This window comes from Actinoplanes octamycinicus (assembly GCF_014205225.1).
In the GTDB taxonomy this organism is placed as follows: domain Bacteria; phylum Actinomycetota; class Actinomycetes; order Mycobacteriales; family Micromonosporaceae; genus Actinoplanes; species Actinoplanes octamycinicus.
Map to the genome: position 1 here is coordinate 1,141,684 of NZ_JACHNB010000001.1, position 55,509 is coordinate 1,197,192.

The 55,509-nt window shown below is 72.3% G+C and carries 58 protein-coding genes and 1 pseudogene (2 of these 59 cut by a window edge); 22 read left to right on the forward strand and 37 right to left on the reverse strand.

Going from position 1 to position 55,509, the window contains the following annotated elements; genetic code table 11:
- The 3 genes from BJY16_RS04995 to BJY16_RS05005 all read right to left on the reverse strand — a co-directional run.
- Positions 1-1,174, reverse strand: partial view of a molybdopterin molybdotransferase MoeA gene (locus tag BJY16_RS04995; RefSeq protein ID WP_185037941.1) — the 5' portion only. The gene continues 140 nt to the left of window position 1, outside the view; only the first 1,174 of its 1,314 coding nucleotides appear in the window; the start codon lies at positions 1,172-1,174; its stop codon lies beyond the left edge, outside the window.
- Positions 1,171-2,082: a UTP--glucose-1-phosphate uridylyltransferase gene (locus BJY16_RS05000; RefSeq protein ID WP_185037942.1), complete on the reverse strand. Its 912-nt coding sequence runs from the start codon at positions 2,080-2,082 to the stop codon at positions 1,171-1,173. Before BJY16_RS05000 ends, BJY16_RS04995 begins: the two co-directional genes overlap by 4 nt.
- A 90-nt stretch (positions 2,083-2,172) precedes the next feature.
- Positions 2,173-4,305, reverse strand: a complete 2,133-nt coding sequence (locus BJY16_RS05005; protein ID WP_221501892.1) for a sensor domain-containing diguanylate cyclase — start codon at positions 4,303-4,305, stop codon at positions 2,173-2,175.
- 39 nt (positions 4,306-4,344) lie between these two features.
- On the opposite strand from BJY16_RS05005, the gene BJY16_RS05010 reads away from it, so the two are divergent.
- Positions 4,345-4,962 carry a 5-formyltetrahydrofolate cyclo-ligase gene (locus BJY16_RS05010; RefSeq protein WP_185037944.1) on the forward strand — a complete coding sequence of 206 codons (618 nt, stop codon included), beginning with the start codon at positions 4,345-4,347 and terminating at the stop codon, positions 4,960-4,962.
- Between the two features lie 378 nt (positions 4,963-5,340).
- Positions 5,341-5,523, forward strand: a pseudogene (locus BJY16_RS48280) (FmdB family zinc ribbon protein); the annotation flags it as partial.
- 62 nt (positions 5,524-5,585) lie between these two features.
- Here BJY16_RS48280 and BJY16_RS48285 read toward each other — a convergent pair.
- Positions 5,586-5,855, reverse strand: a complete 270-nt coding sequence (locus BJY16_RS48285) for a hypothetical protein (protein ID WP_239177186.1) — start codon at positions 5,853-5,855, stop codon at positions 5,586-5,588.
- Positions 5,856-5,987: 132 nt separating this feature from the next.
- Between BJY16_RS48285 and BJY16_RS05020 the strand changes: the two genes are divergently transcribed.
- On the forward strand, positions 5,988-6,479 hold the full coding sequence (locus tag BJY16_RS05020; RefSeq protein WP_185037946.1) for a hypothetical protein: 492 nt from the start codon (positions 5,988-5,990) through the stop codon (positions 6,477-6,479).
- A gap of 137 nt (positions 6,480-6,616) precedes the next feature.
- Here BJY16_RS05020 and BJY16_RS05025 read toward each other — a convergent pair whose 3' ends face one another.
- Positions 6,617-6,796, reverse strand: coding sequence for a hypothetical protein (locus BJY16_RS05025; protein ID WP_185037947.1), 180 nt, complete (start codon positions 6,794-6,796; stop codon positions 6,617-6,619).
- A gap of 64 nt (positions 6,797-6,860) precedes the next feature.
- On the opposite strand from BJY16_RS05025, the gene BJY16_RS05030 reads away from it, so the two are divergent.
- Positions 6,861-7,193, forward strand: a complete 333-nt coding sequence (locus BJY16_RS05030) for a translation initiation factor 2 (protein WP_239177182.1) — start codon at positions 6,861-6,863, stop codon at positions 7,191-7,193.
- 125 nt (positions 7,194-7,318) lie between these two features.
- Here BJY16_RS05030 and BJY16_RS05035 read toward each other — a convergent pair whose 3' ends face one another.
- Complete coding sequence (locus BJY16_RS05035; protein WP_185037949.1) at positions 7,319-7,792, reverse strand: DUF2231 domain-containing protein; 474 nt, start codon at positions 7,790-7,792, stop codon at positions 7,319-7,321.
- A gap of 146 nt (positions 7,793-7,938) precedes the next feature.
- Between BJY16_RS05035 and BJY16_RS05040 the strand changes: the two genes are divergently transcribed.
- Positions 7,939-8,370 carry a Fur family transcriptional regulator gene (locus BJY16_RS05040; protein WP_185037950.1) on the forward strand — a complete coding sequence of 144 codons (432 nt, stop codon included), beginning with the start codon at positions 7,939-7,941 and terminating at the stop codon, positions 8,368-8,370.
- A 28-nt stretch (positions 8,371-8,398) separates the two neighbouring features.
- Positions 8,399-9,256 carry an oxygenase MpaB family protein gene (locus BJY16_RS05045; RefSeq protein ID WP_185037951.1) on the forward strand — a complete coding sequence of 286 codons (858 nt, stop codon included), beginning with the start codon at positions 8,399-8,401 and terminating at the stop codon, positions 9,254-9,256.
- Here BJY16_RS05045 and BJY16_RS05050 read toward each other — a convergent pair whose 3' ends face one another.
- The 6 genes from BJY16_RS05050 to BJY16_RS05075 form a co-directional block, all read right to left on the reverse strand.
- Positions 9,257-10,081 carry a RecB family exonuclease gene (locus BJY16_RS05050; RefSeq protein ID WP_239177184.1) on the reverse strand — a complete coding sequence of 275 codons (825 nt, stop codon included), beginning with the start codon at positions 10,079-10,081 and terminating at the stop codon, positions 9,257-9,259. It abuts the gene before it with no gap.
- A gap of 89 nt (positions 10,082-10,170) precedes the next feature.
- Positions 10,171-10,788: a MarC family protein gene (locus tag BJY16_RS05055; protein ID WP_185037953.1), complete on the reverse strand. Its 618-nt coding sequence runs from the start codon at positions 10,786-10,788 to the stop codon at positions 10,171-10,173.
- A 51-nt stretch (positions 10,789-10,839) separates the two neighbouring features.
- Positions 10,840-11,694: a PHP domain-containing protein gene (locus tag BJY16_RS05060; protein ID WP_185046273.1), complete on the reverse strand. Its 855-nt coding sequence runs from the start codon at positions 11,692-11,694 to the stop codon at positions 10,840-10,842.
- Positions 11,691-12,461, reverse strand: a complete 771-nt coding sequence (locus BJY16_RS05065; protein ID WP_185037954.1) for a PH domain-containing protein — start codon at positions 12,459-12,461, stop codon at positions 11,691-11,693. Before BJY16_RS05065 ends, BJY16_RS05060 begins: the two co-directional genes overlap by 4 nt.
- Before the next feature lie 9 nt (positions 12,462-12,470).
- A complete protein-coding gene (locus BJY16_RS05070; RefSeq protein WP_014447648.1) occupies positions 12,471-12,629 on the reverse strand; it encodes a hypothetical protein in 159 nt (52 codons plus the stop codon).
- Positions 12,630-12,737: 108 nt separating this feature from the next.
- Entirely contained in the window at positions 12,738-13,412 is a 675-nt protein-coding gene (locus BJY16_RS05075) for a DUF6758 family protein (protein WP_307835717.1), read from the reverse strand.
- A gap of 633 nt (positions 13,413-14,045) precedes the next feature.
- Here BJY16_RS05075 and trxA point away from each other — a divergent pair.
- The 3 genes from trxA to BJY16_RS05090 all read left to right on the forward strand — a co-directional run bounded on the left by trxA (position 14,046) and on the right by BJY16_RS05090 (position 17,762).
- A complete protein-coding gene (trxA, locus tag BJY16_RS05080; protein WP_185037956.1) occupies positions 14,046-14,459 on the forward strand; it encodes a thioredoxin in 414 nt (137 codons plus the stop codon).
- A 134-nt stretch (positions 14,460-14,593) separates the two neighbouring features.
- The gene (locus BJY16_RS05085) at positions 14,594-16,537 is read left to right on the forward strand and encodes an intein-containing Rv2578c family radical SAM protein (protein WP_185037957.1); all 1,944 of its coding nucleotides are present in this window, start codon (positions 14,594-14,596) and stop codon (positions 16,535-16,537) included.
- Between the two features lie 817 nt (positions 16,538-17,354).
- Positions 17,355-17,762, forward strand: coding sequence for a CoA-binding protein (locus tag BJY16_RS05090; protein ID WP_185037958.1), 408 nt, complete (start codon positions 17,355-17,357; stop codon positions 17,760-17,762).
- A 496-nt stretch (positions 17,763-18,258) separates the two neighbouring features.
- Here BJY16_RS05090 and BJY16_RS05095 read toward each other — a convergent pair whose 3' ends face one another.
- The 3 genes from BJY16_RS05095 to BJY16_RS05105 form a co-directional block, all read right to left on the reverse strand.
- A complete protein-coding gene (locus tag BJY16_RS05095; protein WP_185037959.1) occupies positions 18,259-19,194 on the reverse strand; it encodes an SDR family NAD(P)-dependent oxidoreductase in 936 nt (311 codons plus the stop codon).
- 134 nt (positions 19,195-19,328) lie between these two features.
- A complete protein-coding gene (locus BJY16_RS05100; RefSeq protein ID WP_185037960.1) occupies positions 19,329-19,964 on the reverse strand; it encodes a hypothetical protein in 636 nt (211 codons plus the stop codon).
- Between the two features lie 263 nt (positions 19,965-20,227).
- On the reverse strand, positions 20,228-21,175 hold the full coding sequence (locus tag BJY16_RS05105) for a DMT family transporter (RefSeq protein ID WP_185046274.1): 948 nt from the start codon (positions 21,173-21,175) through the stop codon (positions 20,228-20,230).
- Between the two features lie 136 nt (positions 21,176-21,311).
- On the opposite strand from BJY16_RS05105, the gene BJY16_RS05110 reads away from it, so the two are divergent.
- Both BJY16_RS05110 and BJY16_RS05115 read left to right on the forward strand, forming a co-directional pair.
- The gene (locus tag BJY16_RS05110) at positions 21,312-22,010 is read left to right on the forward strand and encodes an HAD family hydrolase (RefSeq protein WP_185037961.1); all 699 of its coding nucleotides are present in this window, start codon (positions 21,312-21,314) and stop codon (positions 22,008-22,010) included.
- A 423-nt stretch (positions 22,011-22,433) separates the two neighbouring features.
- Positions 22,434-22,922 (forward strand): hypothetical protein, encoded by a 489-nt coding sequence (locus BJY16_RS05115; protein ID WP_185037962.1) that lies wholly within the window; start codon positions 22,434-22,436, stop codon positions 22,920-22,922.
- A 526-nt stretch (positions 22,923-23,448) separates the two neighbouring features.
- On the opposite strand, the gene BJY16_RS05120 is transcribed toward BJY16_RS05115, so the two are convergent.
- Entirely contained in the window at positions 23,449-24,324 is an 876-nt protein-coding gene (locus tag BJY16_RS05120; protein ID WP_185037963.1) for a PhzF family protein, read from the reverse strand.
- 77 nt (positions 24,325-24,401) lie between these two features.
- Here BJY16_RS05120 and BJY16_RS05125 point away from each other — a divergent pair, with 77 nt between their 5' ends.
- The 3 genes from BJY16_RS05125 to BJY16_RS05135 are packed head-to-tail and all read left to right on the forward strand — an operon-like array spanning position 24,402 to position 27,372.
- On the forward strand, positions 24,402-25,670 hold the full coding sequence (locus BJY16_RS05125; protein ID WP_221502304.1) for a magnesium transporter MgtE N-terminal domain-containing protein: 1,269 nt from the start codon (positions 24,402-24,404) through the stop codon (positions 25,668-25,670).
- Positions 25,667-26,191, forward strand: coding sequence for a DUF1003 domain-containing protein (locus tag BJY16_RS05130; RefSeq protein WP_185037965.1), 525 nt, complete (start codon positions 25,667-25,669; stop codon positions 26,189-26,191). The genes BJY16_RS05125 and BJY16_RS05130 overlap by 4 nt, the downstream gene beginning before the upstream one ends.
- 32 nt (positions 26,192-26,223) lie before the next feature.
- On the forward strand, positions 26,224-27,372 hold the full coding sequence (locus BJY16_RS05135; protein ID WP_185037966.1) for an Mrp/NBP35 family ATP-binding protein: 1,149 nt from the start codon (positions 26,224-26,226) through the stop codon (positions 27,370-27,372).
- Positions 27,373-27,518: 146 nt separating this feature from the next.
- Here the strand turns inward: BJY16_RS05135 and BJY16_RS05140 are convergent, their stop codons facing one another.
- The gene (locus tag BJY16_RS05140) at positions 27,519-27,956 is read right to left on the reverse strand and encodes a twin-arginine translocase TatA/TatE family subunit (protein ID WP_185037967.1); all 438 of its coding nucleotides are present in this window, start codon (positions 27,954-27,956) and stop codon (positions 27,519-27,521) included.
- Positions 27,957-28,027: 71 nt separating this feature from the next.
- On the reverse strand, positions 28,028-29,293 hold the full coding sequence (locus BJY16_RS05145; protein WP_185037968.1) for a S1C family serine protease: 1,266 nt from the start codon (positions 29,291-29,293) through the stop codon (positions 28,028-28,030).
- Positions 29,294-29,546: 253 nt separating this feature from the next.
- Between BJY16_RS05145 and BJY16_RS05150 the strand changes: the two genes are divergently transcribed.
- The gene (locus tag BJY16_RS05150; protein ID WP_185037969.1) at positions 29,547-30,155 is read left to right on the forward strand and encodes an O-methyltransferase; all 609 of its coding nucleotides are present in this window, start codon (positions 29,547-29,549) and stop codon (positions 30,153-30,155) included.
- On the opposite strand, the gene BJY16_RS05155 is transcribed toward BJY16_RS05150, so the two are convergent.
- Both BJY16_RS05155 and BJY16_RS05160 read right to left on the reverse strand, forming a co-directional pair.
- Positions 30,132-31,523 carry a leucyl aminopeptidase family protein gene (locus tag BJY16_RS05155; RefSeq protein WP_185037970.1) on the reverse strand — a complete coding sequence of 464 codons (1,392 nt, stop codon included), beginning with the start codon at positions 31,521-31,523 and terminating at the stop codon, positions 30,132-30,134. The genes BJY16_RS05150 and BJY16_RS05155 overlap by 24 nt on opposite strands.
- Positions 31,524-31,600: 77 nt before the next feature.
- The gene (locus BJY16_RS05160) at positions 31,601-31,768 is read right to left on the reverse strand and encodes a DUF3117 domain-containing protein (protein WP_014447667.1); all 168 of its coding nucleotides are present in this window, start codon (positions 31,766-31,768) and stop codon (positions 31,601-31,603) included.
- Between the two features lie 273 nt (positions 31,769-32,041).
- Here BJY16_RS05160 and BJY16_RS05165 point away from each other — a divergent pair, with 273 nt between their 5' ends.
- Together BJY16_RS05165 and BJY16_RS05170 are read left to right on the forward strand one after the other, a co-directional pair.
- A complete protein-coding gene (locus BJY16_RS05165) occupies positions 32,042-32,839 on the forward strand; it encodes a PaaX family transcriptional regulator (RefSeq protein ID WP_185037971.1) in 798 nt (265 codons plus the stop codon).
- Positions 32,836-33,624, forward strand: a complete 789-nt coding sequence (locus BJY16_RS05170; RefSeq protein ID WP_185037972.1) for an enoyl-CoA hydratase-related protein — start codon at positions 32,836-32,838, stop codon at positions 33,622-33,624. The genes BJY16_RS05165 and BJY16_RS05170 overlap by 4 nt, the downstream gene beginning before the upstream one ends.
- Positions 33,625-33,674: 50 nt before the next feature.
- Here the strand turns inward: BJY16_RS05170 and BJY16_RS05175 are convergent, their stop codons facing one another.
- The 5 genes from BJY16_RS05175 to ndhC all read right to left on the reverse strand — a co-directional run bounded on the left by BJY16_RS05175 (position 33,675) and on the right by ndhC (position 36,174).
- A complete protein-coding gene (locus tag BJY16_RS05175; RefSeq protein ID WP_185037973.1) occupies positions 33,675-34,184 on the reverse strand; it encodes a hypothetical protein in 510 nt (169 codons plus the stop codon).
- A 5-nt stretch (positions 34,185-34,189) separates the two neighbouring features.
- Positions 34,190-34,768 carry a DNA-3-methyladenine glycosylase I gene (locus tag BJY16_RS05180; protein ID WP_275408058.1) on the reverse strand — a complete coding sequence of 193 codons (579 nt, stop codon included), beginning with the start codon at positions 34,766-34,768 and terminating at the stop codon, positions 34,190-34,192.
- Positions 34,765-35,238, reverse strand: a complete 474-nt coding sequence (locus BJY16_RS05185; RefSeq protein ID WP_185037974.1) for an SRPBCC family protein — start codon at positions 35,236-35,238, stop codon at positions 34,765-34,767. The genes BJY16_RS05180 and BJY16_RS05185 overlap by 4 nt, the downstream gene beginning before the upstream one ends.
- Positions 35,235-35,717, reverse strand: a complete 483-nt coding sequence (locus tag BJY16_RS05190; protein WP_239177193.1) for a DivIVA domain-containing protein — start codon at positions 35,715-35,717, stop codon at positions 35,235-35,237. The genes BJY16_RS05185 and BJY16_RS05190 overlap by 4 nt, the downstream gene beginning before the upstream one ends.
- A 79-nt stretch (positions 35,718-35,796) precedes the next feature.
- Positions 35,797-36,174, reverse strand: coding sequence for an NADH-quinone oxidoreductase subunit A (gene ndhC / locus BJY16_RS05195; RefSeq protein WP_185037975.1), 378 nt, complete (start codon positions 36,172-36,174; stop codon positions 35,797-35,799).
- 176 nt (positions 36,175-36,350) lie between these two features.
- On the opposite strand from ndhC, the gene BJY16_RS05200 reads away from it, so the two are divergent.
- From BJY16_RS05200 to BJY16_RS05210, 3 genes are all read left to right on the forward strand, one after another.
- Positions 36,351-38,204, forward strand: a complete 1,854-nt coding sequence (locus tag BJY16_RS05200) for a 2-oxoacid:acceptor oxidoreductase subunit alpha (RefSeq protein ID WP_185037976.1) — start codon at positions 36,351-36,353, stop codon at positions 38,202-38,204.
- Positions 38,197-39,234: a 2-oxoacid:ferredoxin oxidoreductase subunit beta gene (locus tag BJY16_RS05205; protein ID WP_185037977.1), complete on the forward strand. Its 1,038-nt coding sequence runs from the start codon at positions 38,197-38,199 to the stop codon at positions 39,232-39,234. The genes BJY16_RS05200 and BJY16_RS05205 overlap by 8 nt, the downstream gene beginning before the upstream one ends.
- Positions 39,235-39,659: 425 nt before the next feature.
- On the forward strand, positions 39,660-40,610 hold the full coding sequence (locus BJY16_RS05210) for a hypothetical protein (protein WP_185037978.1): 951 nt from the start codon (positions 39,660-39,662) through the stop codon (positions 40,608-40,610).
- Positions 40,611-40,683: 73 nt separating this feature from the next.
- On the opposite strand, the gene BJY16_RS05215 is transcribed toward BJY16_RS05210, so the two are convergent.
- The 4 genes from BJY16_RS05215 to BJY16_RS05230 all read right to left on the reverse strand — a co-directional run bounded on the left by BJY16_RS05215 (position 40,684) and on the right by BJY16_RS05230 (position 45,356).
- Entirely contained in the window at positions 40,684-40,869 is a 186-nt protein-coding gene (locus BJY16_RS05215; RefSeq protein WP_185037979.1) for a hypothetical protein, read from the reverse strand.
- 127 nt (positions 40,870-40,996) lie between these two features.
- Positions 40,997-42,013, reverse strand: a complete 1,017-nt coding sequence (locus BJY16_RS05220) for a potassium channel family protein (RefSeq protein WP_185037980.1) — start codon at positions 42,011-42,013, stop codon at positions 40,997-40,999.
- Positions 42,014-42,092: 79 nt separating this feature from the next.
- A complete protein-coding gene (locus BJY16_RS05225; protein WP_221501897.1) occupies positions 42,093-44,678 on the reverse strand; it encodes an ATP-binding protein in 2,586 nt (861 codons plus the stop codon).
- Between the two features lie 459 nt (positions 44,679-45,137).
- Positions 45,138-45,356 (reverse strand): FmdB family zinc ribbon protein, encoded by a 219-nt coding sequence (locus BJY16_RS05230; RefSeq protein ID WP_185037982.1) that lies wholly within the window; start codon positions 45,354-45,356, stop codon positions 45,138-45,140.
- Between the two features lie 79 nt (positions 45,357-45,435).
- Between BJY16_RS05230 and BJY16_RS05235 the strand changes: the two genes are divergently transcribed.
- Entirely contained in the window at positions 45,436-46,656 is a 1,221-nt protein-coding gene (locus BJY16_RS05235) for a murein transglycosylase (RefSeq protein ID WP_185037983.1), read from the forward strand.
- Between the two features lie 88 nt (positions 46,657-46,744).
- Positions 46,745-47,761: a GNAT family N-acetyltransferase gene (locus BJY16_RS05240; protein WP_185037984.1), complete on the forward strand. Its 1,017-nt coding sequence runs from the start codon at positions 46,745-46,747 to the stop codon at positions 47,759-47,761.
- Between the two features lie 50 nt (positions 47,762-47,811).
- Here BJY16_RS05240 and hemB read toward each other — a convergent pair whose 3' ends face one another.
- The 8 genes from hemB to BJY16_RS05280 all read right to left on the reverse strand — a co-directional run.
- Positions 47,812-48,801, reverse strand: coding sequence for a porphobilinogen synthase (hemB, locus tag BJY16_RS05245; RefSeq protein ID WP_185037985.1), 990 nt, complete (start codon positions 48,799-48,801; stop codon positions 47,812-47,814).
- 55 nt (positions 48,802-48,856) lie between these two features.
- The gene (locus BJY16_RS05250; RefSeq protein ID WP_185037986.1) at positions 48,857-50,443 is read right to left on the reverse strand and encodes a bifunctional uroporphyrinogen-III C-methyltransferase/uroporphyrinogen-III synthase; all 1,587 of its coding nucleotides are present in this window, start codon (positions 50,441-50,443) and stop codon (positions 48,857-48,859) included.
- Entirely contained in the window at positions 50,440-51,405 is a 966-nt protein-coding gene (gene hemC, locus BJY16_RS05255) for a hydroxymethylbilane synthase (RefSeq protein WP_185037987.1), read from the reverse strand. The genes BJY16_RS05250 and hemC overlap by 4 nt, the downstream gene beginning before the upstream one ends.
- On the reverse strand, positions 51,402-52,715 hold the full coding sequence (locus BJY16_RS05260; RefSeq protein ID WP_185037988.1) for a glutamyl-tRNA reductase: 1,314 nt from the start codon (positions 52,713-52,715) through the stop codon (positions 51,402-51,404). The genes hemC and BJY16_RS05260 overlap by 4 nt, the downstream gene beginning before the upstream one ends.
- A complete protein-coding gene (locus BJY16_RS05265) occupies positions 52,712-53,452 on the reverse strand; it encodes a redox-sensing transcriptional repressor Rex (protein WP_185037989.1) in 741 nt (246 codons plus the stop codon). Before BJY16_RS05265 ends, BJY16_RS05260 begins: the two co-directional genes overlap by 4 nt.
- Before the next feature lie 232 nt (positions 53,453-53,684).
- Positions 53,685-54,326, reverse strand: coding sequence for an HAD family hydrolase (locus tag BJY16_RS05270; RefSeq protein WP_185037990.1), 642 nt, complete (start codon positions 54,324-54,326; stop codon positions 53,685-53,687).
- A 9-nt stretch (positions 54,327-54,335) separates the two neighbouring features.
- Positions 54,336-54,584 (reverse strand): glutaredoxin family protein, encoded by a 249-nt coding sequence (locus BJY16_RS05275; protein WP_185037991.1) that lies wholly within the window; start codon positions 54,582-54,584, stop codon positions 54,336-54,338.
- Positions 54,585-54,633: 49 nt separating this feature from the next.
- A protein-coding gene (locus tag BJY16_RS05280; RefSeq protein WP_311775298.1) for a class I adenylate-forming enzyme family protein crosses the window boundary here: on the reverse strand, positions 54,634-55,509 show its 3' portion. The gene runs 651 nt beyond the window's last position; the window shows 876 of its 1,527 coding nt (coding positions 652-1,527); its start codon lies off the right edge, out of view — the gene reads right to left on this strand; it ends in the stop codon at positions 54,634-54,636.

Below are 55,509 nucleotides of genomic sequence, written 5' to 3' on the forward strand. Positions count from 1 at the left end.
TGTAACCGCCGCCCCGCCGCTCGGCGACATGCGCCGGACGGAACTCGCGCAGCCCGCCGGGCGACGACACTGTCTCCAGCAGGTGCGCCTTCACGCTCGGCCGGAACACCGGCTCGGCCCCGGCGAGCAGCTGGATCGCCGGCCGGGCCAGCACCTCGAAGCCGATCAATGCGGCGCCCGGCTCGCCGGGCAGGCAGACCACCGGGACCTCCTCGCCGCCGACCGTGCCGAAACCGAGCGCGGTACCCGGGCAGAGCGCCACGTCGGTGAACTCGACGGTGCCCCGGCCGGTGCCGGGCCGGGACAGCACCCGGCGCAGCATGTCGCCGGGCCCGGTGCCGGTGCCGCCGGTCGTGATGATCAGGTCGGCGCGCAGCGTCTGGTCCTCCAGCAGGCCGCGCAGCCCCTCCGGATCGTCGTCGCAGATCCCGATCCGGTACGCCAGCGCCCCGGCCTCCACCGCGGCGGCGGTCAGCGCGTGCGAGTTGGCGTCCACCACCTGCCCCGGCTGGCTGGGCCGGCCCACGTCGACCAGCTCGTCGCCGGTCGCCACGACCACCACCCGCGGGCTGGGCCGGACCAGCACGTGCCCGATCCCGGCGGCCGCGAAGGTGGCCACCATCGGCGGCGTCACATACGCCCCGGCGGTGGCCAGCACCTGGCCGACGGCCAGCTCCTCACCGGCCCGGCGCACCCCGGAACCACGTTTCGGGGCGTGCAGGATCTCCACCGCGGCCATGCCCTGGTCGGTCCAGTGCACCGGGACCACCACGTCGGCGCCGATCGGCAGCGGCGCCCCGGCGGCCACCGAGAAGCAGGTGCCCGGGGTCAGCCGGACCGGCCGCCAGCTGGCCGCGCCCAGATCGCCGACCACGTTCAGCCGGACGCTGCGGGTCGGGCCGCTGTCCAACTGGCCGAACGCCGGGTGCGCGCCGAGGCGCCCGGCGCCGGCCAGGTCCTCCCACCGGGCCGCGTATCCGTCGATCGCGGCCTGGTCGAACGCCGGGAACGGGTGCGGCGCGACCACGTCGGCCGCGAGCACGTTCCCGTGCGCCTGGGTGAGGTCGAGGTCGAGCGGAGGCAGCGCCCGGAGCCTGCGCAGCGTGCTGCCCAGGTACTCGGCGAGAGGCATCAGCTCGTTCGCGGCCGCCTCGGCATCGGCCGTAGCGGTCATCCCTTCCGACCACCGACGAATTCGGCGAGCCAGGCCCGGAACTCCTCGCCCAGATCGGGTCGCTGGGCAGCGAGCTGGACGACGGTCTGCAGGTAGCCGAGCGGCTGGCCGGTGTCGTACCGGATGCCGCGGTAGACGATGCCGTGCACCGGGGTGCCGGCCTCCAGCAGCGCCGCCATCGCGTCGGTCAGCTGGATCTCGCCGCCGCTGCCCGGCTTGGTCTCGGCGATCGCGTCGAAGATCTTGCCGGGCAGCACGTAGCGCCCGACCACGGCCAGGTTGCTCGGCGCCTCGCTCGGCGCCGGCTTCTCCACCAGGCCGGTCACCTCGACCACGTCCTCGCCGAGGTCGGACTCGCGCACCGAGGCGATCCCGTAGCGGGCCGTCTCCTCCGGGGTGACCTCGATGAAGGCCAGCACGATGCCGCCGGTCCGCGCCTGCAGGTCGAGCATCTGCGGCAGCAGCGGGCTGCCCTCGTCGACGAACTCGTCGCCGAGCAGCACCGCGAACGGGCTGTCGCCGACGTGCGAGGCGGCGGTGCCGACCGCGTGCCCGAGGCCGAGCGGCTCACCCTGCCGGACGGTGTAGATGTCGGCCAGCTCACTGGTGCGGCGCACCGCGGCGAGCCGCTCGGTGTCGCCCTTCTCCGCCAGCCGCTGCTCCACATCGGGCCGGCGGTCGAAGTGGTCCACCATCGACGTCTTGCCCCGCCCGGTGACCAGCAGCACATCGGTGATCCCGGCGGCGGCCGCCTCCTCCACGATGTACTGCAGCACCGGCCGGTCGACGACCGGCAGCAACTCTTTCGGCACCGCCTTGGTGGCCGGCAGGAAACGCGTGGCGAGACCGGCCGCCGGGATCACCGCTTTCACCGCACGCTTGCCGGACTCCTGCGCGTTCGTTGTCATCAGTCACCGCACCTTCGCTGGATCGTGCCCCGCTGTGTCGGCCGCGGCCGAGTCGTTCGCAGCCACGTCGCTCACGAACATGCCGCGAGACTATCGGCCGGAACCACGAAGTGGCGGCTGCGGCCCGCTGCCGGCCGCGGCCGGATCGAAATTCCCCTCGGGTACGCGGGACGAAACGCTCTCCGCGAGACGGTACGTGTCCCGGCCCGCGTTCTTCGCCGCGTACAGCGCCTCGTCCGCGGCGGCGAGCACCTGCTGGGCGGTGTCACCGTGCTCGGGGAAGACGGCGATGCCGATCGACACGCTGATCGGGATCCGGTCGTCCAGGCCGGGACGCCGCGGATCGACACGCACCGGCCGGTCGCGGACCAGGGCACCGAGCCGCTCGGCGACGATCACCCCGCCGTACGCGTCGGTCTCCGGAAGCAGCACCACGAACTCCTCCCCGCCCTGGCGGAACGCCACGTCCACCTCGCGCAGCCCGACCCGGATCCGCCGGGCGAACTCGCCCAGCACCTGATCGCCCGCCGGGTGCCCGTACGTGTCGTTCACCTCCTTGAAGTGATCGAGGTCGAGCACCAGGACGGTGAGCATCCGGCCGAACCGGCTGGCCCGCTCCACCTCCCGGCGCAGCACCTCGCGCAGATAACGGTAGTTCCACAGTCCGGTGAGCGGATCGGTCAACGACAGCCGCTGCGCCTCCTCGTGCACCCGCACGTTGTGCACCGCGACCCCGGCCTGCCCGGCGAAGGTGCGGAGAGTGCGCAGGTCGGCGTCGTCGAAGCAGGGGCTGCCGAGCCGGTCGTACAGCGCCAGGACGCCGAGCGTGCCCGGCCCCGGATCGGGCTCGTCACCCGAAGGTGGCGCGCAGATCGGCACCGCGAGGTACGACTCACAGGCCGGCTCGTCGGCGCCCTCCCCGGTCGTCCCGCGCAGCGGAGTCCCGGAGGCGGCCACCGCGCCGAGCACGCCACGCCCCGGCGCCAGGCGACGGCGGGCCAGGTCCGCGGCCGGCAGATCCCACTCGCCGGTCAGCCCGGCCGCGCACCGCGCGGCCAGCGACCCGTCGGCCGGGTCGACCAGCAGCACCAGGCCGGCCCGGGCCCCGGTCGCGGTCATCGCGGTGCGCAGGATCACCGGCAGGATCCGGTCCAGGTCGTGGGTGCTGGACAGGGTGTCGCCGAGAATCGCCAGGTGCCGGCGCAGCTGGTCCCGGCTGGCGGTCAGCGCCTGCACGTAGGACTGCAGCTCCCGGGTCATCCGGTTGAAGGTGCCGGCCAGCCGGCCCAGCTCGTCCGGCCGCGGGATCGGCACCCGGGTGTCCAGGTCGCCGTTCGCCACCCGGTCGGCGGCCCAGGCCAGGTCACCGAGCGGCCGGGTGGTGGAGCGTGCCAGCCAGCGCGCGGCCAGCACCGCCAGCAGCGCGGTGACCAGCACGATGAGCGGCAGCACGGCATAGCGGAACACCGGCCGCGCGGGTGGCGCCTCCAGGATCAGCGCCAGTGGCTGCCCCGGCCCGGCCGCCAGCCCGCGTCGCCGCCCACCGCTCCCGCTGTCGTTGTGGCCCAGGCTGACGGTCACCCCGGAGGCTTCCCCGAGCCGGCCCAGCAGCGCCGCGTCCACCTGCTGAGCGGCGAACACCGTGACGTCGGCGGCCCGCGCGCTCGCGGCGATCCCGGTGACCCGGGTCCCGTCCGGCGCCGCGCAGTCCTGCCACCCGGCCCGTGCCACGGTCGTCTCCGGCCGCACCCGCCGAGCCAGTCCAGCCGGCCCCGCACCCTCCGCACCGCGCGGCCCCGCGCCCTCCGCGCCACCCGGACCCGCGCCCTCCGCGCCACCCGGACCCGCGCCCTCCGCGGCAGCCGGTCCCGCGGCAGCCGGTCCCGCGCTTTCCGCGCCGGTGAACCGGATGTCCGCGGCCAGTCCCCGGCCGACCAGCTGATCGGCGACCGCGGACCGGGACTCGGCCGGCACCACGGCGACCGCGTCGGCGGCCGCCTGCAACTGTCCGCAGATCGCGCCGACCGCGGTCCGCACGGTCGTCACGGCATGATCGAGGCGCTCGTTCGTCCGGTCCCGGCTGACCGCGGCGACGGTCAGCGCGACGAAGACGGACCCGAGCAGGACCGGACCGAGCACGACCACCAGGAAGGCACTGGTGAGCCGGCCACGTAAAGTCACACATCCTCCCGGGAGTGGCCCTCTTTGGAGCGATGCTGACATAGTGTGCACCGTTTGCCGCTTTTCAAAAGGGGGTGTTGCATGTCGGATTTAGCCGCTGGAGCGGAAAAATCACCCCAAAACAAGATCACGCTACGCGCACAGCTGCTCACCGCACGTCGATCACTTCCGGCCACCGCCCGAGCCGCCGCCGCCACCCAACTTCAAGATCAAACCCTGGCTTTCGTACGCCGATCCGCCCCGCGAACCGTCGCCGCCTACGTCCCGTCCCCCGCCGAGCCCGGTGGCCCCGACCTGCCGGACCTCCTCCGCGCCGCGCTGCCCCCCGGCGGCCGCCTCCTGCTGCCGGTCCTGCTCCCGGACAACGACCTGGACTGGGCCGAATACACCGGCGAGCTGACCCCGGCCACCCGCGGCCTGCACGAGCCACCCGGCCCCCGGCTGGGCGTCACCGCCCTGCGCACCGCCGACCTGATCCTGGTCCCGGCCCTGGCAGTGGGCCGCGACGGCACCCGGATGGGCCGCGGCGGCGGCTCCTACGACCGGGCCCTCGCCCGCCTGCCCCATCCCGGTCCGCTCGTGGTGGCCCTCCTCCACGACCACGAGGCCGTCGACGCAGTCCCCGCCGAACCCCACGACCGCCCGGTCTACGGCGTCCTCACCCCGTCCGGCTTCTCGCCCCGGCCTCTCCCGGGCTGACGCGGCGGGACGCTCGCGCCCGGCTCCATCGGGCCAGCAACATGCCACGGCAAGCGGATCCTGCCTCGAAGTCCCGCCGAGCCCCTCCAGGGGCCGCCTCGAAGTCCCGCCCAGCCCCACCAGGGGCCGCCTCGAAGTCCCGCCCAGCCCCACCAGGGGCCGCCTCGAAGTCCCGCCCAGCCCCACCAGGGGCCCGCCCCCGCCCCCAGCCCTTACCCAAAACCGAACCGCGACCCGCGCCGGCGCCACTGCCCCGGGCAGACTCCGCGCACACCCCACGGACGGGACCGCTCACCCCGTACCGGAATCCGCAACCGCAACCAGCAGCCCACCGCAGCGCGTACTTCGTCACATCCGGCGGCACGCCGGTCCTCAGACATGGGCTGGAGTGGACGAATTGACCTCCGATGCCGCAACATTGGCACTCGGAGTTGGCGAGTGCCAGCAGCCGACAGATCCGGAGGAGCCGTGCCTACCTACCAGTACGCCTGCACCGAGTGCGGTGAGCAGCTCGAAGCCGTGCAGTCTTTCTCCGACCCGGCACTGACCGAGTGCCCGAACTGCCACGGCAAGCTCCGTAAGGTGTTCAACTCGGTCGGCATCGTGTTCAAGGGCTCCGGGTTCTACCGCAACGACTCCCGGTCCGGCAGCGTGAGCGCGGAGAAGTCGGGCGGCGCCGCGGAGTCGGCCCCGAAGAAGGCGGAGACCACCCCCGCGCCGGCCTCGTCCGCCACGCCGAGCAGCACTCCCGCATCGAGCAGCACCTCCTCCAGCAGCAGCGGGTCGTCCTCCGGCGCGAAAGCCGCCGCCGCTTCCTGACCGCAGCGACCGAAGGGCGTGCCGGACCCGGCACGCCCTTCGTCGTGCCCGGTGTCCGGTTCGTCGCGTCCCACGGTAGTCCCGGCCGACGCCCCGCCCGCGGTTGTCCACATTCCGCGGTTGTCCACAGGCTGGCCCGCGCCTTGCCGGGAAACCGCCTAACCTCGCCCGCCTGAGCACCGCGAACGGCAACGGGAGGGCGAGTCATGAGTCGATCCGGCGATCGGGCCGAGCGCCTCGATCCGGTGCGCCTGCGACCACCTGGCCGGGGCCTGCTGCTCCGGCTCGGCGCGATCGTGGTCCTGCTGGGCATCGCAGCCGTGCTGGTCCGGGCCCGGCCCGCCGGCGCTCCCTGCGCGGCGCCGACAGCCGCCAAGGCCACGGCGAGAGCCAGCCCTCTCCCGTCCGGCGCGGCGCCCGGCCGCCCGGTGATCCCGGACGGCACGGTCGGCGTCCCGGTGCGGCTGGCCGATCCGACGGCGCTGGCCCTGGTGCACCCCGGTAATCGGGTCGATCTGCTGCGGCTCGACGACGAGGGCGACGCGACACCGGTGGCGAGCGCCGCCCTGGTGCTCGACGTGACCGGCGCCGACGATCCGGCGGTGGGTGGGTTGCTGCTCGCGCTCGATGGCGAGGAGGCAGCACGGGCGGTCGCCGCTCCCAGCCGCGGCTTCGCCATCCTGATCCGCCCGGGCTGAGCGCCGTCGAAGCGACTCGGACTCCGGCCCGGCTGAGCGCCGTCGAAGCGACCGGGACTCTCCGGCCTGGCTGAGCGCCGTCGAAGCGACCGGGACCCCGCTACGACCACATCAGCAGCCGAGGCCGACCGGCTCGCTCAGTCCCAGTGTGGCGGACGGTCGTCCAGCAGCCGGTCGTCGTTGGAGTAGTCGCGCTCGCCCCAGCCGCGCTCGGTGTCGTCGCGGGTCTGCTCGGGCAGGATCGGCGCCTCCTCCGAGTCGAAGTCGACCTCGCGCTCGGCGTCGTGATCCCGCTCGGGGCCATCCAGGATGTCCACGTCTAGAAGGGTAAGCCGACATCGCTTCGGCCGTCGTCCCCCTCCGGCTGTACCGTCGGTGAACGTGAGTTCCCCCACCCGTGGCCCGGACGACGACGCGTACTGGCAGCGGCCCACGCCGGATGCCGCCCCGCTCGGCCGGCCGCCTCAGGACCAGCCCGCCACGCCCGAGCCGCCGGCCTACCCGGGGCCGCCGCGCACCGACCCGCCGGCGGCGTACTGGCGGCCGCCGACGATCGCCACGCCGCCCCCGCCGCGGCACATGCCGGCCCAGGACATGGACGCCATCGACGAGGCGGAGGGCTCGGCGCGCACGGTGACCTACGGGGTGGGCCTGGTCGCCGGCGCCGTCGCCGTGATCCTGATCTGCCTGCTCTGCGGCCGCGCGCTGCTCTGAAGCCCCTCCACGGCCGCGCGCTGCTCTGAAGCCCGCCCTGCGGCCACGCTCCTACAAAGCCTGCTCTGCGGCACAACGCAGAAGCGCCGCCGACCCGAAGACCGGCGGCGCTTCTCAGGGCGAGGTCAGTAACTTCCCCAGACCGCGGTCGCCCCCGAGTCGCCGGTTTCGAAGACGTAGTACAGGCTGCCCAGCGCCAGCACCACGGTCAGCACGATGAACACCACGTTCAGCAGCCCCGACAGCTGCCGCTCCGGCCGGACCGTCAGCCCGACCATGACCAGGCTGACCACGCCCAGCCCCAGCACGAACCAGAACAGCATCCCGCCGTAATCCATGTGGTCGTTGAGGATCTCCAGACCTTTGCCTTTGAGCCCGTTCGACACCAGCCGGTCGTAGAGCTTCTCCCCGGACTCCTTCGCGACGAAGGTGGAGACCGGCGCCGCCACCGCGAGCAGCGCCACCGCCCAGCCGAGCCGGGGCCGCCACTTCGCCACCGCGGCGTAGACCACCGCGAGAATCGCGAGCAGCGGCACGAACACCACTGCGGCGTGCAGCACGAGAGCATGTACCGGCAAGCCGTTGACCTGGTCGAACACTTTTCCTCCTCGGTCCGGGGTGATCGCAAGCTTAGAAGTTATGTGACGGCGCAAACATCCCCCCGTCAGCATTTACCTCGGGATTCCGGTTCCGGTTCAGTCACGGACCGGTTGGGGAAACCGCCCACCCGTGTTGTCATAAACGCATGTCCACCGGTGAAGAGCTGCTGCGAGCGCACGGCCTGCGCGTGACCCGTCCGCGCCTGGCCGTGCTGGAGGTGCTCACCGCCGGCGGCCATCTGGAGGTCGACGAGATCGCCCAGCAGGTCCGCACCCGGCTCGACTCGGTCTCCACCCAGGCGGTCTACGACGTGCTCGGCGCGCTGTCCCGGGCCGGCCTGGCCCGGCGGATCGAGCCGGCCGGCAGCCCGGCCCGGTTCGAGGCCCGGGCCGGCGACAACCACCACCACATCGTCTGCCGCGGCTGCGGCGCGATCGCCGACGTGGACTGCGCGATCGGCGAGCGGCCGTGCCTGACTCCGAGCGAGGGCCACGGGTTCGCCCTGGACGAGGCCGAGGTGACTTTCTGGGGTCTCTGCCCGGCCTGCCAGGCCCGCCGCCTGGCGGACACCGCCTGACCTTCCCGGGCGGCCGTGGCAGGCTGGGATGATGACGGGCGATGTTGGTCTCTTCGGACCGGACTCGATCACCTGGAAACTGCACCGTGAGCCGATCCTCATGCTCGGCGGCCTGCGGTCGCTCTACCTGCAGGCCCTGCACCCGCGCGCGGTCGCCGGCGTCGCGCAGAACTCCAGCTACCGCACTGACATGTGGGGCCGGCTGAGCCGCACCGCGGACTACGTGGCCACGGTGGTCTACGGCAGCACCGCCGACGCGGAGCAGGCCGGCGCCCGGCTGCGGCGGCTGCACTCCCGGCTCACCGCGGTCGACCCGCGCACCGGCGAGCGGTTCCGTCTCGACGACCCGGATCTGCTGTGCTGGGTGCACATCGCCGAGGTGGAGTCGTTCCTGACCACCGCGCGGCGTGCCGGGGTGCCGCTCACCCCGGCCGAGGTCGACGCCTATTACACCGAGCAGCTGCGGGCCGCCGAGCTGGTCGGCCTGGACCCGGCGACCGTCCCGGCCACCGCCGCCGAGGTCGACGACTACTACGCGGCGCTGCGTCCGGAGCTGGGCCTGACCAGGGACGGCGCGGAGGCCGCGGCCTTCCTCACCGTCCCGCCGATCCCGGCGACCTGGGGTGGCCGGGCGCTGCGCCTCGGCCTCACCCTCGGGCCGCCCCGCTGGGCCTACCTGGGCCTGGCCAGCACCGCGATCGGGCTGCTGCCGCCGTGGGCGCGGAAGATGTACGGCGCGCCCGGCTGGCCCACCACCGACCTGGCCGCCGCCCTCTCCGCCCGCGGCCTGCGCACCCTGCTCGCCGGGCTCCTGGCCGTGGCGCCCGCGGAGTACCGCGTCTCGCCGGCCCACCAGGCGGCGCTGGCCCGGGCCGGCCTCGCCTGATCACTCGGCGAGGTGCTCCACCGCCGTCCACGGCTCTTTCGCCGCGACCGTCGACCCGGCCGGGCACACCTTGCGGAAGTCGCACCAGCCGCAGAGCGACCCCGGGTTGGTCGGGAAGGCCTCGTCCGGGTCGGCGCCGGCGGCCACCGCTTTCTCCGCGGCCATGATGTCGGTGGCGGTCTCCTCGGCCCGCCGCACCTGCCGGGCGAGCGACTCGTCGGTGTGCTCGTGCGCGGCCACCGTCCCGGTCGGCAGGTGGTGCAGCTCGACCCGGTAGCACGGCCGGCGGAAGACCCGCTGGGCGGCGTAGGCGTAGAGCGCCAGCGCGTGCGAGCCGCGGGCGTCATCGGCGTCCAGCCCGGTGCGGCCGGTCTTGTAGTCGACGATCACCGCCTCCGGCCCGGCCGGGCCCACCCGGCCGTCGATCCGGTCGGCCCGGCCGTTGAGCGCGAGCACCGATGTCTTGGCGGCGACCACCCGCTCGACGCCGAGCGGCTCGTCCTCCGGGTCGAGGGTCGCCACGTAGCTCTCCAGCCAGTCGAGAGCCCGCCGGTACGCCGCGCGCTCCAACTCGACGTCCCGGTAGCCCTCCCGGACCCAGGTGCTTTTCAGCAGGGTGGGCAGCGCCTCCGGCTGGCGGCGCTCGACGGGCAGCGCATACCAGTTCTTCAGGGCGGTGTGCACGCTGGCGCCCAGCGAGTTGTGCGCCCAGGGCGGGCCCTTGGGCGGGGTGGGCCGGTCGACGTACGCATAGCGATAGCGCCGGGGGCAGTCGAGGTAGGCCCCGAGCTTGCTGGGGGTGCAGACGAAGAGACGCTCGGGCATGCCGGCGAAGCCGAGTTGCTCGGGGACGGCGGCGCGGTTCCGGGTGGGAGGCACGCGACAATCCTGCCAGCACCCCCCGACAAGAACCGTCAGAGGCGCGGCGCGTAAACCTGCACGAAGGCGAAGATCGCGTCCGCGATGAGCTGCACCGCGATCGCCGCGAGCAGCAGACCGGCGATCCGGGTGAGCACCTCGATGCCGGCCGGCCGGAGCAGCTTCACGATCAGTCCGGAGAAGCGCAGCACCAGCCAGACGGTGGCCATCACGGCCAGGATCGCGGCGCCCAGGATCAGATACTCGTCCAGGCTCTCGGCGCGCTGCACGAAGAGCATGGTGGCGACGATCGCGCCGGGCCCGGCCAGCAGCGGCGTGCCGAGCGGGACCAGCGCCACGTTGCTGGTGCCGGCCTGCTCGGCCGGCTCGTCGGTCTTGCCGGTGAGCAGCTGCAGGGCGACCAGCACCAGCAGCAGGCCACCGGCCGCCTGCAGGGACGGCAGCTGCACGTGCAGGTAGTCCAGCAGGGTCTGCCCGGCGACCGCGAACCCGACGATCACGCCGAGGGCGAGCAGCACCGCCTGGGTGCCGGCCCGGTTGCGGGCCTTCGCGGGCATGGCGCCGGTCAGCGCGAGGAAGACCGGGACCATACCGGGCGGATCGACGATCACCAGCAGGGTCACGAAGAACTCGCCGAACAGCTTGAGGTTCACCCGATCAAGGTAGGGTGCGGCACTCGTTCGCGCAGGCTGGTGCGGCGATCGTCACCCGAGGACGGGAACACCGGTGGCCGCGGCGGCGATCTTCTCGAAGACCTCCGGGGCGGTCACGAAGGCGCCGAGCTGGACCGTCTTGTGCGTACCGTGGAAATCGGACGAGCCGGTGACCACCAGACCCAACCGGTCGGCCAGCGATCTGATCTCGTCCCGCTCCGCGGGCGAATGGTCCTCGTGGTCGGCCTCCAGGCCGAACAGGCCGGCATCGGCCAGCTCCACGATCAGCTCGTCCGGCACCACCCGCCCGCGCTTGGTCGCCCGCGGGTGCGCGAAGACCGGCACCCCACCGGCCGCCCGCACCGCCGCGACCGCTTCGAACACATCAAGATCCGTTTTCGGTACGAAGTAGCGCGCGCCCAGCCAGGTCGAAGCGAACGCCTCGGTGGTGCTGGCCACCAGCCCGGCCCGGATCAGCGCCTGCGCGATGTGCGGCCGGCCGACCGAGCCACCCGCCGCGTACCCGTGCACCTCGTCCCAGGTGATCGGCACCCCGTCGGCCCGCAGTTTCTCCACGATCCGCTCGCCGCGCTGCTCCCGGTCGGTGCGCAGCAGCAGCATGGCCCGGGCCAGCGCCGGCTCGGACGGGTCGAAGAGGTAGGCCAGCAGGTGCAGCGAGATCGACGGCTGCACGCCGTGCCACCGGCAGGACAGCTCGGCCCCGCGGACCAGGCGGAGTCCGGCCGGCCGGGCCGCCTCGGCTGCCGCCCAGCCACCCGTGGTGTCGTGGTCGGTGATCGCCATGACGTCCAGCCCGGCCGCCGCGCCCGCCCGGACCAGCTCGGCCGGGGTGAACGTGCCGTCGCTGGCGGTGGAATGGCAGTGCAGATCGATCCGGCTGTTCAGGCGTCGTCTCCCTCGTCGTCCTTGCCCAGCCGGGCCTCGACCGCCTGCGGCTCGTACATCTCCTCGACCACCCGGAGATACAACTCGTTCGGGTTCGGCAGGTGCTTGACCTCGCGCAACGCCTGGTCCTGGCCGGCCGACTCGAGCACGAACGTGCCGTAACTCAGCATCCGACCGAGGGCGGACTGCTCGTACTTCATGTCGGTGACCCGGAGCAGCGGCATCATCGCCACCTTGCGGGTGACGATGCCGTTGACCACCATCACCCGTTTGTTGGTCAGGATGAAACGGTCGAAATACCAGTCGAAGACCTTCCAGGCGACCCAGCTGATCACGCCGAGCCAGATCAGCACCGCGACGGTCACCATGCCGTCCACGTTCTGCCGGGTCAGGAAGCCGGCCAGATAGCCGAGCAGGAGGGTCGCGCCGGCGCCGATGCCGAGCGGCGCGGACAGGTGGATCCAGTGCCGTTTCCACTCACCGCGGTAGCGCTCGGTGGGGAAGAGATAGCGGGCGACCAGTGTGGTCGGTTCATCCTCCAGGGGGAGGAAACGCCGCGGACCGCCACTGCGGTCGAGGCCCTCGAGCTCCTCCGCGGTGAAGGTGGGGTCCTCGAACTCGACCCGCTCCTCGGTATAGGTCTCGGCGTGTGTCCGACCAGGATCGGTGTCCTCCATCGCGGGGTCCCGAAACCGGAAGTCGTCGTCGTCATCCCGAGAGCGATGGCCGCCCTCGCCTCGCGGGTCGCGCGGCTCACCAGGATCCATGTAGAGATGCTACGCGACGAGGTCGGTGAAGAAGGTGCCGAAGCCTCGGGCGATGTCCGCGATCGTGCCTCCGAGTGACTCGAAGACGGCGGCGGCCGATCTCGGGTTGAAGGCGATGAAGAAGATCAAGAACGCAATACCAAGCCAGGTGAGGACCTTCTTGATCATGGCGGGCCTTCTCCTCTGGTGCGGGTGACAATCAGCGCCGCGGCAGTACTGACGGTATCAGCTTGGTCGCTTCGTGTGAACAAAGTACCCAGAAAGCCGATTCTCCGGTCACACACGACCGTGCAGGTACGGCGAGGGCGCTCCGAACACCAGCTCGGGCGGCACTCCCTCGGAGAGATCGTGCAGGACGACATGCTCCGCGAGGAGATAGCCCGCGCTTGCCGGCCACGCTACCGCATAGAGCCACATTCCCTTGGCCTCACTCACGTACGCGCTTCGATCCTCCGGTGACTTGACACACCACAGAGGAGTCGGGTGTCCGCCCACTTTGATCTTCGCGTGCGGACCGGATCCGGCGCCGTGGTCGGAGAGCGTCTCGGAGAGCAGATAGCCCGGGTCGAGGCCGGGGATGCCGGCGAACCGGGTGCCCAGGCCGACGCCCGGCTGCTCGGCGATGAAGACCAGATCAGCCGGCCCGCCGCCGAGCGGCTCCGGCCCGCTGCAGGCGAGCGCGGTGGCGCGGACCCCGGAACGGTCGTCACCCGCCCAGCCGACCCCGGTGACCGTCCACCCGGGAGGCAGCGGCCAGGGCCCCCAGAGCGGGATCCGCTCCGGGGCGGCCGACGACTCCCGCAGCACCGTCCCGACGATCTCCGCGCTGATGTGCTCGGCGACATGGAACGGGGGGACGTCGCCACAGTTGTCGCAGCGCCAGTTGCTGTGCATCAGGTCCGGCTTCCGAACCTGAGCAGCGCATCTGGGGCAACTCACCGTGACACCCACACCCCATACCGTGCTGGTCCGGGCAGCCCCCGTCAAGCGGATCGGCAGAACACGGAAACCAGGGGCGGATGACACACCGCCGGGTGTACGGGTCGGCGACGCGAGCGCACCTGGAGGGATTCGGCCTTGACCGGGGCCGTTCGCGGGTTAGGCTGTCGCATCGGTGATGCCGACGGACGCTTCACGCCGGCGATGCGGTGCTCCTGACCGGAGACGTTCCCGACAGGAGACGCAATGAGCGGCGGGGCCCTCCCCGGCACCCGCCGCCCACGCTCTGTTGGGAAAGAGTTTGCCTTACCGTCCGTATCCATGTGAAGGACTTTCGGATGTGACCCAGGTCACATTTAGGTTTATTTACAGATTCTTTCGGCCGCTGGTCGCGCTCCCACGGACGGTGCAGAGGCTGGGCAAATAGCCCAGATCACGTGATCATGGCGCGAATCACCTGCGGGGCGCTGTCGGCAAACTGACACCGGTCGCCTACTATCAGTTACGATAAGGACTCCGAGGTCGCCGCGCCGGCCCCGCCGCCGAAGGTGCCGCACGCCACGTGTCGCGGGCCGCGGAACGGGAATGGTGAAGAGGTACCAGGAGTTTCAACCGACGAAAGCGATTCCCGCAGACGGAGGCATCATGGCGACGGTTACGCTGACCACAGCGAACTTCGACGAGGTCACCAGCAAGGACGGCATCGTGCTGGTCGACTTCTGGGCCAGCTGGTGCGGGCCCTGCGTGCGCTTCGCACCGACCTACGAGCGTTCCTCGGAGAAGCACCCGGAGATCACCTTCGGCAAGGTGGACACCGAGGCCGAGGCGGCCCTCGCCGCCAAGTTCGACATCCGGTCGATCCCGACGATCATGGCGGTGCGCGACGGCATCGTGGTGTTCGCCCAGCCCGGAGCGCTCCCCGAGTCGGCCCTGGAGAGCCTGATCGAGAAGGTCGAGCAGCTCGACATGGACGAGGTGCGCGAGCAGATCGCCGCGCACAAGAAGGCGCACGACCCCAAGGCGCGCAGCGCCGAGGAGCCCGCTCGCGCAGCGAGCTGACCAGCACAAACTTCAGGCCCGCGGACCGGTCACGGTCCGCGGGCCTTTTGTTTTCCGCCTTCGGTACGCCGGCCGTGTCCACAGTCTCCGGAAGTGGTGGACACGGGTCTCGTACGTGTGTTCGAATAGCCGCCATGCGATGGTCCAACCTGTCGGCCGGCCCCGATTCGTCGGTCGGCCCCGACGACGGCTCGCTCCTGGACAGGGCAGTGCCGGCGGCTCCACCCCTGCCGCTGGCGCTGCCCGGCGCGACCGTCCGCACCTTCGACACCCCCGGGTTCGCCGGCATGACGTTCTACGAGATCCGCGCCAAGTCGCTGATCAACCGGGTGCCCGGCGCCTCCCGGGTGCCGTTCGAGTGGACCGTCAACCCCTATCGCGGCTGCTCCCACGCCTGCACCTACTGCCTGTCCGGCGACACCCCGATCCTGCTCGCCGACGGCACCACCCGGCCGCTCGCGCAGCTGCGCCCGGGCGACTCGGTGATGGGCACGATGGGCGCCGGCCCGCACCGGCGCTATGTGCCGACCACCGTGCTCGACCACTGGGCGACCAGCAAGCCGGCCTTCCGGGTCACCCTGTCCGACGGCACCCGCCTGGTCTCCAGCGGCGACCACCGGTTCCTCACCGACCGCGGCTGGCGGCACGTGAGCCCGGCCGAGCCGCACCAGCCGGCACTGGCCGTCGGCGACCTGATGTTCGGTGTCGGCCACTTCGCCGAGCCGCCCAAGGAGTCCCCCGACTACCAGGCCGGTTTCCTCTGCGGCCTGCTGCGCGGCGACGCCGCCGGCCGGGCCACCCGGCAGGGTGACGCCTGGGTCCGCGCCGACCGCTACCTGGAGGACGTCTCGCTGCCCGACGCGCTGCGCTGGCCCGAGCTGCCGTCCGGCGAGTGGTTCCGCGGCTTCCTGGCCGGTGCGTTCGGCGCGGTCGGCCGGGCCGAGCGGCTCGCCCTCACCTTCGAGAGCACCGACCGGATCTACCTGCGCTGGATCACCGAGGCACTCACCCACCTGGGGCTGACCAGCCGCACCCCGGTGCGCTGCCACGCCGGCCGTCCCGGCCGGGTGGAGACCGGCCGCGACCTGTGGGCCGCGCTGCGTTTCCGGCACCTCACCGGCGTGCTGGACGCCCCGCTGGACGCCTCCGGCGTCGGGGTGCGGGCCGACCGCCGGCTCGCCGTCGCCGACATCGAGGACCTCGGACTCACCCTGCCGCTCTTCGACATCTCCACCGGCACCGGCGACTTCATCGCCGACGGCGTGGTCAGCCACAACTGCTTCGCCCGCGGCACCCACAAATACCTGGACCTCGACCCCGGCCACGACTTCGACACCCGGGTCGTGGTGAAGGTGAACGCCGGCGAGCTGATCCGCCGGGAGCTGGCCGACCGCCGCTGGTCCGGCGCCCCGATCGCGATGGGCACCAACGTCGACGTCTACCAGCGCGCCGAGGGCCGTTACCGGTTGATGCCGGAGATCCTCACCGCGTTGCGCGACCACGCCAACCCGTTCTCCATCCTCACCAAGGGCACGCTGATCCTGCGCGACCTGGAGCTGCTGCGTCAGGCCGCCGAGGTGACCCGGGTCAGCCTGGCCTTCTCGATCGGTTTCGTCGACGAGCGGGTCTGGCGCTCCGCCGAGCCCGGCACCCCCAGCCCACGCCGCCGCCTCGACGCGGTCCGCCGGCTCACCGACGCCGGCTTCCCGGTCGGCGTCCTGCTGGCCCCGATCCTCCCCGGCCTCACCGACACTGAGGACTCCATTGACGAGACGGTCAGCGCGATCGCCGCGGCCGGCGCCACCAGCGTCACCCCGATCCCGCTGCACCTGCGCCCCGGCGCCCGCGAGTGGTATGCGTCGTGGCTGGCCCGGGAGTACCCGCAGCTGGTCCCCCGCCACCGAGCCCTGTTCGCCAACGGCGCCTACTCCCCCCGCGCCTACCAGGACGAGCTGACCGCCCGCGTCCGCATCGCGGCCCGCCGCCACGGCCTGCACCGCCCCACCAACGCCCAGTTCCGCTCCCTGTCCGCCGAGGAGCCGCCCACCCCACAGCCCACCCAGCTCACCCTCCTCTGACCCTGCCTGGCCACACATCGCTGGCCGCGCCCCGCCCGAGCCGCCGCCCCTGTCCCGGCTGCGCGGCATGGCCCCGGCACCGCGGCATGGCCTCACGCGGGCCGGCACCACCCACGGCCTGGCCTCACGCACGGGTTTGAGTGCCACGCGGGCCGGCACCACACACGGCGGCACCACCGGCGGCCCGGCATCACCGGCGGCCCGGCCTCACGCGCGCGTTTCACCTGCTGCCCGGCGCCACGCGGCCCGCTTCACCCGCGGGCCGGCACCACCCACGGCTCGGTCTGCTTCACCCACGGTCCGGCGCCACACGGTCCGGCACCACCGGCGGCCCGGCACCGCCCGCGGCCCGGCCTCACGCGCGCGTTTCACCTGCTGCCCGGCGCCACGCGGCCCGCTTCACCCGCGGGCCGGCACCACCCACGGCTCGGTCTGCTTCACCCACGGTCCGGCGCCACACCGTCCGGCACCACCGGCGGCCCGGCACCGCCCGCGGCCCGGCCTCACGCGCGCGTTTCACCTGCTGCCCGACGCCACGCGGCCCGCTTCACCCGCGGGCCGGCACCACCCACGGCTCGGTCTGCTTCACCCACGGTCCGGCGCCACACCGTCCGGCACCACCGGCGGCCCGGCACCACCGGCGGCCCGGCCTCACGCGCGCGTTTCACCTGCTGCCCGACGCCACGCGGCCCGCTTCACCCGCGGGCCGGCACCACCCACGGCTCGGTCTGCTTCACCCACGGTCCGGCACCACCCGCGGTCCGGGAACGGGTCGATCGACGTGGGTGATGGGTGGGGAAGTGGATAAAGTCGAGGTATGCGAAGCGCTCAGCAGATTCTGGCGGAGGCGAACGTCATCGCGGTGGTCGGCGCGTCACGGGACCCGTTCAAGCCGTCGCACACCGTTCCGCTTCAGATGCTGCGGCACGGGTGGCGGATCATTCCGGTCAATCCGTTCGTCGACGAGGTCTTCGGGGTGCGGACCGTGCCGACGCTGGCCGACCTCGACGAGCCGGTCGACCTCGTCGACATCTTCCGGCCGGCGCGCGACGCGGTCGAGGTGGTCCGGCAGGCCGTCGCGATCGGCGCCCCGGCGGTGTGGCTGCAGAGCGGGATCGTCTCGGCCGAGGCCCGCAAGATCGCCGAGGAGGCCGGCATCGACTACGTCGAGGACCGCTGCCTGGCCGTCGAGCGCGCCGTCGGCCAGCTGACCAAGCTCACCTGACCAAGCCCTTCCGACGGGACCCGCCTGAGGTCGTCTGAGCGGGACCCGCCTGAGGTCGTTTGAGGTCGTCCGGGAGAGCCGCGGGTTGCGGTGGAACAGGCCGCCGCAAAGACACCCCAAGCCCGCCCGGAGCCGGAGCGTGGCGCAACAGGCCGCCGCAAAGACACCGAAGCCTGCCCTGGGAGCCGGAGCGGGGCGCAACAGGCCGCCGCAAAGACACCCGAAGCCCGCCCGGGCAGCCGCGGAGCGGGGCGCAACAGGCCGCCGCAAAGACACCCGAAGCCCGCCCGGCGAGCCGTGGAGCGTTGGGGAACAGGCCTCCGCGAAGACACCCGGGAGCCCGCCCGGGGAGCCGGGAGCGTGGTGGAACAGCCTCCGCAGAGACGCCCGAGTGCGCCCGGGAGCCGTGGAGCGTGGTGGAACAGGCCGCCGCGGAGAGGCCCGGAATGCGCCGAGGCCGGCCCCCACGGGGACCGGCCTCGACCACGAAACGCGCTCAGCGGAACTGGGCCTCGCGGACACTGTTGCCGCCGTCGACCACCAGCATCTGGCCGGTGATGTAGGACGCCGCCGGTGAGCACAGGAAGGCCACCGCCGCGGCGACCTCGTCCGGGGTGCCGGGGCGGCCGATCGGCGTACCCAAACCCTGTTTGATCTCGGTGACCGTGGAGGCGGCGGTGTAGATCGTGCCGGGGGCCACGCAGTTCACGTTCACCCCGTCGGCGACCAGCTCCATGGCGAGCGCGCGGGTCAGGCCCACCACGCCGGCCTTGGCCGCGGCGTAGGCCGCCTCGGTCGGCAGCGCGTTGACCGGGCCGGCGGTGGCGGCCAGGTTGACGATCCGGCCCCAGCCGCGCTCCGACATGCCGCCGACGAACGCCCGGCTGCACAGGAACGCGGTGCTCAGGTTCCGGTCGATCTCCGCCTTCCACTCGTCGAGGGTCAGCTGGGCGACCGGGCGGAGCACCTCCGGGCTGGCCCGGCTCGCCAGACCGGCGTTGTTGACCAGCACCTCGACGTCGCCGAGCTGGTCGGTGATGGCGTCGGCGAGCGCGCCCACCTCGGACTCGTCGGTCAGGTCCGCGACGAAGCCGGTGATCCCCAGCTCGGAGGCCCGCTCGTGGATGCGCCGGGTGGTGGACACGATCGCCACCCGGGCGCCGAGGTCCCGCAGCCGGCGCGCCGTCGCGTAGCCGATCCCGTCGGGGCTGCCCGCGCCGGTGACCAGCGCGACCTTCCCGTCCAACCGCAACGTCACCGCAGCCTCCGCACTCGCCTCCTCGAACTCGGCCTCGACCACCTCGGGAGTGATCTCGGCCGGGCGGTCCGGGTCACTGCCGGGCACGCCCGACCGGGGTGGGCGGCTGTCGGCCGGTCGGGTGGCGTCACGCCGCGAGGGGCTGCCGCCGGAGGTGCGGGCGTCGAAGACCATGCGGCGATCCTGCCCGCTCCCGGGAGCCGGGGCAAACATCCGCGCCCCCGTGGCGTACGCAGCGTTCCGGCCGGGCATCCGGCCCGACCTGCGACCGGGGACCCCTGGTGACGATATTCCGACACGCCGGGAAGTCAGTCGCGGTCTTCCGGAGAGATCGAAGAACCGCTGGTCAACGGGATGACCGGGGCCTCCTCGACGAAGACCAGCGGGGCCTCGGCGCCGTAGTGCGCGGGCAGGTCGCGGCGCGCCCGGTCGACGTCCCGGGTGCCGATCTCGACGCCGGCGCCGTCGTGGCGACTCCCCACGGTGACGATCCGCACCCCGCGCGCCGCCCAGAACGCCAGATCCGCCACCACCCGGTCGTGCCAGGCGCCGAGCTCGGCGATCGGGTGCGCGGCGTCCCGCACCACGACACAGCTGTGCCCGGCCGCCCCGCGGATGAACTCGTCGAACTCGCCGCCGGCCGGCACCCGGTAGACGATCGCGCGTACCCGCGCCTGGTCCACCTCGATCCCGGCATAGCTGTCCGGGAACCGGGTCCGGCCGCCCTGCTCGATCCGCTCCATCGCGGCCTGCAGCGCCGCCGGCGTCACCGGCATCCGGACGCCACCCATCACGGCGTGCTCCGGCGGCCGGCTGAACTCGCACCCCGGGGTCCGCCACTCGCCCGCCGGCCCGGGCCCCGCCGCCTGGTCAGCGCCCTCGAACTCGCCACATCCACCGATCATGAGCACCCCGGCGAGGAGCAGCCGGCCGAGCCGTGACATCGCATCCCCCCTGAATACCGCGCTCCCGCCCGGCGCGCCACCGCAGGGCGCCGTAGATGCAACGACCCCACCGCCCTCACCGGGACGGCCGAATCCGATAAACCCCGCGAAACCGGCCAGGCACGCCGAGCGTTCCGGCATCCCCGCCGCTTCCGCACCGCTTCGGCGAGATCACCACCGTTTGGGGTACGGCGGGAGCACCGGTCCGCGGAAGCGTGGCGGGGCGCTGCCGGGCGTACCGAAAACTGGTCTGTCCGGTCTTGTCAGGTGGGCAGGGACTCGTCGGCCAGGGCGGGAGTGGCGCCACGGGTCCGGCGGGTGGCGCCGAGGATGACCACGGCTACGCCGCACAGCAGGAGGCCCAGGCCGGGGAGGGCGCCCGGGCGGGGGGACTGGCCGAGCCAGAGCCAGGCGAGCAGGGCGGCGCCCGGGACCTCCAGGAGGATCAGCACGCTGACCGTGGTGGCCGAGGTGTGCTGCAGGGCGTAGTTGAACATCGAGTGCCCGAGCAGCTGCGCGCCGGCCACCAGCCCGAGGATCGCCGCCCAGGTGCGGCCGTTGTAGCCGGTCAGCGGGATGCCCGCGGCCAGGCAGACGATCACCAGCAGGACGGCGCAGACGCCGTAACAGATCCAGGTGTACGTGGTGGTGCTCAGCGCCGTCCGGGCCTGCTCGCCGAGCGCCGTGTAGACCGCCGCGAAGACCGCCCCGAGCAGCGCCAGCACGTCGGCGAGCACCGCCTGCCCGGACACCCCGGCGTCGGCGCCGGTCGCCCAGGCCGCGCCGGCCACCGCCAGCGCGATGCCGAGCCAGCCGGCCGGCGACGGGCGCCGCCCCTGCCAGGCGGCGATCAGCCCCTGCCAGACCGGCTGGGTGGCGACCAGCGCGGTCGAGGTGGCCACCGTGCCCAGCTGCACGCTCGGCATCCAGGTGCCGAAGTGCGCGGCCAGCGCCACCCCGGCGAGCAGACAGAAGACCCCGGCCCGGCGCCGGGAGCCGCGGATCGCGTCGCGCACCTCGGCCCGCCGCGGCCCGAGCGCGACCGGGGTGAGCGCCACCGACGCCAGGCCGTTGCGCCAGAACGCGACCGCCAGCGCGGGCGCCGCCGCGAATGCGATCAACGGCGCCGACGAGGAGACCGCGCACACCGCCACGGCCAGCGCCAACGCGGTGAGCAGCCGGATCGGTTGCCCTGATGAGCGCATATTCATCACCGGCCGTCGCTATTCGCAGAGTCCAGCGGCGAGGTTTGCCACTGTCGGTTGGCGGACAGTGACGGAGTCGCTACAGTCACCGACGGCCCCACGGCTTATTTCCATCCCTCGATGCCCCAGGAGGCGGATCTTCATGCCCGCATACCGTGCGGTGGTGTTCGACTTCTTCGGCACCCTGACCCGCTCGGTTCAGCGTGGTCCGCAGCACGCCGACATCGCCCGGTCGCTCGGCGCCGACCCGGAAGCGGTGCGCGGCGTGCTGGACCGGACGTTCCGGGCCCGGGCCTGCGGCCGCTACGGCTCGGCCGAGGCCACCCTGCGCTGGGTGATCGAACAGGCCGGCGCCCGGCCGGCGCCGGCCGCGATCCGCGCCGCGATGCCGGCCCGGGTCGACGCGCTGCGCGCCGACACCCAGCTGCGGCCGGACGCGGTCAGCGCGCTCACCGCGATCCGGCGCCGCGGCGTGCGCACGGCGCTGATCAGCGACTGCACCCACGAGCTTCCCGCCTTCCTGCCCGGGCTCCCGGTGGCGCCGTTGCTGGACGCCCAGATCTTCTCCGTCGAGCTCGGCGTCTGCAAGCCGGACCCCCGGATCTACCTGGCCGCGTGCGAGCGGCTGGGGGTCGCCCCGCAGGACTGCCTGTACGTGGGCGACGGCGGCAGCCACGAGCTGACCGGCGCGGCCGCGGTCGGCATGACCCCGGTCCGGCTGGCCGCCCGGGACCTGGCGAACCATCTGGTCTTCGACGCCGACACCAACTTCGCGGGGCGTACGGTCCGGTCGCTGACGGAGGTGCTGACGCTGCTCGACCACACTCCGGCGCTGGTCTGACCGGCGGTCGGCGGCTGGCTGTCAGGGGTGCCTCGAGGCGACTCAGACACCCCTCACGCCCAGCCGGCATGCGCGTGCTGGCCGTCAGAGGTGTCTCGAGGCCACTCAGACACCCCTCAGGCCTAGCCGGCATGCGCGCTTCGGCTGGGTGCCACGGGTGCCTCAAGGTCGCGCAGACGCTTCTCACCGGGCGCGACCCTGCTGGCTCTCAAGGGTGTCTCGACAGGGTTGCGCAATCCTGCTGGCTCTCACAGGTGTCTCGACAGGATTGCGCGACCCTGCTGGCTCTCACGGGTGTCTCGACAGGGTTGAGACACCCATAGCGGCCAGCCGGCTGCGGGACCTGGGCTGGGCCGCGGGGCTCGGCTGAGTTGCGGGGCGTGAGCGTGGGTGGTCCGGCCGGCGGCGTGGAAGGATGACGGCGTGGCAGGTGTGCTGGAAGAGGCGATCAAGAAAGCGTCCATCGCCTGGATCTCGGTGGACGGCGGTCCGGCGTACGCGCTCTGGTGCATGCCCGTGGAGACGTCGCTGGCCGTCGTCACCGGGCCCGGCGAGCAGTTCGCCCCCGGGCTGGCCGAGGCGACCCGGGCAACCGTCCGGCTGCGCGGCGACCACGGCGGCCTGATCGTGCAGACCGAGGCCACGGTCACCCGGCTCGACCCGGCCGGCGAGGAGTGGGCGGAGATCGCCCCGCAACTGGCCGGCAAACGGCTGAACGCCTCCGGCAGCGCCGAGGAGGTGGCGGCCCGCTGGGCGGCGGAGTGCGCGGTGGTCCGGCTCACCCCGGCCGACGAGACGCTGGTCGCCGCCCCGGATCTGGGGGTCGAGTCCGGCGCGGCACCTCCGCGCGAGACGCCGGCCCGGGTGCCCACCCGCAAGCCGTTCCGCCTGCACAAAGTGGTCCGCCGCTGAACTCGCCGGTTTTCCACATTCCGGCCCTGTCCACAGCCCACCGGGCAGATCCGCCCCTCACTCCGCCACACTGACCAGCGGGGGCTCCCCCAGGGAAGGGCGGGGGCTCGTGATCGGTGGCGACCTCAGCCAATGACGGGCAGAGGGCTGGCCATCGGTGACCGCCTCGGCCAACGAAGAGCGGCGGGCTGGCCATCAGTGACCGCCTCGGCCAACGAAGAGCGGCGGGCCGGCCATCGGTGACCGCCTCGGCCAATGAGGGGCGGAGGGCCAGCGATCAGTAACCGCCTCAACCGATTACAGGCCGAGGGGCCGGCCATCAGTGACCGCCTCGGCCAACGAGGGGCGGAGGGCCAGCGATCAGTAACCGCCTCAACCGATGACGGGCCGAGGGGCCAGCGATCAGTGACCGCCTCAGCCAACGAAGGGCGATCAGTGACCGCCTCAGCCGATGAACGGCACAGGGCCGCCGATCAGTGACCGCCTCAGCCGATGACGGGCCGAGACCCGGCGATCGGTGACCGCCTCAGCCGATGAAGGGCGGGACGGCAATCCGGCCGGTGGCGACCGGGTGGACGTGGCCGCTCACGGTGGCGGACGTGGCGGCTCCGGCCTCGGCGGTCACCGTGCAGGTGAGCAGGGACGGGCGTTTCATCTCCAGGCCCTGGTGGACGCGGTAGGCGGCGACGCCGTCGGCGGGGAGCCAACCGGCGTCGACCAGCCAGACGCCGAGGCCCAGGGCCGCCGAGCCGGTGGCCGGGTCCTCCCAGACCGCGTCGCCGGGCACGAAGACGCGGGCGTGTGCCTCGCCGCCGGACCAGGAGAAGACGCTCAGTTCGGTGATGCCGTGGCGTTCGGCGGCGTGGACGTCGAGGCGGACGGCGGGCAGGGCGGATCGGCGTACCGGGAAGAAGGTCCAATCCAGGCCACAGCCGGCCGTGCGCGGTGCGGCGGCCGCATCCCCGGCGTAGTCGTCGGCCGTCAGGCCGGTCACCTCCAGCAGCGCGGCCGGGTCGACCGGATCGCCGAGCCGGGGCGTGGCGCCGGTCAGCGTGGCCGCGCCGGCGGCGGTCACCTCCAGCGGCAGCAGCCCCGCGCCGCACTCCTGCACCACCCGGCCCGGGCCGAACCGGCCCTGCCGCATCAGGGTGACGGCGGTGCCGACGCTGGGATGGCCGGCGAACGGCAGCTCGGTGGAGGCCGTGAAGATCCGCACCCGGTAGGTCGCCTCGGGCGTGGTCGGCGGCAGCACGAAGGTGGTCTCGGCCAGGTTGAACTCGCGGGCCAGGGTCTGCATCTGGTCGGCGGCCAGCTGCTCGGCGCCGAACACCACCGCGAGCGGGTTGCCGGCGAACGGACGCTCCGTGAACACGTCGACGATCTCGTAGGCCACGGTGGACATGTCCGGACCCTAACCTAATCTGAGGCGATGACCATGGGGACGACGGTTTGTCCCTCGCCTAACCTTGGGCGGTGACCATGGGGACGAGGATTTATCTGGCCCGGCTGGCCGGCCTGCCGGTGTTCGACCCCAACGGCGACCGGGTGGGGCGGGTGCGGGACGCGGTGGTGCGGCTGCGCACCACGAACCGGCCGCCGCAGATCGTCGGCCTGGTGGCCGAGATGGCGCTGCGCCGCCGGATCTTCCTGCCGATCGGCCGGATCACCGGCATGGACGCCGAGTCGGTCGCGCTCGGCACCGGCTCGCTGAACCTGCGCCGGTTCGAGAAGCGGCCGAACGAGCTGCTCGCCGTCGAGGATCTGCTGGACCGCCGGGTCACCGTGGCGCCCGAGCACGCCGGTGGCGCCGCCCACCAGGGCGTGGTGGTGGACATCGGGATGGAGCTGAACCGCAACACCGAGTGGCTGGTCACCCGGGTCGCGGTCCGCGAGCACACCGGGCGGCTGGCCCGCCGCGGCCACGTCTACCAGGTGGAGTACGACCGGGTCCGCGGCCTGGTCGGCCCGACCGACACCCAGGGCACCTCGAACCTGATCGCGCTGCTCGACCAGATGCGCCCGGCCGACATGGCGAACGCGCTGCAGGACCTGCCGGACGCCCGGCGCAACGAGGTGGCCGCCGCGCTGGACGACCGCCGGCTCGCCGACGTGCTGGAGGAGCTGCCCGAGCACGACCAGGTGGAGATCCTGGTCGGGCTGGACCGGGAGCGGGCCGCCGACGTGCTGGAGCGGATGGACCCGGACGACGCCGCCGACCTGCTCGCCGAGCTGCCGAAAACCGAGCAGGCGGTGCTGCTGGACCTGATGGAGCCGGACGAGGCGGCGCCGGTCCGGCAGCTGATGAGCTACCGCCCGGGCACGGCCGGCAGCGTGATGACCTCGGAGCCGGTGATCATGACGCCGGACGCGACGGTGGCCGAGGCGCTGGCCCGGATCCGCGAGCCGGAGCTGTCCCCGGTGGTGGCCGCGCAGGTTTTCGTGGCCCGGGCGCCGTCCGCGACCCCGACCGGGAAGTATTTGGGCATGGTGCACTTCCAGCGGCTGCTGCGCGAGCCGCCGGCCTCGATCGTGGGCGGGCTGGTGGACAGCGGCATCGAGCCGCTGCGGCCGGACATCGGGCTGGCCGAGATCACCCGGCGGATGGCGACGTACGACCTGGTCGCGATGCCGGTGGTGGACGGCACGCACCGGCTGCTGGGCGCGGTGACGGTGGACGACGTGCTGGACCATTCGCTGCCGCGGGACTGGCGTGACCGGGACGCCCACGAGGACGAGGAGCCGTCGTGAGCGAGCCGCGCCGCGATCGCCTGGATCAGCCGCGCGAGCCCGGCCGGGTGCAGCTGCCGAAATTCGATCCGGAGGCGTTCGGCCGGTGGTCGGAGAGCATCGCCCGGTACATGGGGACGGCGAAGTTCATCGTCTACATGACCGTGGTGATCCTCGCCTGGTTCGTGTGGAACGCGACGGCCCCCGACGACCTGAAGTTCGACCCGTACCCGTCACAGTTCCTCACCCTGGTGCTGTCGCTGCAGGCGTCGTACGCCGCCCCGCTGATCCTGCTGGCACAGAACCGGCAGGCCGACCGGGACCGGCTGGCCATGGAGGAGGATCGACGCCGGGCGCAGATGCAGAAGGCCGACACGGAGTACCTGGCCCGCGAGATCGCGTCCCTGCGGATCGCCATGGGCGAGGTCGCCACCAGGGACTTCCTGCGTTCCGAGCTGGCCCGGCTGGCCGGCGAGCTGGACGACGCGGCGCTGCGGCGGGAGAAGCGGGCGCGCACCGAGTGGGAAGAAGACCACCCCTGACCTCGGCATAGCCCCGACGTAGCATGGGCACCATGTCCGCTCCAGCCTCAACTCTCGAGGACGCGATCCAGGCTGCCTTGGCGACCGTCGACGACCCCGAGATCCGCCGCCCGATCACCGACCTCGGCATGGTCCAGGGCTTCACCGTCAGCGACGGCCTGGTCAAGGTCGATCTGCTGCTCACCGTCGCCGGCTGCCCCTTGCGGGACAAGCTGAACGCCGACATCACCGCCGCCGTGACCCAGGTCCCCGGGATCACCGGTGTCGAGATCAACTTCGGGGTGATGAACGAGGACCAGCGCAAGGCGCTGCAGACCACCCTGCGGGGCGGTGGCGCGGCGGAGCCGGTAATCCCGTTCGCCCAGCCCGGCTCCCGCACCCGGGTCTACGCGGTGGCCAGCGGCAAGGGTGGGGTCGGCAAGTCCAGCGTCACGGTCAACCTGGCCGCCGCGCTGGCCAGGCGTGGCCTGTCGGTCGGCGTGATCGACGCCGACATCTACGGCCACTCGGTGCCCCGGATGCTCGGCGTGGAGAGCAAGCCGACCCGGGTCGAGGACATGATCATGCCGCCGCAGTCGCACGGTGTGAAGGTGATCTCGATCGGCATGTTCACCGCGGGCAACGCCGCGGTGGTCTGGCGCGGCCCGATGCTGCACCGGGCGCTGCAGCAGTTCCTCGCCGACGTCTACTGGGGCGACCTGGACGTGCTGCTGCTCGACCTGCCGCCGGGCACCGGCGACGTGGCCATCTCGCTGGCCCAGCTTCTGCCGAACGCGGAGATCCTGGTCGTCACCACCCCGCAGATGGCCGCCGCCGAGGTGGCCGAGCGGGCCGGCGCGATCGCGCTGCAGACTCACCAGCGCCTGGTCGGCGTGGTGGAGAACATGTCGTGGCTGGAGCTGCCGGACGGCTCCCGGATGGAGGTCTTCGGCGCCGGTGGCGGCGAGACCGTGGCCGAGTCGCTGACCAAGACGGTCGGCGCGCGGGTGCCGCTGCTGGGTCAGATCCCGCTGGACACCCGGGTGCGCGAGGCCGGCGACGCCGGCAACCCGATCGTGCTGGCCGACCCGGAGGCGCCGGCCGCGAAGGCGCTCGACGGGGTCGCCGACAAGCTGGCCGTCCGCCGCGAGTCCCTGGTCGGCAAGCCCTTGGGCCTCATGGTCAACGCGAAAAGGGGCTAGCACCGCGATTCGCCGCCGATGACTTGGCACCTGGTTTTTCGACGCCCGCGGGGTTTGCGGGTGGCGGAAAACCAAGTGCCAAGTCATCGGTTACCAGGCGAATCGCCGCGGAGCGAAGCGAAGCCAGCTAGTAGAGCGAAGCCAGCCTACGTAGCGTCCAGGTCGAAACGCTGCGCCGGTCGGGGAGCCTGAGGCACCTCGGCCGGCGCGCTGCTTTTACCGACGCTCTTCAGGTCGGACGCGGTCTCGTTGAGGTTCGACTTGACGCCGTCGAGGTCGGTCTTGACCCCGTTCAGATCCTGCTTCACGTCGTCGAAGAGGCTCTGCAGCGGCTTGCGCAGCGCCTGCTCGTCCTCCTCGCTGAGCAGGTGCTTGCGAATGAACGCCTTCGGGTGCAGGTCCTCCAGCTGGATGTCGGTGCCCAGCTCGCGGCTCAGGTCCGAGGTCGCGTTCTGCGCCATCGCGCGGAGCCCGCGCAGCATCCGGAGCCCGTCACCGAGGACCTTGGGCAGGCGTTCCCCGAAGATCAGCAGTGCGAGCAGGAGCAGCGCGCCGATCTCCCACCAGTTCAGATTCTCGAACACGAGCGGCCCTCCCAAGGCGTCCGGGAGCAAGCGTACGCACGAGACCGGTGACCGGACACCCCGCCTGCCGGTTAGTTGGTGTCGGCCGCCAGGGTGACCGAGGCGGAGGCGGTCTTGGTGCCCCGCCGGTACTCCACCGCGACCACCGCTCCGGGAGCGTGCTTGCGCACCAGAGCGACCAGATCGGTGCCGTCCTGCAGCGGGCGCCCGTCCAGCTTGGTGAGCACGTCACCGGCTTTCAGACCGGCGGCCGCGGCCGGGCCGGCCGGCTCCACCGCGCGCAGCTTGGCGCCGCCGGAGCCGCTGCCGCCGCCCGCCGTCGCGCCGATCACCGTGCGCCGCGCCTTGCCGGTGTCGATGATGTCCTGGGCGATCCGTTTGGCCTGGTTGATCGGGATGGCGAAGGCCAGGCCGATGTTGCCGGCCTCGGTGTCGGTGCCGCCCACCGAGCGGATCACCGAGTTCACCCCGACGACCTGGCCGGCCGCGTTGACCAGCGGGCCGCCCGAGTTGCCCTGGTTCACCGCGGCGTCGGTCTGGATCGCCGCGTAGTAACGGGTCGGGCCGCCCGACTCGCCGGCCTCGATGGTGCGGTCCAGGGCGCTGACGATGCCGTACGTCACGGTGTTCTCCAGGGCCAGCGGCGAGCCGAAGGCGAGCACCGGGTCGCCGACCGCGATCGCGTCCGAGTCGCCGAACTCGATCGCCGGCAGCCCGGACTGTGCGATTTTGATCACGGCGATGTCCGACTCCGGGTCGCGCCCGACCAGTTTCGCCGGGGCGGTGGAGCCGTCGCTGAACGAGACCGACATGGCGTCGGCGGCACCGTCCACCACGTGGTCGTTGGTGATCGCGTAGCCGTCCGCGGAGACGATGAAGCCGGAGCCGATGGCCCCGGTCACGTGCACGGTGACGACGCTGGGCTGGACCGTCTTGGCCACCCCGGCGAGCGACTCCGGGTCCCGGTTGACCGACTGCGGGGCCTGCTGGCCGGCGCCGCCGAGCTGGGTGCCGGCGCCGGTCACATAGCCGCCGCGGACCGCGAAGACGAACCCCAGGGTGCCGCCGATACCGCCCGCGAGCAGGGCCGTGAGCAGGCAGATCAGGAGAACCGGCGCATACGACCGGCGGGGTGCGTCCGGGTCCGGCACCGGGTCGAGGGCCGGGCCGCCGGACGGGGCGGGCGGGGGCAGCACCACCGCGGACGGGGCCTGCGGGTCCCGCCACGGGTCGTTGAGCGCGTCGGACCACCAGGGCGATCCGGGCGGCGGCTGCTGGTGCCCGCCGGGCGCAGGAGACGCCGTGGGTGGCCGGCGCCAATTCCAGCCGTCGGTCACGTCGGGGCCTCCACTCGTCGCTCGCCCGGCACCGCATCCAGGATGACACGGATCGGCGGGGTCGTGCCGTCCAGCCGTGGCCGCCGAGTCCCGACTGGGCTGTTTATCCATCGACAGCACCGTGCATCACCGGTTGTCATCGCTCTACTCTCTATTCCGATGTGCGCGGTTGTACCGCCACGTCGCCCCTGCCGCACGGAGGTTCGTCATCATCGGTCCCGCCCGCTCCTTCGGTCAGACACCGGGCCACGCCATGCCGTTCGCGGAGACCTACGCGGCCGAGGACCCGGTGCTGCAGACCGCCCGCTCGCTGGCGCACGAGCTCGGGCTGCCCTGCGTCTCGCCGGGCGCCGGCTCGGTGCTGCGCCTGCTGGCCGCCGCGGGCAACGCCAAGGCGGTGGTCGAGATCGGCACCGGCACCGGGGTGAGCGGGATCTGGCTGCTCCGCGGCATGCGCCCGGACGGGGTGCTGACCACCATCGACGTCGAGCACGAGCATCAGCGGATCGCCCGCCGGGTGTTCGTCGAGGCCGGCTTCGCCCCGTCCCGGACCCGGATCATCAGCGGCCGGGCGCTGGACGTGCTGCCCCGGCTCGCCGACGGGGCGTATGACTTGATCTTCGTGGACGCGGACACCACCGAGTTCGCCGCCTGCACCGACGCGGCGCTGCGGCTGCTGCGCCCGGGCGGCGTGCTGATCGTCAACGGGGTGCACGCCGGCGGCCGGATCAACGACCCGGCCGCCCGCGACGTGGACACCCTGACGGTGCGCGAGACGGTGAAGGCGATCCGCGAGTCGGAGGACTGGATCCCGGCCGTCATCTCGTCCGGCGCCGGATTACTGACCGCCGTGAAGCGCTGAGAGGTAACGGATCAGCGTCCGGGCGCCCCAGCCGGTGGCGCCCTTGGTCAGCTCCAGGTCGTGGTCCTCGGCCCAGGACGGCGCGGACATGTCCAGGTGCGCCCAGGATGTCACCTCGCCCATGAACTCGCGCAGGTAGAGCGCGGCCACCACGGAGTGCACCTGGGTCGGCGAGCTGTGCCGGTCGGCGATGTCGCTGCGCAGGTATTCCACGTAGTCGGCGGGCAGCGGCAGCCGCCACATCCGCTCGCCGGCCGCCGTGCCGGCCGTCTCCAGGGCCGCCGCCAGCGCGTCGTCCGGGCTGTAGAGCGCGGCCGTACGCTTGCCCAGCGCGACCGCGTTCGCCCCGGTCAGGGTGGCCAGCACGACGATCATGTCGGGCGTCAGCCGCTCGGTGGCGTAGCCGAGCGCGTCGGCCAGCACCAGCCGGCCCTCGGCGTCCGAGTTGGTGGTCTCGCTGGTGGTGCCGTCGTAGTGCCGGATCACGTCGCCGGGACGGAACGCCGCGGCGCCGATCGCGTTCTCGGCGAGCGGGAGCAGCGCGGTCACCCGGACCGGCAGGTCCAGCTCGGCGGCGGCCAGGGTGGCGCCGAGCACCGCGGCGGCCCCGCCCATGTCCTTCTTCATCAGCCGCATCGCCTCGCGCGGCTTGATCGAGATGCCGCCGGTGTCGAAGGTGATGCCCTTGCCGACCAGCACCACGTGCGGCACGGGCCCGGCGGGTGTCCAGCTCAGCTCGACGAACCGGGGCGGCGAGACCGAGCCGCCGCCGACGGCCAGCAGGCCGCCGAAGCGCTCCAGGTCGGCGCCGGCCAGCACGGTCGCGGTCAGGCCGGGCCGGTCGGCCGCGAGCGAGACCACCTGGTCGGCGAACCACTCCGGATTCTTCGTGGAGGGCGGCGTGTTGGTCAGGTCCCGGGCCAGCCAGGTGGCCCGGGCCACGGCACGCGCCTCATCCACAACACCGACATATGAGGAGATGTCGGAAGCAACTAGATCCACCCGGCCGGACCGTGGTGGCTTCGGCGCCTCGCGATAGCGGTAGCCACCGAGCCACAGGCCCTCGGCGAGTTCGCGCACGGCCGCCTCGGGCAGGCCGGACGGGAGCACGACCTGGGCGTGCTCGTCATCGGCCAGCGCCCGGACGATCCCGGCGCCGGCGGCGCGCCAGCCGCCGTCCCCGATGCCGGCCAGCAGCACCCGGGCCGGTCGCCGCAGCGGCCGGGGCAGCACGGTGATCTCACCGGCCACGGCCGGCGCGGGAAGCGCGGAGATCTCCGCGCCGAGCTCGCCGTCAGGCACCTGACCAGCGGGAATCACCCAGGTCACGGTGTCGTCGAACTCTTCAGTCAACCCGATTGCGAACACGGGAGGATGACCTTTCGGTAAGACGTGGAAAGCCCGCCGGTACGGGCGGTACCGTACCGGCGGGCTCGCGTGAAACGTCAGCCGGCGATCGACTTCAACGCGTCACCCAGCGCGTTGGCCTCGTCCGGGGTCATCTCCACGACGAGACGGCCACCACCCTCCAGCGGGACGCGCATGACGATGCCACGACCCTCCTTGGTGACCTCCAGCGGACCATCGCCCGTCCGCGGCTTCATCGCCGCCATCTTGTCTCCCCTCAGACCTACGTCAGGGTCGGTGGGTTGCCCCACAGCCACTTGCTCCTGGAATGCCAGCAGCCACGTCACGTGCTCAGCCCCACGTGACGCGGTGCTCGTTTCCGACCGGCGGCCGTACAGGCCGTTTCACGTCTTCACGCGTTGCGGCCCACCGTGCCGATCAAACATTTTCCCTGATGAACACCGGCGAACCCAAACCCAGCCCGGGCGGATGTGACAGCGTCTAGCATATCGTCTTTCGGGCTGTCACAATGTGCGGTCATGCAGGCGCGGTCCGCACTCTTCGACCTGTACGGCGACTACCTGCGCACCAGAGGCTCGCGGGCCCCGGTCGCCGCCCTCGTGCGACTGCTCGCTCCGCTCGACATCGCGGCCCCGGCGGTCCGCACGGCGGTGTCGCGAATGGTGCGACAAGGATGGCTGCATCCGTTGCGGCTGGCCGCCGGACCGGGCTATCTGCTCACCCCGAAGGCGGCGCGCCGGCTGGACGAGGCGGCCGCCCGGGTGTACCGAACCGGTCGCGGCGGCTGGGACGGACGGTTCGATCTGGTCCTGATCCGGAACGCGCCGCTGGCCCGCCGGGACGCCGAACGGCTCGCCTTCCTGGGCTACGGACCGCTCAGCGACCAGGTGTGGGTGGCCCCGCGCGCGTCGGACGAGCTGGAGGCGGCGCTGCACGAGGCCGGGACCGGCTACGAGCGGTTCAGCGCCAGCCACACGGCCGGCTCGGCCGGGGCCACCGAGATCGTCGGCAAGGCCTGGGACCTGGACCGGATCGGCCGGTCGTACCAGGAGTTCGAGGCCGAGCTGCGGCCGGTGGTCAAGGCGGTCACCGGGCGCAGCTCCGACGAGGAGGCGTACGCCGCCCGTTTTCGCCTGGTGCACGCCTGGCGCTCATTCCTCTTCCACGACCCGCAGCTGCCCGCGTCGCTGCTGCCGGCGGGCTGGCCGGGCGTCCGGGCCGCCGGGTTCTTCGACAAGCACGCGGCCCGGCTGCGCCCGGCGGCGGATCGTTACGTGGAACGCTGCCTGCACGACAAAGGTAGATTCGCGCCATGACAGACGTGCTCCTCGTCGACCGCACTGACGCGGTCGTCACCCTGACCCTGAACCGCCCCGAGGCGATGAACTCCTTCACCGTGGAGCTCAAGGAGGCCCTCCGGGACACCCTGGCCACCCTGGAGACCGACCGCTCGTGCCGGGCGATCGTGCTGGCCGGCTCCGGCAACGCCTTCTGCGGCGGCCAGGACCTGCGGGAGCACGCGGAGCTGCTGGACCGGGGCGTCACCGACCTGAACACCGTCCAGGTGCACTACAACCCGATCGCGCAGCGGCTGGCCAGCATGCCCAAGCCGGTGATCGCCGCGGTGCGCGGGATGGCCGCCGGGGCCGGCGCGTCGCTGGCGCTGCTCGCCGACTTCCGGATCGGCGGCCCGGCCACCAAGTTCCTGATGGCCTTCGCCAACGTCGGCCTGGCCGGCGACAGCGGCATCTCCTGGTCGCTGCCGCGGATCGTCGGACACGCCCGGGCCGTCGAGCTGCTGCTGCTGGCCGAGCCGGTGCGGGCCGAGCGGGCCTACGAGATCGGCATGCTGTCCCGGCTGCTGGAGGACGACGAGCAGGTGCTGCCGGTCGCCCAGGAGCTGGCCGCGCGGCTGGCCGCCGGCCCGACCGTGGCCTACGGCGCGATCAAGCGGGAGCTGTCCATCGGCGACGCCGGGACGCTCTCCGACGCGCTCGCGGCCGAGGCGCAGGCGCAGTCGATCTGCGGGGCGACCGCCGACCACAAGAACGCGGTGACCGCCTTCGTCAACAAGCAGAAGCCGGTGTACCAGGGCCGCTGAAACCCGCTTTCCGGTACGCACGGAGCGCTCCGTGCGTACCGGAAATGGGTTTAGTCCTCTTCCTCTTCCTCGGGGTCCTGGTTCGCCTCGACCCCGAGGACGAAGGCCTGCATGGCGAGCTCGTCGCCGGACGGCCAGACATAGGTCGGCAGCTCGCGCGGACCGAGGTCGGACACGTGCGACCAGAACTGCCGGACCGCCTCGCCCGGGCCGGACGCCTCGATCGGCAGCGCCACGCTGACCAGCCAGTTCCGTTTCGGCAGCGGCCGGCCCAGCTGCTCGGCGAAGCGCCGGAAGACGTCCTCGGTCACCGCACCGCCGGCCGCCAGCTCACCGGCCGGGACCGGCTCGTCGAAGGCCCGGCGCAGGTAGGCCAGGGCCAGGTACTCCCCGGCTTTCTCCACCCGACCCAGGGCCACCACCTGGTCGTCGGCGACCAGGAGAACCTCGTCGCCGGCCGACACCCCGGCCGGACCGCCTTTCACCACCACGACGTCCTGCTGGAACAACCGCTCCGTCGCCCACTGCTCCGACGGGATGACCACCGACCATTGCGCCATGGCTCCTATCCCATCACGGGAACCCAGCAGCCGAGCAGGTGGTCGTCAACCATGCCGGTGGCCTGCATCAACGCGTACGCCGTGGTGGGTCCGACGAACTTGAAGCCGCGCTTCTTCAGCGTCTTGGCCATCGCCGTGGACTCCGGTGTCACGGCCGGGATGTCGGTCCGCTCCGCGGGCCGGGGGCGGGCCGCCGGGGCGAACGACCAGAGCAGCTCGGTCAGCTCGCCCGGTGCGAGATCGGCGGCTACCCGGGCGTTGTGCAGGGCGGCGTCGACCTTCATCCGGTTCCGCACGATGCCCGGGTCGGCCATCAGCCGGGCCGCGTCGGCCTCACCGAACGCGGCCACCTTGGCGATCGAGAAATTCTGGAAGGCGGCCCGGAACGCCGGGCGCTTGCGGAGGATGGTGATCCAGGAGAGCCCGGACTGGAAGGCCTCCAGGGTGAGCCGCTCGAACAGGGCGTCGTCGCCGCGGACCGGCCTGCCCCACTCCTCGTCGTGGTATTTCGCGTACTCCGGCGAGCCGGCCCCCCAGAAGCAGCGCGCCCTGTCGTCGTCGCCGATCACCAGGTCGCCGGTCACGGCAGCCGGCCCTGCTCGACCAGCCGGGCGAAACGCTTCAGCGCGCCGGTGAAGCTCAGCTTGGAGCCGGGCCAGAGGACCGGCCAGGCGATCTTGCCGATCGGGCCGGGCGGCAGGTGGAACCACTCGTGCAGCACCACCTGGGTGCGGTCGCCGGACATCGCGGTGCAGCGCATCGCGCCCGGGCCGCGCAGCACCTTGCCGCAGTGCACGACGCGGACCTCGTACGGCGCGTTGACCTTGACCACCCGGATCTCGTCGCGCAGCGCCGCCGGGCCGATCGCGGTGACCGCCTCGACCAGGCTGCCCTCGCCGCCGTCCCCCTCGACCACCTTGACCCGGGTGAACGGGATCCACTCGGACTGTCTCTCCCAGTCCATGAACGCGGCGAAGACCTTGGCGGCCGGGGCGTTCACGATCACCGTGGCGGTGACCTCCCCGGTGCCCGGGGTGGCGGCGTCGTCGCTCATCGGCTCTCCGCCGGCTCCTCGTCGGCCTTCGTCACCGTCTCCTCGGCCTTCTCCGTCGCCACCGCCGGCTCGGCTTTCTCCACCACCGGCTCGCCGGCCGGCGGCTCGGTGGCGCCCGGGGCGATCGCGGCCTCGCGGGCGGCGCGCAGCGCGTCGGCGTCCGCCATCCGGCCCTCGCGCAGCGCCGTCACCTCGGCCTCCAGCACCCCGATCAGCTCACCCTTGTAGCCGATGTCGTACGCCGCCCGCTGCAGCGCCTGATCGACCTGGGCCATCCGGTACCCGCGCCAGGCGGTGTCGAACCTGGTCCTGGCGATGTCGTCCTCGCCCAGCGGCCGGTCGCCGGGCAGCGGCACCGACTTGCCGTCCGGCTCGACCGGGGTGAGCCCGGAGTCGCCTCCGCTCAGGAGAACGGTCACGCCGAAGACGATCGTCCCGACGACCAGTGCTACGACAATGAAGAGCAGAAGCTGACTCATGCGCACGATGTTGACATGTCGGCTTTCCGTAGGCGAGTCCGCCACCCGGTAGGACTTGCCCTGCCGGTCGGGACCAGCCCTAGGTCCAGGTGAGGATCTTCTTGCGCCACGCGTAGAGGATGCCCAGGGCGAGCACGGCCACGAAGACGCCCATCTCGGCGATCGCCGCACCGCCGAAGCCGGGCAGGTCGAAAATCACCGCCCACGGGAAGAGGAAAACGGCTTCCACCGCAAAAAGCACATACAGGTACGCATAGACGTAGTACCTGATCTGGGCCTGCGCCCAGTCCCCGCCGACCGGGTCGATGCCGCTCTCGTACGGGATCCGCTTGCCGGCCGGCTCGGCGGGCCGGGCCGGGCGCAGCAGACGGTTCGCGCCGAACGCCGCCACGAACAGCAAAACCCCAGCTGACAGGACCAGGCCGAGGGTGGCGTAGGAGCCCAGATATCCGTCCACGATCGTGCAGCCTACCCAAGACCACTAGCTCGCGGGAGCGACGCATGGCTACTGTGGGCAACGGTCCGCGGCGGCTCTCGTAAGGAGCGGCGAAGTAGTGTGGAAGTGACGATTGTGCGGGCCGGCTCATCGACGTGCGTACACAAGATCGGCCCGCGCTCTTTGGAGGTTGAAACGTGGCCGCTCCCGCGAAGCGAGTCGAGCAGCTGGACCGGGTGGTGATCCGATTCGCCGGCGACTCGGGCGATGGCATGCAGCTCACCGGTGACCGGTTCACCTCGGAGACCGCGCAGCTCGGCAACGACATCTCGACGCTGCCGAATTTCCCCGCCGAGATCCGCGCGCCCGCCGGCACCCTGCCGGGCGTGTCGAGTTTCCAGGTCCATTTCGCCGACTACGACATCCTGACCCCGGGCGACTCCCCCAACGTGCTCGTCGCGATGAACCCGGCCGCGCTCAAGGCGAACGTGTCGGAGCTGCCGCCCGGCGCCGACCTGATCATCAACACCGACGAGTTCACCAAGCGCAACCTGGCCAAGGTCGGCTATGCGGCCAGTCCGCTGGAGGACGGGTCGCTCGCCGACTACGCCGTGCACCCGGTCGCGCTGACCTCGATGACGGTCGGCGCGCTCGCCGGCCAGGGCATCTCGAAGAAGGACGCCGAGCGCGCCAAGAACATGTTCGCGCTCGGCCTGCTCTGCTGGATGTACTCGCGACCATACGAGTCCACCCTGCGGTTCCTGGAGCGCAAGTTCGCCAAGCGGCCGGAGCTGGTCGAGGCGAACAAGACCGCCTTCCAGGCCGGGTGGAACTACGGCGAGACCACCGAGGCCTTCGCGGTGCGCTACGAGATCAAGCCGGCCCGGATGCGGCCCGGCACCTACAAGAACATCACCGGCAACCAGGCGCTGGCGCTCGGCCTGGTCGCCGCGGCGGTGCGGTCCAAGCTGCCGCTCTTCCTCGGCGCCTACCCGATCACCCCGGCCTCGGACATCCTGCACGAGCTGTCCAAGCACAAGCGGTTCGGCGTCACCACCATGCAGGCCGAGGACGAGATCGCGGCGATCGGGGCGGCGCTCGGCGCGGCCTACGGCGGCGCGCTCGGCGTCACCACCACCTCCGGGCCCGGGGTGGCGCTCAAGGGCGAGACCATCTCGCTGGCGATCGCCCTGGAGCTGCCGCTGGTCATCGTCGACGTGCAGCGGGCCGGGCCGTCCACCGGCATGCCGACCAAGACCGAGCAGGCCGACCTGAACATGGCGCTGTTCGGTCGGCACGGCGAGGCGCCGCTGGCCGTGATCGCCCCGAAATCCCCGTCGGACTGCTTCCACGCCGCGTTGGAGGCGGCGCGGATCGCTCTGACCTACCGGACGCCGGTCATCCTGCTCTCCGACAACTACGTGGCGAACGGTTCCGAGCCGTGGCTGCTGCCCTCGGTCGACGAGCTGCCCGACCTGTCGGTCTCGTTCGCCACCGAGCCGAACTCGCCGGACGGGCGCTTCCTGCCCTACCTGCGTGACCCGTCGACGCTCGCCCGGCCGTGGGCGGTGCCGGGCACGCCCGGTCTGGAGCACCGCATCGGCGGCCTGGAGAAAGCCGACAAGACCGGCGACATCTCCTACGACCCGGCCAACCACGAGTTCATGGTCCGCACCCGGGCGGCCCGGATCGAGGCGATCGAGGTCCCGGAGGTCGACGTCGAGGACCCGTCGGAGGACGCCCGCGTCCTGGTGCTCGGCTGGGGTTCGACCTACGGCCCGATCGGGGCGGCGTGCCGGGCGTTGCGGCAGCGCGGCCTGACGATCGCGCAGGCGCACCTGCGTCACCTGTCACCGCTGCCCGCCAACCTCGGCGAGGTCTTGAAGAACTACGACAAGGTCGTCATCCCGGAGATGAACCTCGGGCAGCTCGCCCACGTCATCCGGGCCCGCTACCTGATCGACGCGGTGCCGTTCAACCAGGTCAGCGGCTTGCCGTTCACCGCGGCAACGCTGGAGAGCATGCTGGAGGACGTGGTCAAGAATGGCTAGCCCCGCGCTGGACCCATCAACCCGAGCCCTGAAGCTCACCGCGAAGGACTTCAAGTCCGACCAGGAGGTGCGCTGGTGCCCCGGCTGCGGTGACTACGCCATCCTGGCCGCCGTCCAGGGCTTCATGCCGGAGCTGAACATCCCCCGGGAGAACATCGTCTTCGTCTCCGGGATCGGCTGCTCGTCCCGGTTCCCGTACTACATGAACACCTACGGGATGCACTCGATCCACGGCCGGGCCCCGGCGATCGCCACCGGCCTGTCCGCGTCCCGCCCGGACCTGAGCGTCTGGGTGGTGACCGGTGACGGCGACGCGCTCTCGATCGGCGGCAACCACCTGATCCACGCCCTGCGCCGCAACGTCAACCTGAAGATCCTGCTGTTCAACAACCGGATCTACGGCCTGACCAAGGGGCAGTACTCGCCGACCTCGGAGCTCGGCAAGATCACCAAGTCGACGCCGGCCGGGTCGGCGGACTCACCGTTCAACCCGCTCTCGCTCGCGCTGGGCGCCGAGGCGACCTTCGTGGCCCGCACCATCGACTCGGACCGCAAGCACCTGCAGTCGGTGCTCCGGGCCGCGGCGGCGCACGAGGGCTCCGCGTTCGTCGAGATCTACCAGAACTGCAACATCTTCAACGACGGCGCGTTCGACCTGATCAAGGACGCGGACACCCGCGACGAGCACCTGATCCGCCTGGAGCAGGGCCAGCCGATCACCTTCGGCGCCGACGGGAAGTACTCCGTCGTGCACCCGGAGGGCAGCTTCGGCCTCCAGGTGCAGGAGGGCGGCCAGGCGATCGTGCACGACGCCACGGTCGACGACCCGGCCTACGCGTTCGCGCTCAGCCGCCTCTCCGGCTCCGACCTGCTCACCACCCCGATCGGCGTCTTCCGCGACGTCCAGCGCCCGTCCTACGACGAGATCGTCCGCAAACAGGTGCTGGACGCCCAGGCCCGGGCCACCGGCACCCCGGAGGAGATGCTCAACGACCTCCTCAACACCGGCGACACCTGGACGATCATGTAAAGCGGGATCCCGCGGAAGGCCCGGCATCGCTCGATGCCGGGCCTTTCCCTTTTCGGTACGGACCGCGGGCGCTTCGACCGTGCGCCGCGCCTCGCGCACGGCCCGGACCCGGCCCGTGCGCGGAAAACAGTTGTGAAGATTAACGAATAACGGCGCCGTCGCGGGAAACTCAATTTCGAGACCTGCGTCTCTTTCCGGCCTCCGATCAGGATTCCTTCCCGATTCCCGCAGCGCCGGAAAATGGTCTTCCGCACCTCGCAGATCAGCGCGGACAGGCGTACCAATATGGACGGTCAGGCCGCCGGGCCGCCATTCGCCGCGACACAGGCGCGGGTATTGACCCTGTTACTGTCCCTCCCGAATCAGGAGCAAGTTTCACGTTCCTGTGTGGCCGATTCGGCCACTCACCGCAAGACGGGGGACAAATGAAGTTGAAGCACACGCTGGGCACCGGGTTCATCGCGATGGCGGTCACCACCGTGTCGTTGATGGCCGGTGGCACTGCCGCCATGGCACAGGATGACCTGTCCCCTCGGAACAGCATCGAGACGGCTCTCCAGCAGGCCGATGCCGTGCCGGTGTTCACCCGGGTCGAGCCGGGCGCGACTCCGGTCCGGGTCGAGGTCGCCGCCGCCACGCCGAAGGCCGCCGTCGCGACCAGCGCCGGCGTCCTCGGCGTCACCCTGGTGACCTCCGACATCGACTCGGCCGCGTCGCTCGGCGAAGCGCGCGGTTTCGGCGAGGTCGCGCCGGACACCGACGCCGTGGTGCGCCCGCAGGAGGACGGCGCGCAATTCCTCTCCGTGATGAAGGAGGACTCGGCGCCCGGCGCGCAGCGGTACAAACTCGACCTTCCCGCCGGCACGCAGTTGGAGAGCAGTCACGGAGGCGGCTTCTCGCTGATCCACGACGGTGCGGAGATCGGCGCCGTCGAGGCGCCCTGGGCACGGGACGCGGCCGGTCGGCACCTGCCCACGTCGTACCGGCTCGAGGGCGACACGCTGATCCAGGAGACCGACGTGTCCGGCGCCACCTTCCCGGTGGTCGCCGACCCTCGGTTCTCGGTCGGCTGGGGTGTCTACATGTCGCTCAACGGCGGTGAGATCCGCACCTACGGTGGCGCCATCGTCGCCATCGGCCTGGGCGGGGTCGCGGTGGGCTGCACCCAGGTCTCCAGGATTCCGCATGCCGGTCTCAAGGCACTGCTGACTCTCGCCTGCGCGACCGCCGGCGTCACCAACGTCAGCAAGATCGGCCCCTTCATCAAGAAGGCCTTCGACAACCGGAACGTCGACCCGAACAAGTGCTACCAGACCAAGCTGGCCGGCAGCGGCATCGGTGTGTGGCACGAGGTCCGCAGGAGCAAGTGCGACTGACGCCCCGGCGCCGTCATGGATCGAGCCCGGCCACCTTCACCGGTCGCCGGGCTCGCCCCTTTTTCGCCCGACGTTATTTCTTCCTGCTCAGCGCGAACCACATGAAGATCGCGCCGGACATCGCGACGGTCGCCACGGCGAGTCCCGCGGCAAAGGAGAAGTCCCAGAGAAAACCTGCGACGACCAATGCCAGCAATGTCGTCAAGTAGACGATGGTGGCATTTCGCTCGGTGATGAAACTGTTAGCTCGCTTGCTCATTCGTTGCCATTCTCGGTCGTCAAGCACGGTGCACCCATACTAGGTATCGGTGGCAATACCGGGACGACCGGCACCGAACGACAATTCTGAAAATAAACCTGAATGACAACCGATCCGCCGACCGGCGTCAGAAGGACACCCCGGTCGATGCCGACTGGTCGTCGCGGATGTAGACCAGCAGGTCGCCGGTCTCGATGGTGACCGCCTGCTCGCCGCCGAGGGGCAGCACCTTGCCGCGCCGGATCAGCGCCACCACCAGCGTGGGCAGCTCGCGCGGGTTGCGGCCGACCTCGGCGCGTTCCGCCGAGCGCATCGCCAGCGCCATCCCCTGGCCGGGGGTGAGCAGGTCCTCCACCACGTCGATCAGCGGCGGTGCGGTGGTGGTCAGGCCGAGCAGCCGGCCCGCCGTGGACGACGAGACGATCACGTGGTGCGCGCCGGACTGCTTGAGCAGCGCCGCGTTCTCCTGCTCGCGGACCGCCGCGATGATCCGCACCTGGCCGGCGGTCAGCTGGCGCACGGTCAGCGTGATCAGCACCGACGCCTCGTCCTGGTCGGTCGCGATGATCACCGACTTGGCGTTCTTCACGTCCGCGTCGAGCAGCACCGACGAGCGGGTGGCGTTGCCCTCGATGACCACGAACCCGTTGGCGGTGGCCTGCCGGACGGCGGCCTCCCGGTTCTCCACGATCACGATGCGGGACTTGTCGTAGCCGGTCTCCAGCAGCGCGTCGACCGCGGCCCGGCCCTTCGTGCCGTAACCGCAGATGATCACATGGTCCTTCAACTTGCGCCTCCACCGGGAGATCCGCAGGCCCCTGCGGTACTGGTCGGTCAGCACTTCCAGGGTGGTGCCGACCAGGATGATCAGGAAGAGCACCCGGGCGGGGGTGATGAACAGGACGTTGATCAGCCGGGCGCTCTGGGTCGCCGGGGTGATGTCGCCGTACCCGGTGGTGGAGAGCGAGACGACCGCGTAGTAGAAGCAGTCGAGCAGGGTGAGCCCGTCCTCGTTGACGTCGCGGTAACCGTCCCGGTCCGCGTAGACGACCGCCACGGCGCTGAGCACCAGGGCGAAGGCCATCACCAGCCGGACAGCGAGGGCTCTCAGCGGTCCCTGTCGGACCAGCGGGAGGTGAATCATGGGACCGCCTGCACGGACAACACCCTAACGGCATCCGCCACGATGATCCGCATCACCCGGCCAGCCGGGCCGGCCGGAGTCAGCGGACGATCTGCGCGAACCGCGCGGCGCCGCCCTCCAGGTCCGGGTGCTCGACGGCCAGCGCCATCGCGACGATCCGGTCGAAGCCGAGGGTGGCGCCGTCGGCGTAGCCGGCGTCGAAGGCCGCGTCGCCGAGCGCGGCGCGCAGCTCGGCCTGCTGCGCCGACCAGAACGCGCCGAACGACTCGGTGCGCCGCGCGCCCCGGGCCGCCTCGGCCCCGCCGAACAGCACCGCGGCCGTAGCCGGGTCGCCGCCCAGCGCGCAGCGGACCGCGATGGCCGCCACCGCGTCCGCGGCCGCGCCCCGGAACCCGTGCCGCAGCCGGGACCGCAGCGCCACCACCAGGTGATCGTGCGCGGCCACCAGGTCGCCGCGGCACAGCGCGACCATGCCGAGCATCCAGTCCACCGCCCGCCGGCCCCGGTCCGCCGGGCGCGCCGCCTCCATCTGCCGGGCCGCGCCGAGCAGCTCGGACGCCTCGTTCAGGGCGCCCCGGCGCCAGCACAGCTCGGCCAGCGCCAGCACGGCCGGCAGCGACTCGCTGGCCACCCCGGCCCGCTCCGCCTGGGCGATCACCGACCGGCAGGACCGCTCGGTGTCCTCGGCGCCGCGGTCGTCCAGCCGGACCCGCCGGCCGCCCAGCGCCCGCACCAGCAGGGCCGGGTCGCCGGCCTGCCGGGCCGCCCGCTCGGCCCGGCGGAGCAGGTCGTCGCGCTCCGCCCGATCGTCGGTGAGGTCGGCGTGGATCAGGTAGGCCCGGGCCAGCTCGGCCGGCTCGGTGTCCGCGCCGACCCGCTCGCAGAGCCGGCTGAGCAGGCTGCGGCCCTCACCGATCCCGCCGTGCTCGTGCCACCACGGGTTCAGCGCCCCGGCCAGGCGCAACCCGGCCCGGACGTCGCCGCCCGAGGACGCCCAGCGCAGCGCCGCCTGCCACTCGTCGACGTACGGGCCGAGGTCGGTCAGCGAGACGGTCCGCTCCTGCCCGTCGGTGTCCACCGCGACGGTCTCCAGCGCGTCCAGCGACCAGGCCAGGTGCCGGTCCCGGACGGCGGCCTCGTCACCGGCGGCGGTGAGCTGGCGCAGCGCGTACGACCGGACGTGCCCGGACATCCGGTACCGAGGACCGGGCACCACCTCGATCAGCGACTTGTCGGCCAGCTCGGAGAGCGCGCTGAGGGCGCCCTCCCCGCACCAGTCGACGGTGGCCAGGTCCACCGGCCCGGCGAAGACCGCGAGCCGGCGCAGCAGCTCGGCGGCCCGGCTGCCCAGGCGCTGGTAGGACCACTCCAGGTTGTTGCGCAGGCTGGCGTGCCGGCCCTCGCCGCAGGCGTCGCTGTCCAGCGCGCCGATCGGGTCGTCCAGCCGCCGGGCCAGCAGGTCGGCCGGCATCAGCCGGAGCCGGGCGGCGGCCAGCTCGATGGCGAGCGGCAACCCCTCCAGCCGGGCGGCCAGCTCGGCCAGCTGCTCGTCGTCGTCGCCGCGCCGGCCGCCGCGGGCCGCCGCGGCCCGGTCGGCGAGCAGCGCGAACGCGTCGGCCGGCAGCATCGGCGGGATCCGCCACACGGTCTCCCCGGCCAGCCCGAGCGGGGCCCGCCCGGTGGCCAGCACGTCCAGCCGGCGGCAGCGGGCCAGCAGCCGGTGCGCCAGCGCCGCGGTCAGCCCGGGCGCCGCGTCGCAGGTCTGCAGGATGACCAGCATCCGCCGCTCGGCGCACTGCTCGACCAGGGTCTCGATCATCGGCCGGCCCGGCTCCGGCCGCAGGCCCAGGGCCGCGGCGAGGGCGGTGGGCAGGCCACCGGCCGCGCTGGCCGCGTCGATCGTCCACACCCCGCCGGGGTACGCGGCCAGCACCTGCTCGCCGACCGCCAGGCTGAGCCGGGTCTTCCCGGCGCCGCCCGGTCCGACCACGCTGACCAGCCGGTGGCCGCTGAGCAGCTCGGCGAGCTCGGCCACCTCGGACTGCCGCCCGACGAACGTGCTCGGCTCGGCCGGCAGGTTGTGCCGGGGCGCCTCGGCGGTGCGCGGCCGCGGGAAGTCCCGCTCCAGGCCGGGCGCGATCACCTGGTAGAGCTGCTCGTCGTCGTCGAAGCCGCGCAGCCGGAACGAGCCGAGCGCCTGCAGGTCGACGGCGGCCAGGGTGGCCGCCGCGGCGTTGGCCACCCGGCCGTGCCCGGCGGTGGCGTAGGTGGCGGTCACCGCGAGCGCGGTCGCGGCCGAGCAGAGCACCTGGCCCCCGTGCGCGGCGGCGGACACCCGGGCGGCCCGGTGCACCTCGGCGCTGGCGTACTCGGTGCCGACCGGGGTGGCCCGTCCGGTGTGCAGTCCCATCCGGACCTTCGGCACCGCGTCGGCGCGCGGCCAGGCGTAACCGGCCAGCCGGCGCTGAGCCTCCACACAGGCCGCCACGGCCGCGTCGGCGTTGTCGAACGCCACGAAGAAGGAATCACCCTCGGTGAGAAGTTCGACACCGCCGAAGTCACTCAGCGCAGCACGTAACAGAGCGCGATGTGCGTTCAGCACAGCGCGATAGCTGTCACCGAGCATCCGGGCCAGACGTGTCGAGCCCTCTATGTCAGTGAACATAAAGGTCACGAGGCCACTGGGTAGCTCGAGCCGTCCCGACACGGTTGAACCTCCGCCCCCTTGGGAAGTCGCGACTCATGCTGCCGTATCTCAGAGTCACCGCCCATCGTAGAAACGGACGGTAACCATCTGCCCGCCACGGCCGACCCCTTACGGAGGACATCCCCCATCCTGGGATCGACGTCGGCATACGGGACTACGCGTGTCGTAACGAAAGAGATCGAACGCGGAAACGACGCGGTCGGCCAAAACCGCCGGGCCGTTCGGGTGTACCCGTACGTGTCATCCCAAGACCTGGGAAATCGGCCCTGAGCAGGGGAATTTTATCGGCAACCGGTTGATCGGCAAGCACAGAGGGTGAGATTGGACAGCTGGTTGGCCACCAATGTCGACGCACGACCGGAATCGAGGGGTTTGCGGTAAGGAGTGGCGTAGATCACTCCACCCAGTGATCGTCGATCAGCAGCCGCAACCCCCGCCGCAGCAGCCGCCCCCGCCACCACCGGCCGGGCCGGCCGGCGCGGCACCGCCGCGGCCGGTGACGGCGACAGTGGACAGCAGCTTCACCGTGTCGTCGTGCCCCTGCGGACAGGACGCCGGCGCGCCGGCCTCCCGCATCGGGCGGCTGACCTCGAAGGTGGCGCCGCAGGCGCGGCAGCGGTAGTCATAACGTGGCATCGCACCAGCGTAGGGCCCCTCATCGGGGCCGGGCCGCACGCCCTCCCGCCGGTGGTCCCGGCCCGGTAGGGTCGAGCCCGTGGCGGAGGCACCGAAAATCCCAGCAGAGCGGCCCGGGTTGCGGGCGGCCGTGCCCGAGCCGGCGACCGCGACCGCCACCCCGGCGAAACCGGCGACCGCGACCCCGGCCAAGCCGGAAGCCGTCGCGAAACCGGACGCCACGGCGAAACCGGAAGCCACGGCGAAGCCCGATGCCACGGCGAAGCCCGATGCCACGGCTGAATCCGAAGCCGTGACCACGACGGCGGCCCCGGCCAAGCCCAGCCTGCTGCGCCGCTCGGCGGGCGCGCTCGGGCGCGGCGGCCGCGGCGTCGCCACCTGGTCGAGAGGGCCCAGCGGCCGGGTCATCCTGCCCAGCGCCCTGGTGATCGCGCTGATCGGCGGCGCCGGCGCGGCCGGCGCCTACCTGGTCCCCCGGGCGCTGGACGCGCCGCCCGCGGCGAGCGCCACCCCGACCTTCGGCGAGGCCGTGCAGCCCTCGGCCGCCGACCCGAACGCGCTGCCCACCGAGGGCCTCCCGACCGGCCCGGGGGTCGGCGGGACGGTTCCGCCCGCCACCTTCCCGGCCACCACCGTCCCCGGCGCGGTGCCCACCACCGCCGCGGGCGGGCTGCCGCCGGTCACCGCCGCCACCGGCGCGGCCGGTGGCCGCCCGGCCGACACGCTGGCCGCCTGGGCGCAGACGATCGGCACCAAGGTCAGCATCCCGGTGATCGCGGTCCAGGCCTACGGCTACGCCGAGCTGGTCACCGCGCAGACCACCCCGAGCTGCCACCTGACCTGGACCACGCTCGCCGCGATCGGCAAGGTGGCCTCCGCGCACGGCAGCGCGAACGGCGCGGTGCTCGGCCCGGACGGGGTGGCCCGGCCGGCCATCTTCGGCCTGCCGCTGGACGGGCAGGGCGGCCGGCCGCTGGTCGCCGACACCGACCAGGGCACTCTGGACCAGGACCGCAGCTTCGACCGCGAGGTCGGCCCGATGAAACTCACCCCGGGCACCTGGCGGGCGAACACGGTGGACGCCGACCGCAGCGGCGCCGCCGAGATCAACGACATCGACGACGCCGCGCTGGCCACCGCCACCGCGCTCTGCCGCGATCCGAAAGGCACGCTTCGCGACCTGTCCCGGGCCGACTCGTGGTGGGACGCGGTGCTGTCGCTGAACAACGGGGCGCTCCGCACCTCCGCGCAGAAGGTGTTCGAGGCCGCCAACGACTACGGCCGGCGCAGCCGCACCTGAGCCGCGGTTCGCGACGCTCGGTGAGCGCGCGCGTACTTTTGCGTGGTCAGCACTTCCCTGAAGGTCGGCTGCACGGCACGATGTACGGGTGAGGGTGCGTGAATGGGATCCCCGCTCCGCGTCCCCGGCTGAGGTCCACTCGCTGGTGGAGACGGTCAACGCGGTGCTGGCGGCCGACCTCCCCGACGATCCACCCTGGCGGGACGTGCAGGTCCGGGAGTACCTCGCCGAGACGATGCCGGGCGAGCGCCGGATCTGCTGGGTGGCCGAGGACGACCGCCTCCCCGAGGGGGAGAGCGCGATCTACGCCTTGGTCAGCATCCTGCTGCTGGGCGACATCGGCGTGCTCGAGATCCTGGTCCGGCCGCACCTGCGCCGCCGGGGACTGGGCCGCGAGCTGCTCGCGGTGGCCGCGCGCCGGGCGTACCTCGAAGGGTTCTCCTCGATCGGCGTGGAGGCGATCGGCGGCACCCCGGCCATCGGCTTCTACGAGGCGCTCGGCTTCGAGCGGGAGTATGTGGAGACCCGCAGTGTCCTCAGTCTGGACACCGTCGACTGGGCCGCGCTCGGCGCCATGGCCAGCGGCATCAGCAGCGGTTACCGGGTGGAGTACCACCCCGGCGGCCCGCCCGCCGCGCTGCTCGAGGCCTACGCCCGGGCCAAGGCGGAGGCGCAGACCGACGACGACGATCTCGACCTGACGCCGCGCTCGTCCGATCCGGAGCGGCTCCGCGAGTCACTGGAGACACTGCACCGGCGCGGGCTGAAACCGTACATCGTGCTGGCCATCCACGAGGCGACCGGCGCGGTGGCCGGGCTGACCGAGCTGGTGGTCCCGGCCCAGCACCCGGAGCGCGCCGATCAGTACGACACGATCGTGGTCCGCGAGCACCGCGGCTACGGCATCGACCGGGCGATCAAGGCGCGGATGCTGTTCGAGCTGCGCGCCGCCGAGCCCGGCCTGGGCCAGGTGCAGACCTGGAACGCGCAGCACAACGAGTCGATGCTGAAGGTGAACGCCGAGCTGGGCTACCAGTCCGACCGCGACTGGTTCGAATACATCGCCGACGTCGCCCAGCTCGTCCAGAGGCTGGAGCCCCACTGACCGCGGTCAGGGGTGTCCCCACCACGGGAAGACACCCCTGACGACCAGCTTCAGTACCGGTCGCGGAGCAGCTGGGCGGCTTCCAGGGCCCAGTAGGTGAGGGTGATCTGGGCGCCGGCTCGTTTGATCGACGTCAGGGTCTCCAGGATGGTGCGCTCGCGGTCGATCCAGCCGTTCGCGGCGGCGGCCTCGACCATCGCGTACTCGCCGGAGACCTGATAGGCGGCGACCGGGATGGTGACCCGGTCGCGGACCGCGGCGATCACGTCGAGGTAGGGCAGGGCCGGCTTGACCATCACCATGTCCGCGCCCTCGGCCACGTCCAGGTCGACCTCGCGCAGCGCCTCCCGCACGTTCGGCGGGTCCTGCTGGTACTGCCGCCGGTCGCCCCGCAGCGTCGACTCGACCGCCTCGCGGAACGGGCCGTAGAACGCTCCGGCGTACTTCGCGGCGTAGGCGAGCACCGCGACGTCCTGGTACCCGGCCCGGTCCAGCGCCTTGCGCACCACGCCGATCTGGCCGTCCATCATCCCGGACGGGCCGACCACGTGCGCGCCGGCGGCGGCCTGGGCGACCGCCATCTCGGCGTAGATGTCCAGGGTCGCGTCGTTGTCCACGGACCCGTCGGCGGCCAGCACCCCGCAGTGCCCGTGCGAGGTGAACTCGTCCAGGCACAGGTCGCTCATGATCACCGTGGCGTCGCCGACCTCGCTGATCAGGTCGCGGATGCCGACGTTGAGGATGCCGTCCGGGTCGAGCCCGGCCGAGCCGGTCTCGTCCTTGCTGGTGTTCTCCGGCACGCCGAACAGCATCAGGCCGCCGATCCCGGCGCTGACCGCCTCGTGCGCGGCCTTGCGGAGCGACTCGCGGCTGTGCTGGACGACGCCGGGCAGCGAGCTGATCGGGCGCGGTTCGCTCGCGCCCTCCTTGAGGAAGAGCGGCAGGACCAGCTCGGCCGGGGCGACGCGGGTCTCCTCGACCAGGCGGCGGATCGCCGGGGTGCGCCGGAGCCGGCGCGGACGGATGTCAGGGAAGGACATCAAGCGCTCCTGAAAGAAGTGCGCGCCGGGGGGATCCCCCCGGCGCGCGGAAAAATCAGCGGAAGCGGAGAGCCGTCGGGCCCTGCACCTTCGAGCCGCGGCGCTGCTTGGCGGGCATCGCCGCGAGCTTCTCGCGCAGCTCCATGGCGTACTCGGCGAGCGCCTCCACCAGGTCCGGGACCGAGGCGTTCTGCGGCTGGGTGTCCACCCGCAGGCCGAACTCGATCGCGGTCTCCGCGGTCTTCGGGCCGATCACCGCGACCACCGTGCGGGCGTGCGGCTTGCCGGCGATGCCGACCAGGTTGCGGACCGTCGAGGACGAGGTGAAGAGCACCGCGTCGAAGCCACCCGACTTGATCGCGTCGCGGATCTCGGCCGGCGGCGGCGCGGCCCGCACCGTCCGGTACGCGGTCACGTCGTCCACCTCCCAGCCCCGCTCGATCAGGCCGGCCGCCAGCGTCTCGGTGGCGATGTCGGCGCGCGGCAGCAGCACCCGGCCGACCGGGTCGAGGATCTCGTCGTGCGGCGAGAACTCGGCCAGCAGGCCCTCGCTGGACTGCTCGCCGGCCGGGATCAGCTCGGGCTGGATGCCGAAGGCGCGGACCGCCTCGGCGGTGGCCTCACCGATGCAGGCGATCTTCACGCCGCCGAAGTGGCGGGCGTCCAGGCCGTGCTCGGCGAACTTCTCCCAGACCGCGCGGACCGCGTTGACCGAGGTGAAGACGACCCAGGCGTACCGGCCGTCGACCAGGCCCTTGACCGCGCGCTCCATCTGCGCCGGGGTGCGCGGCGGCTCGACCGCGATGGTCGGCACCTCGCACGGGATCGCGCCGTAGGCCCGCAGCCGGGCGCTCATCGCGCCGGCCTGCTCCTTGGTCCGCGGGACCAGCACCTTCCAGCCGTACAGCGGCCGGTTCTCCCACCAGCTCAGCGGGTCCCGCTCGGCCACCTCGGCGCCGACGGTGAGCACCACCCGGCCGGTGAAGCCGAGCGCGGCGGCCACGAAGCTGTCCACCGTCGAGGTGGTGGTGTACTGCGTCTCGCCGGTGCCGTCGCCGGTCACGCCGACCGGCACGCCCGGCTCGACGCCGGCCGCGAGCAGCCCGTCCCGGACCGCGGCCAGGTCGCCGGCGTCCACCGCGACCGCGAACGAGCCCTTCTGGGCGGCACCCGCGAGAGCGTCGAAGTCGAGCGTGGTGACGTCGTCGACGTCGGCGGCGATCCGCACGCCGGGCAGCGGCACCCCCGCGTACGCGGCGACGCCCTCGGCCTGCCCGATGCCCGGGATCACCTCGAAGTGCACCGCGGTCCGGGCGACCGCCTGCACCTCCTTGACCACCGACTCGTGGCCGAACGGGTCGCCGGCCACCAGGTGCACGGCGGCCAGGCCGGACTTGGCGGCGGAGAGCAGCACCTTGGCGACGTCGCCGGGGGCGCCCTCGGCCGGGCTGAACTGGGCGTCCTCCTTGGCGTCCGCACGAACCGCGGCCAGCAGGGACTCGGGCACGCCGCGGTCGTAGACCACCTGGTCGGCATCGGTCAGCGCGGCATAGGCGCGGCGGGTCAGCAGCTCCGGGTCGCCGGGTCCGGCGCCGATGAACGCGATGCGTCCGGCTGGCTTGCGGGCGGTGCGGGTGGTCATTCTGTGCTCCCCATCAGGGTATCGGCGCCGGCGTCGAGGAGATCGGCGGCGAGTGCCTTGCCGATCTCCGCCGCCCCGGCGGGCGTTCCGGTGCGCGACAGCCGGATGGCTCGAACCCCATCCGGGCTGATCACCGCACCGCGCAGGTGAATCATCTCCTCGCCGCGCCCGTCCCCGGGGGCCGAGCCGGCATGCCCACCCCGGACGAGGCGGGCATAAGCGGCGACCGGGGCGGCACACCCGGCCTCCAGCGTGGCCAGCAACGCCCGTTCCGCCAGCACGGCGGCCCGGGTCGGTGCGTGGTCGAGCGCGGCCAGCAGCTCGACCAGGTCGGTGTCGCCGGACCGGCACTCGACCGCCAGCGCACCCTGGGCCGGGGCGGGCAGCATGAGCGTCGGGTCCAGCGTCTCGGTGATCTCGGCGGCGCGGCCGATCCGCGACACCCCGGCACGAGCCAGGATGACCGCGTCCAGGTCGGCGTCGGGACCGAGCACCCGCGCCATGCGCGTGTCGATGTTGCCCCGGATCGGCGTGACCTGCAACTCCAGGCCGAGCGCGCGGAGCTGGGCGATCCGCCGGACCGCCCCGGTGCCGACCACCGAGCCGGGCGACAGGTCGGCCAGGGCGCGCCCGTCCCGGGCGATCAGCACGTCCCGCGGGTCCTCCCGGCGGGGCACCGCGGCGATGTGCAGCCGGGGGTGCTCGCCGGTGGGCAGGTCCTTGTACGAGTGGACGGCGAAGTCGATCTCGTCGGCCAGCAACGCGTCACGCAGCGCCGAGACGAACACGCCGACGCCGAGCTGGGCGACCGGCGCGGACGAGGTGTCCCCGGGCGTCACGATGCGGACCAGCTCGACCGGCCGGCCGGTGACCGCGGTCAGCTCGTCGGCGACCATCTGCGACTGGGTGAGCGCGAGCTTGCTGCCCCGGGTCCCGAGGCGCAGCGGCTTCGTGGTGGTCACGCCCTTCCTCCGATCTCGGGTACCGCGTCCGCGTGGGTGGCCATCGGGACGTCCAGGTCGAACAGCTCACGGAGCAGGGCGGCGTACTGATCCCCGCCCGGCTCGGCGGCCAGCTGCCGGACTCGGACCGTGGGCTGGTGCAGGATCTGCTGGACGACCCGGTGCAGGGTACGGGAAACGTCGGCCCGTTGCTCCTCGGTGAATTCCGGCCGCCGGCTCAGCAGCTTGCGCATCTCGGCCGAGACGGTCTCCTCGGCCCGGGTCCGCAGCGCGGCCACCGTCGGGGCGATCTCCGCCCCGCGCATCCAGCTGAGGAAGTTGTCCACCTCACCGGTGACGATCTGCTCGACCGCCGCGGTCTCGGCGGCGGCCGGGGCCGCGCGGCGGCTGGCAGCCAGCCGGTCGATGTCGACCACGGCCAGCCCGGGCAGATCGGCGGCGTCCGGTGCGACGTCGCGCGGCACGGCCAGGTCGAGGACGACCAGCGGCGTGCCGCCGGTCCGGGCGGTCAGGGCGGTGGCCAGCAGCGGCCGGGTCAGCACCGGTGACGTGGACGCGGTCGCGCTGACCACGATGTCCACCTCGCTGAGCTGGTCGACGAGCTGCTCGAACGGTACGGCGACCGCGCCGTACGCCTCGGCCAGCCGATCCGCGCGGTCAGCGCTGCGGTTGGTGATCCGCAGCGGGCCGACGCCGGTCCGGGTGAGCGTGGCGACCGACAGCGAGCCCATCGCGCCGGCCCCGATGACCAGCGCCGGGCGGCCGGCCAGCGGTCCGCCGAGGTGCTCGGCGGCGACCTCGAGGGCGGCCGTGACGACGCTCTGCCCGGCCTTGTCGATGCCGGTCTCGGCGTGCGCCCGCTTGCCGACCCGCAGCGTCTGTTGCATCAGCTCGTGCAGCAGCCGGCCGGCCGAGTCGGACTCGGTGGCCGAGTGGTACGCGTCGCGCAGCTGGCCGAGGATCTGCGCCTCGCCGACCACCATCGAGTCGAGCCCGGAGGAGACCCGGAACGAGTGCTGGACCGCGGCCTCGCCGTAGTGCACGTAGAGGTGGCCGGCCAGCTCGTTGGCCGGGATGCCGGAGTGCTGGGACAGCACGTTGCAGATGTCACCGAGGCCGCCGTGGAACCCGCTGACCGCGGCGTACACCTCGACGCGGTTGCAGGTGGAGACGACCACGGCCTCGCTGACGTACGGCTGCGCGACCAGTTTCTGCAGGATCTCCGGGACCTCGGCCTCGGGGATGCTGAGCCGTTCCAGGACGGCGACGTCGGCGGTGCGGTACGACGCACCGATGCTGAGGAGATTCACGACCCGACTGCCTCCTGGTCACCCGTGGCGTCGCCGGCCCCGCCGGGGAGGGCGGTCAGCGACGCCTTGCGGTGTTCGTGGAACGAGAGGATCTGCAACTCGATGGCGAGATCCACCTTGCGCACATCCACGTTCGGCGGGACGGCCAGCACGCAGGGCGCGAAGTTCAGGATGCTGGTCACCCCGGCGGCGACCAGCACGTCGGCGACCGCCTGCGCGGAGGCCGGCGGGGTGGCGATCACCCCGATCGCGATCGACTCCTCGGCGGCGATCCGCTCCAGGTCGTCGATGTGCCGCACGGTCAGCCCGTTGATCACCTCGCCGACCTTCTTGCGGTCGGCGTCGAAGAGCGCGACGACCCGGAAGCCGCGGCTGGCGAACCCGGCGTAGCCGGCCAGGGCGTGGCCCAGGTTGCCGACCCCGACCAGGCAGACCGCGCGGTTCTTGTCCAGGCCGAGGATGTACTCGATCTGGTCGACGAGCAGGGCGACGTCGTAACCGACGCCGCGGGTGCCGTAGGACCCGAGATGTGAGAGATCTTTCCGGAGTTTCGCGGAGTTGACCCCGGCTGCGGCGGCCAGACCCTCGCTGGATACCGTTTCCGCACCGGCCTCGGCCAGATGGTGCAGGGCGCGCAGATATTCGGGCAGCCGCGCGATCGTCGCCTCCGGGAGCTCCGGGAAGGCAGGGACGCCACCGGCATCGCCGGGCGTGCTTCCGTGACGCTGCTGACTCATCTGACTCCGTGCCGACGAGGCGAACCTGCGGTGAGCCCGTTCTGTGCGATACCGGTGAGACCCTCGTGGGGCGACTGTGGTAGCGGGGCTCGTCGAAGCCACAGAGTAGGCGCTTGTGAAGGCGTGCACAAATCGCGATCTTGTCGGGACAATTGGACAAGATCGACCCGGCTGTGCTAGCCGAGCCGACCTGTCGAGTATTACGTGTGATACCCCGGAAGGGCCACCTGACTCAGAGTGACATGGCCATCTTTACCGCTTCGACGAGCGAATCGGCGACCGGACGACCTGATTCACGCAGCCGGGCCGGATCGGTGAACCCGCCGGTGTAGAGCACCGAGGCGGCGCCCACCGCGTCGGCCGCGGCCGCGTCGTCCAGCGAATCGCCGATCAGCACCGCGTCGCCGCCCGCGACGCCGAGCCCGTCCAGGTGGCGGGCCAGGTGCCCGGCCTTGAGGTCGCCGCCCACCTCGGCGCGCAGCCCGTCGATCCGGGTGAACACCCCGGCCAGCCCGTAGGTCTCCACGGCCGGCACCAGCTCGCTGTGGAACCACATGGAGAGCAGCGACTGGGTCCCCGGCCAGGTCTTGATCGCGGTCATCGCGTCGTGCGCCAGGGTGATGTCGGTCAGGCCCATCCGGTACGCGTCGTGGAAGATCCGGTCGAGCCGGCCGAACTCCTCCGCGTCCACCGCCCGGCCGAGCATCTCGGCGTAGAACTCGGCGACCGGACGGCGGAACATCCGCCGGTGCTCGTCGGCGCCGACCGACCGCCCGCCGACCGCGGCGAAGGCCTCGTTGGTCGACGACACGACCAGGTGAAGATCGTCGAGAAGGGTTCCGTTCCAGTCCCAGACCAGGTGCTTTGCTGTCACCCGGGCAATTTACAGCCGGGGCTCGCCGGGCTGTCGAGCCAAATCCCGCAGCAGCCGGGCCTCCTCGACCCGCCAGTACCCGTGCTCCTCGCCGTCCAGCAGGATCACCGGCACCCGGTCGTCGTAGTCGCGTTGCAGCTCGATCGACGAGTCCACGTCCACCCGGGTCCAGTCGCCGGGCGCGATCCGGTCCAGGGTCTGCTCGGCCACCTCGCACAGGTGGCAGCCGTCCCGGCTGATCAGCGTGATACGGGTCATGCCGCCACCTCCGCTTCGCTCCGGCGCCGACCTGACTTCTGGACCGCGCTCATCGCAACTCCCTCTTCCGGATCTTGCCGCTGGCCGACCGCGGCAGCGACCCGACCAGCTCGATGGTCGGCAGCTTGAACCGGGCCAGCCGCGCGGCGCAGTGCACCTGCAACTCGGTCGCCGACGGCGGCGGGTCGCCGGCCACCACCACGTAGGCGTGCGGCCGCTGCCCGGCCTCCGAATCCGGCCGGGCGACCACCGCCGACTCGGTCACCCGAGGATGCGCGTCCAGCACCCGCTCGATCTCAGCGGGGTAGACGTTGAACCCGTTCACCAGGATCAGCTCGCCGATCCGGTCGACCAGCACCAGGTCACCGTCGGCGTCCGCGTAGGCGATGTCCCCGGTCGGCCACCAGCCGTCCGGGTCCGGGCCGCCCGATCCGTCCGGCCAGTACCCGGCGAACAGGTTCGGCCCGCGCACCACGATCTCGCCCGGATCGGTCCCGGCCGACACGGCCACCGCGAGGTCCAGCTCGGCGAGATCCTCCTCCGGCGAGGCCGTCCCGTCCCGCCACAACTCCACCCCGTTCCTGGTACGCAGGGAGAGCTCCACCCCGGGCAGGGGCCGGCCGATCGAACCGGTCTTCTCCGGGTGGCTCACGGCGGTCGTGGTGAGCACCGGAGCGCACTCGGTCAACCCGTACCCGATCAGGATGGTCTTGCCGGTCACGGCCCGGAAGCGCGCCGCGGTCGCCTGGTCCAGCGGCGCCGCGCCGCACACCGCGGTCCGCACCCCGCGCAGCGCCTCGCCCGCGCCGGCCTGCCGGGCCCACGCCTGGTACATCCCCGGGACGCCGACCACCACGGTCACCCGGTGCTCGGCGATCAGGTCCAGGGTGGCGGCCGGCTCGAACCGGTCGGCCAGCACCCCGGT

Coding starts and splice junctions, on each gene's coding strand:
- BJY16_RS05150 (WP_185037969.1), top strand. CDS start 29,547: ATGCCGTTCGCGGAGACCTACGCGGCCGAGGACCCGGTGCTGCAGACC.
- hemB (WP_185037985.1), bottom strand. CDS start 48,801: ATGTCCTTCCCTGACATCCGTCCGCGCCGGCTCCGGCGCACCCCGGCG.
- BJY16_RS05045 (WP_185037951.1), top strand. CDS start 8,399: ATGATGACGGGCGATGTTGGTCTCTTCGGACCGGACTCGATCACCTGG.
- BJY16_RS05110 (WP_185037961.1), top strand. CDS start 21,312: ATGCCCGCATACCGTGCGGTGGTGTTCGACTTCTTCGGCACCCTGACC.
- BJY16_RS05275 (WP_185037991.1), bottom strand. CDS start 54,584: ATGACCCGTATCACGCTGATCAGCCGGGACGGCTGCCACCTGTGCGAG.
- BJY16_RS05230 (WP_185037982.1), bottom strand. CDS start 45,356: ATGCCACGTTATGACTACCGCTGCCGCGCCTGCGGCGCCACCTTCGAG.
- BJY16_RS05120 (WP_185037963.1), bottom strand. CDS start 24,324: ATGTCCACCGTGGCCTACGAGATCGTCGACGTGTTCACGGAGCGTCCG.
- BJY16_RS05135 (WP_185037966.1), top strand. CDS start 26,224: ATGTCCGCTCCAGCCTCAACTCTCGAGGACGCGATCCAGGCTGCCTTG.
- BJY16_RS05170 (WP_185037972.1), top strand. CDS start 32,836: ATGACAGACGTGCTCCTCGTCGACCGCACTGACGCGGTCGTCACCCTG.
- BJY16_RS05040 (WP_185037950.1), top strand. CDS start 7,939: ATGTCCACCGGTGAAGAGCTGCTGCGAGCGCACGGCCTGCGCGTGACC.
- BJY16_RS05125 (WP_221502304.1), top strand. CDS start 24,402: ATGGGGACGAGGATTTATCTGGCCCGGCTGGCCGGCCTGCCGGTGTTC.
- BJY16_RS05205 (WP_185037977.1), top strand. CDS start 38,197: ATGGCTAGCCCCGCGCTGGACCCATCAACCCGAGCCCTGAAGCTCACC.
- BJY16_RS05250 (WP_185037986.1), bottom strand. CDS start 50,443: ATGACCACCCGCACCGCCCGCAAGCCAGCCGGACGCATCGCGTTCATC.
- BJY16_RS05225 (WP_221501897.1), bottom strand. CDS start 44,678: ATGTTCACTGACATAGAGGGCTCGACACGTCTGGCCCGGATGCTCGGT.
- BJY16_RS05010 (WP_185037944.1), top strand. CDS start 4,345: ATGTCGGATTTAGCCGCTGGAGCGGAAAAATCACCCCAAAACAAGATC.
- BJY16_RS05210 (WP_185037978.1), top strand. CDS start 39,660: ATGAAGTTGAAGCACACGCTGGGCACCGGGTTCATCGCGATGGCGGTC.
- BJY16_RS05105 (WP_185046274.1), bottom strand. CDS start 21,175: ATGAATATGCGCTCATCAGGGCAACCGATCCGGCTGCTCACCGCGTTG.
- BJY16_RS05090 (WP_185037958.1), top strand. CDS start 17,355: ATGCGAAGCGCTCAGCAGATTCTGGCGGAGGCGAACGTCATCGCGGTG.
- BJY16_RS05100 (WP_185037960.1), bottom strand. CDS start 19,964: ATGTCACGGCTCGGCCGGCTGCTCCTCGCCGGGGTGCTCATGATCGGT.
- BJY16_RS05165 (WP_185037971.1), top strand. CDS start 32,042: ATGCAGGCGCGGTCCGCACTCTTCGACCTGTACGGCGACTACCTGCGC.
- BJY16_RS05215 (WP_185037979.1), bottom strand. CDS start 40,869: ATGAGCAAGCGAGCTAACAGTTTCATCACCGAGCGAAATGCCACCATC.
- BJY16_RS05085 (WP_185037957.1), top strand. CDS start 14,594: ATGCGATGGTCCAACCTGTCGGCCGGCCCCGATTCGTCGGTCGGCCCC.
- BJY16_RS05095 (WP_185037959.1), bottom strand. CDS start 19,194: ATGGTCTTCGACGCCCGCACCTCCGGCGGCAGCCCCTCGCGGCGTGAC.
- BJY16_RS05175 (WP_185037973.1), bottom strand. CDS start 34,184: ATGGCGCAATGGTCGGTGGTCATCCCGTCGGAGCAGTGGGCGACGGAG.
- trxA (WP_185037956.1), top strand. CDS start 14,046: ATGGCGACGGTTACGCTGACCACAGCGAACTTCGACGAGGTCACCAGC.
- BJY16_RS05065 (WP_185037954.1), bottom strand. CDS start 12,461: ATGGATCCTGGTGAGCCGCGCGACCCGCGAGGCGAGGGCGGCCATCGC.
- BJY16_RS05160 (WP_014447667.1), bottom strand. CDS start 31,768: ATGGCGGCGATGAAGCCGCGGACGGGCGATGGTCCGCTGGAGGTCACC.
- BJY16_RS05190 (WP_239177193.1), bottom strand. CDS start 35,717: ATGAGTCAGCTTCTGCTCTTCATTGTCGTAGCACTGGTCGTCGGGACG.
- BJY16_RS05220 (WP_185037980.1), bottom strand. CDS start 42,013: ATGATTCACCTCCCGCTGGTCCGACAGGGACCGCTGAGAGCCCTCGCT.
- BJY16_RS05005 (WP_221501892.1), bottom strand. CDS start 4,305: ATGTCAGCATCGCTCCAAAGAGGGCCACTCCCGGGAGGATGTGTGACT.
- BJY16_RS05000 (WP_185037942.1), bottom strand. CDS start 2,082: ATGACAACGAACGCGCAGGAGTCCGGCAAGCGTGCGGTGAAAGCGGTG.
- BJY16_RS05070 (WP_014447648.1), bottom strand. CDS start 12,629: ATGATCAAGAAGGTCCTCACCTGGCTTGGTATTGCGTTCTTGATCTTC.
- BJY16_RS05050 (WP_239177184.1), bottom strand. CDS start 10,081: ATGCCCGAGCGTCTCTTCGTCTGCACCCCCAGCAAGCTCGGGGCCTAC.
- BJY16_RS05265 (WP_185037989.1), bottom strand. CDS start 53,452: ATGAGTCAGCAGCGTCACGGAAGCACGCCCGGCGATGCCGGTGGCGTC.
- BJY16_RS05020 (WP_185037946.1), top strand. CDS start 5,988: ATGAGTCGATCCGGCGATCGGGCCGAGCGCCTCGATCCGGTGCGCCTG.
- BJY16_RS05185 (WP_185037974.1), bottom strand. CDS start 35,238: ATGAGCGACGACGCCGCCACCCCGGGCACCGGGGAGGTCACCGCCACG.